General features: G+C 65.0%; 52 protein-coding genes and 1 tRNA gene (1 of these 53 running past the window's edge). 24 read left to right on the forward strand and 29 right to left on the reverse strand.

The window, feature by feature from the left end; genetic code table 11:
• Window positions 1-1,533, reverse strand: the 5' portion of a protein-coding gene (locus WGH93_RS00850; RefSeq protein ID WP_374762948.1) for an OPT family oligopeptide transporter. 201 nt of this gene lie to the left of the window's left edge; the window shows 1,533 of its 1,734 coding nt (coding positions 1-1,533); the start codon lies at window positions 1,531-1,533; its stop codon lies off the left edge, out of view.
• Between the two features lie 296 nt (window positions 1,534-1,829).
• On the opposite strand from WGH93_RS00850, the gene WGH93_RS00855 reads away from it, so the two are divergent.
• Together WGH93_RS00855 and WGH93_RS00860 are read left to right on the forward strand one after the other, a co-directional pair.
• Window positions 1,830-3,161: an MATE family efflux transporter gene (locus WGH93_RS00855; protein WP_374762949.1), complete on the forward strand. Its 1,332-nt coding sequence runs from the start codon at window positions 1,830-1,832 to the stop codon at window positions 3,159-3,161.
• 70 nt (window positions 3,162-3,231) lie between these two features.
• Window positions 3,232-4,158, forward strand: a complete 927-nt coding sequence (locus WGH93_RS00860) for a MipA/OmpV family protein (RefSeq protein WP_374762950.1) — start codon at window positions 3,232-3,234, stop codon at window positions 4,156-4,158.
• Here WGH93_RS00860 and WGH93_RS00865 read toward each other — a convergent pair.
• The gene (locus WGH93_RS00865; protein ID WP_374762951.1) at window positions 4,155-4,829 is read right to left on the reverse strand and encodes a nitroreductase family protein; all 675 of its coding nucleotides are present in this window, start codon (window positions 4,827-4,829) and stop codon (window positions 4,155-4,157) included. The two genes, WGH93_RS00860 and WGH93_RS00865, sit on opposite strands and share 4 nt — an antisense overlap.
• 74 nt (window positions 4,830-4,903) lie before the next feature.
• On the opposite strand from WGH93_RS00865, the gene WGH93_RS00870 reads away from it, so the two are divergent.
• Complete coding sequence (locus tag WGH93_RS00870) at window positions 4,904-6,775, forward strand: serine hydrolase domain-containing protein (protein ID WP_374762952.1); 1,872 nt, start codon at window positions 4,904-4,906, stop codon at window positions 6,773-6,775.
• Between the two features lie 73 nt (window positions 6,776-6,848).
• A complete protein-coding gene (locus tag WGH93_RS00875) occupies window positions 6,849-7,484 on the forward strand; it encodes a DNA-3-methyladenine glycosylase family protein (RefSeq protein ID WP_374762953.1) in 636 nt (211 codons plus the stop codon).
• A gap of 129 nt (window positions 7,485-7,613) precedes the next feature.
• On the opposite strand, the gene WGH93_RS00880 is transcribed toward WGH93_RS00875, so the two are convergent.
• Window positions 7,614-8,249 (reverse strand): OmpW/AlkL family protein, encoded by a 636-nt coding sequence (locus WGH93_RS00880; protein ID WP_374762954.1) that lies wholly within the window; start codon window positions 8,247-8,249, stop codon window positions 7,614-7,616.
• 278 nt (window positions 8,250-8,527) lie between these two features.
• Here WGH93_RS00880 and WGH93_RS00885 point away from each other — a divergent pair, with 278 nt between their 5' ends.
• Window positions 8,528-8,980, forward strand: a complete 453-nt coding sequence (locus WGH93_RS00885; RefSeq protein ID WP_374762955.1) for a protein tyrosine phosphatase family protein — start codon at window positions 8,528-8,530, stop codon at window positions 8,978-8,980.
• Between the two features lie 58 nt (window positions 8,981-9,038).
• Here WGH93_RS00885 and WGH93_RS00890 read toward each other — a convergent pair whose 3' ends face one another.
• Window positions 9,039-9,758 carry a metallophosphoesterase gene (locus WGH93_RS00890; RefSeq protein ID WP_374762956.1) on the reverse strand — a complete coding sequence of 240 codons (720 nt, stop codon included), beginning with the start codon at window positions 9,756-9,758 and terminating at the stop codon, window positions 9,039-9,041.
• A 3-nt stretch (window positions 9,759-9,761) separates the two neighbouring features.
• Window positions 9,762-11,549: an aminopeptidase P family protein gene (locus WGH93_RS00895; RefSeq protein WP_374762957.1), complete on the reverse strand. Its 1,788-nt coding sequence runs from the start codon at window positions 11,547-11,549 to the stop codon at window positions 9,762-9,764.
• Between the two features lie 171 nt (window positions 11,550-11,720).
• Here WGH93_RS00895 and WGH93_RS00900 point away from each other — a divergent pair, with 171 nt between their 5' ends.
• On the forward strand, window positions 11,721-13,868 hold the full coding sequence (locus WGH93_RS00900) for a S9 family peptidase (RefSeq protein ID WP_374762958.1): 2,148 nt from the start codon (window positions 11,721-11,723) through the stop codon (window positions 13,866-13,868).
• Between the two features lie 83 nt (window positions 13,869-13,951).
• Here the strand turns inward: WGH93_RS00900 and WGH93_RS00905 are convergent, their stop codons facing one another.
• On the reverse strand, window positions 13,952-14,398 hold the full coding sequence (locus WGH93_RS00905; RefSeq protein WP_374762959.1) for an outer membrane protein assembly factor BamD: 447 nt from the start codon (window positions 14,396-14,398) through the stop codon (window positions 13,952-13,954).
• A 334-nt stretch (window positions 14,399-14,732) separates the two neighbouring features.
• Here WGH93_RS00905 and WGH93_RS00910 point away from each other — a divergent pair, with 334 nt between their 5' ends.
• The gene (locus WGH93_RS00910; protein ID WP_374762960.1) at window positions 14,733-15,278 is read left to right on the forward strand and encodes a hypothetical protein; all 546 of its coding nucleotides are present in this window, start codon (window positions 14,733-14,735) and stop codon (window positions 15,276-15,278) included.
• A gap of 41 nt (window positions 15,279-15,319) precedes the next feature.
• On the opposite strand, the gene trhO is transcribed toward WGH93_RS00910, so the two are convergent.
• Window positions 15,320-16,267, reverse strand: a complete 948-nt coding sequence (trhO, locus tag WGH93_RS00915) for an oxygen-dependent tRNA uridine(34) hydroxylase TrhO (RefSeq protein ID WP_374762961.1) — start codon at window positions 16,265-16,267, stop codon at window positions 15,320-15,322.
• 188 nt (window positions 16,268-16,455) lie between these two features.
• On the opposite strand from trhO, the gene bfr reads away from it, so the two are divergent.
• Window positions 16,456-16,935 carry a bacterioferritin gene (gene bfr, locus WGH93_RS00920; RefSeq protein ID WP_374762962.1) on the forward strand — a complete coding sequence of 160 codons (480 nt, stop codon included), beginning with the start codon at window positions 16,456-16,458 and terminating at the stop codon, window positions 16,933-16,935.
• A gap of 170 nt (window positions 16,936-17,105) precedes the next feature.
• Here the strand turns inward: bfr and WGH93_RS00925 are convergent, their stop codons facing one another.
• Complete coding sequence (locus tag WGH93_RS00925) at window positions 17,106-17,297, reverse strand: (2Fe-2S)-binding protein (protein ID WP_374762963.1); 192 nt, start codon at window positions 17,295-17,297, stop codon at window positions 17,106-17,108.
• 297 nt (window positions 17,298-17,594) lie between these two features.
• Here WGH93_RS00925 and WGH93_RS00930 point away from each other — a divergent pair, with 297 nt between their 5' ends.
• The 6 genes from WGH93_RS00930 (at window position 17,595) to purU (ending at window position 25,094) form a co-directional block, all read left to right on the forward strand.
• On the forward strand, window positions 17,595-18,839 hold the full coding sequence (locus tag WGH93_RS00930) for a glycosyltransferase family 4 protein (RefSeq protein ID WP_374762964.1): 1,245 nt from the start codon (window positions 17,595-17,597) through the stop codon (window positions 18,837-18,839).
• Window positions 18,840-18,867: 28 nt separating this feature from the next.
• Complete coding sequence (locus WGH93_RS00935) at window positions 18,868-19,854, forward strand: hypothetical protein (RefSeq protein ID WP_374762965.1); 987 nt, start codon at window positions 18,868-18,870, stop codon at window positions 19,852-19,854.
• Window positions 19,855-19,866: 12 nt separating this feature from the next.
• Window positions 19,867-21,162, forward strand: a complete 1,296-nt coding sequence (locus WGH93_RS00940; protein ID WP_374762966.1) for an LptF/LptG family permease — start codon at window positions 19,867-19,869, stop codon at window positions 21,160-21,162.
• Window positions 21,159-22,307 (forward strand): LptF/LptG family permease, encoded by a 1,149-nt coding sequence (locus tag WGH93_RS00945; protein WP_374762967.1) that lies wholly within the window; start codon window positions 21,159-21,161, stop codon window positions 22,305-22,307. The genes WGH93_RS00940 and WGH93_RS00945 overlap by 4 nt, the downstream gene beginning before the upstream one ends.
• Before the next feature lie 94 nt (window positions 22,308-22,401).
• Complete coding sequence (locus WGH93_RS00950) at window positions 22,402-24,099, forward strand: M28 family metallopeptidase (RefSeq protein ID WP_374763212.1); 1,698 nt, start codon at window positions 22,402-22,404, stop codon at window positions 24,097-24,099.
• 125 nt (window positions 24,100-24,224) lie between these two features.
• Window positions 24,225-25,094 (forward strand): formyltetrahydrofolate deformylase, encoded by an 870-nt coding sequence (gene purU, locus WGH93_RS00955; RefSeq protein WP_374762968.1) that lies wholly within the window; start codon window positions 24,225-24,227, stop codon window positions 25,092-25,094.
• 337 nt (window positions 25,095-25,431) lie between these two features.
• Here the strand turns inward: purU and WGH93_RS00960 are convergent, their stop codons facing one another.
• The gene (locus tag WGH93_RS00960) at window positions 25,432-26,100 is read right to left on the reverse strand and encodes a hypothetical protein (RefSeq protein ID WP_374762969.1); all 669 of its coding nucleotides are present in this window, start codon (window positions 26,098-26,100) and stop codon (window positions 25,432-25,434) included.
• Between the two features lie 98 nt (window positions 26,101-26,198).
• Complete coding sequence (locus tag WGH93_RS00965; RefSeq protein ID WP_374762970.1) at window positions 26,199-26,717, reverse strand: SixA phosphatase family protein; 519 nt, start codon at window positions 26,715-26,717, stop codon at window positions 26,199-26,201.
• A 108-nt stretch (window positions 26,718-26,825) separates the two neighbouring features.
• Between WGH93_RS00965 and WGH93_RS00970 the strand changes: the two genes are divergently transcribed.
• Entirely contained in the window at window positions 26,826-27,491 is a 666-nt protein-coding gene (locus WGH93_RS00970) for an alpha/beta family hydrolase (protein WP_374762971.1), read from the forward strand.
• 88 nt (window positions 27,492-27,579) lie between these two features.
• Here WGH93_RS00970 and WGH93_RS00975 read toward each other — a convergent pair whose 3' ends face one another.
• Window positions 27,580-28,452 (reverse strand): class I SAM-dependent methyltransferase, encoded by an 873-nt coding sequence (locus WGH93_RS00975; protein WP_374762972.1) that lies wholly within the window; start codon window positions 28,450-28,452, stop codon window positions 27,580-27,582.
• Between the two features lie 32 nt (window positions 28,453-28,484).
• Window positions 28,485-30,431 (reverse strand): acetate--CoA ligase, encoded by a 1,947-nt coding sequence (gene acs, locus WGH93_RS00980; protein ID WP_374762973.1) that lies wholly within the window; start codon window positions 30,429-30,431, stop codon window positions 28,485-28,487.
• Window positions 30,432-30,582: 151 nt separating this feature from the next.
• Between acs and WGH93_RS00985 the strand changes: the two genes are divergently transcribed.
• Entirely contained in the window at window positions 30,583-31,485 is a 903-nt protein-coding gene (locus WGH93_RS00985; RefSeq protein ID WP_374762974.1) for a DMT family transporter, read from the forward strand.
• Between the two features lie 78 nt (window positions 31,486-31,563).
• Here WGH93_RS00985 and WGH93_RS00990 read toward each other — a convergent pair whose 3' ends face one another.
• From WGH93_RS00990 to rpmI, 5 genes are all read right to left on the reverse strand, one after another.
• Window positions 31,564-32,592 carry a methyltransferase domain-containing protein gene (locus WGH93_RS00990; RefSeq protein WP_374762975.1) on the reverse strand — a complete coding sequence of 343 codons (1,029 nt, stop codon included), beginning with the start codon at window positions 32,590-32,592 and terminating at the stop codon, window positions 31,564-31,566.
• A gap of 125 nt (window positions 32,593-32,717) precedes the next feature.
• Window positions 32,718-35,129, reverse strand: coding sequence for a phenylalanine--tRNA ligase subunit beta (pheT, locus tag WGH93_RS00995; protein WP_374762976.1), 2,412 nt, complete (start codon window positions 35,127-35,129; stop codon window positions 32,718-32,720).
• Entirely contained in the window at window positions 35,129-36,205 is a 1,077-nt protein-coding gene (gene pheS / locus WGH93_RS01000; protein ID WP_374762977.1) for a phenylalanine--tRNA ligase subunit alpha, read from the reverse strand. Before pheS ends, pheT begins: the two co-directional genes overlap by 1 nt.
• Window positions 36,206-36,331: 126 nt before the next feature.
• Window positions 36,332-36,691 (reverse strand): 50S ribosomal protein L20, encoded by a 360-nt coding sequence (rplT, locus tag WGH93_RS01005; RefSeq protein WP_374762978.1) that lies wholly within the window; start codon window positions 36,689-36,691, stop codon window positions 36,332-36,334.
• Window positions 36,692-36,725: 34 nt separating this feature from the next.
• Window positions 36,726-36,926, reverse strand: a complete 201-nt coding sequence (gene rpmI, locus WGH93_RS01010; protein WP_374762979.1) for a 50S ribosomal protein L35 — start codon at window positions 36,924-36,926, stop codon at window positions 36,726-36,728.
• Between the two features lie 317 nt (window positions 36,927-37,243).
• Between rpmI and WGH93_RS01015 the strand changes: the two genes are divergently transcribed.
• Window positions 37,244-38,173, forward strand: a complete 930-nt coding sequence (locus WGH93_RS01015; protein ID WP_374762980.1) for a TraB/GumN family protein — start codon at window positions 37,244-37,246, stop codon at window positions 38,171-38,173.
• Window positions 38,174-38,186: 13 nt separating this feature from the next.
• Here WGH93_RS01015 and WGH93_RS01020 read toward each other — a convergent pair whose 3' ends face one another.
• From WGH93_RS01020 to aroA, 7 genes are all read right to left on the reverse strand, one after another.
• A complete protein-coding gene (locus tag WGH93_RS01020) occupies window positions 38,187-39,335 on the reverse strand; it encodes a Gfo/Idh/MocA family protein (protein ID WP_374762981.1) in 1,149 nt (382 codons plus the stop codon).
• Window positions 39,332-40,093: an orotidine-5'-phosphate decarboxylase gene (gene pyrF / locus WGH93_RS01025; RefSeq protein ID WP_374762982.1), complete on the reverse strand. Its 762-nt coding sequence runs from the start codon at window positions 40,091-40,093 to the stop codon at window positions 39,332-39,334. Before pyrF ends, WGH93_RS01020 begins: the two co-directional genes overlap by 4 nt.
• Window positions 40,090-40,488, reverse strand: coding sequence for a hypothetical protein (locus tag WGH93_RS01030; protein ID WP_374762983.1), 399 nt, complete (start codon window positions 40,486-40,488; stop codon window positions 40,090-40,092). The genes pyrF and WGH93_RS01030 overlap by 4 nt, the downstream gene beginning before the upstream one ends.
• Window positions 40,489-40,530: 42 nt before the next feature.
• The gene (locus WGH93_RS01035) at window positions 40,531-40,809 is read right to left on the reverse strand and encodes an integration host factor subunit beta (protein ID WP_374762984.1); all 279 of its coding nucleotides are present in this window, start codon (window positions 40,807-40,809) and stop codon (window positions 40,531-40,533) included.
• Window positions 40,810-41,067: 258 nt separating this feature from the next.
• Complete coding sequence (gene rpsA / locus WGH93_RS01040) at window positions 41,068-42,774, reverse strand: 30S ribosomal protein S1 (RefSeq protein ID WP_445530147.1); 1,707 nt, start codon at window positions 42,772-42,774, stop codon at window positions 41,068-41,070.
• A 230-nt stretch (window positions 42,775-43,004) separates the two neighbouring features.
• Window positions 43,005-43,649 (reverse strand): (d)CMP kinase, encoded by a 645-nt coding sequence (gene cmk, locus WGH93_RS01045; protein WP_374762985.1) that lies wholly within the window; start codon window positions 43,647-43,649, stop codon window positions 43,005-43,007.
• 231 nt (window positions 43,650-43,880) lie between these two features.
• A complete protein-coding gene (gene aroA, locus WGH93_RS01050) occupies window positions 43,881-45,215 on the reverse strand; it encodes a 3-phosphoshikimate 1-carboxyvinyltransferase (protein ID WP_374763214.1) in 1,335 nt (444 codons plus the stop codon).
• A 186-nt stretch (window positions 45,216-45,401) separates the two neighbouring features.
• Between aroA and WGH93_RS01055 the strand changes: the two genes are divergently transcribed.
• The 4 genes from WGH93_RS01055 to WGH93_RS01070 all read left to right on the forward strand — a co-directional run bounded on the left by WGH93_RS01055 (window position 45,402) and on the right by WGH93_RS01070 (window position 49,730).
• Window positions 45,402-45,716 (forward strand): TIGR02300 family protein, encoded by a 315-nt coding sequence (locus WGH93_RS01055; RefSeq protein WP_374762986.1) that lies wholly within the window; start codon window positions 45,402-45,404, stop codon window positions 45,714-45,716.
• Window positions 45,717-45,873: 157 nt separating this feature from the next.
• Window positions 45,874-45,949: transfer RNA gene (locus WGH93_RS01060), tRNA-Ala, on the forward strand.
• Window positions 45,950-46,439: 490 nt separating this feature from the next.
• Window positions 46,440-47,666 (forward strand): ATP-grasp domain-containing protein, encoded by a 1,227-nt coding sequence (locus tag WGH93_RS01065; protein ID WP_374762987.1) that lies wholly within the window; start codon window positions 46,440-46,442, stop codon window positions 47,664-47,666.
• 42 nt (window positions 47,667-47,708) lie between these two features.
• Window positions 47,709-49,730 (forward strand): hypothetical protein, encoded by a 2,022-nt coding sequence (locus WGH93_RS01070; RefSeq protein ID WP_374762988.1) that lies wholly within the window; start codon window positions 47,709-47,711, stop codon window positions 49,728-49,730.
• Window positions 49,731-49,766: 36 nt separating this feature from the next.
• On the opposite strand, the gene WGH93_RS01075 is transcribed toward WGH93_RS01070, so the two are convergent.
• Complete coding sequence (locus WGH93_RS01075; RefSeq protein ID WP_374762989.1) at window positions 49,767-50,783, reverse strand: tetratricopeptide repeat protein; 1,017 nt, start codon at window positions 50,781-50,783, stop codon at window positions 49,767-49,769.
• Window positions 50,784-50,889: 106 nt separating this feature from the next.
• On the opposite strand from WGH93_RS01075, the gene WGH93_RS01080 reads away from it, so the two are divergent.
• Window positions 50,890-51,285 (forward strand): Hsp20 family protein, encoded by a 396-nt coding sequence (locus tag WGH93_RS01080; RefSeq protein ID WP_374762990.1) that lies wholly within the window; start codon window positions 50,890-50,892, stop codon window positions 51,283-51,285.
• A 13-nt stretch (window positions 51,286-51,298) separates the two neighbouring features.
• Complete coding sequence (locus WGH93_RS01085; protein WP_374762991.1) at window positions 51,299-51,742, forward strand: secondary thiamine-phosphate synthase enzyme YjbQ; 444 nt, start codon at window positions 51,299-51,301, stop codon at window positions 51,740-51,742.
• A 380-nt stretch (window positions 51,743-52,122) separates the two neighbouring features.
• On the opposite strand, the gene WGH93_RS01090 is transcribed toward WGH93_RS01085, so the two are convergent.
• The gene (locus WGH93_RS01090; protein ID WP_374762992.1) at window positions 52,123-53,106 is read right to left on the reverse strand and encodes a DUF481 domain-containing protein; all 984 of its coding nucleotides are present in this window, start codon (window positions 53,104-53,106) and stop codon (window positions 52,123-52,125) included.
• A gap of 179 nt (window positions 53,107-53,285) precedes the next feature.
• Between WGH93_RS01090 and WGH93_RS01095 the strand changes: the two genes are divergently transcribed.
• Window positions 53,286-54,275, forward strand: a complete 990-nt coding sequence (locus WGH93_RS01095; RefSeq protein WP_374762993.1) for an NAD-dependent epimerase/dehydratase family protein — start codon at window positions 53,286-53,288, stop codon at window positions 54,273-54,275.
• 6 nt (window positions 54,276-54,281) lie between these two features.
• On the opposite strand, the gene WGH93_RS01100 is transcribed toward WGH93_RS01095, so the two are convergent.
• The 3 genes from WGH93_RS01100 to WGH93_RS01110 all read right to left on the reverse strand — a co-directional run bounded on the left by WGH93_RS01100 (window position 54,282) and on the right by WGH93_RS01110 (window position 56,869).
• Window positions 54,282-55,520 carry an MFS transporter gene (locus tag WGH93_RS01100; RefSeq protein ID WP_374762994.1) on the reverse strand — a complete coding sequence of 413 codons (1,239 nt, stop codon included), beginning with the start codon at window positions 55,518-55,520 and terminating at the stop codon, window positions 54,282-54,284.
• A gap of 114 nt (window positions 55,521-55,634) precedes the next feature.
• Window positions 55,635-55,826, reverse strand: coding sequence for a DUF1674 domain-containing protein (locus tag WGH93_RS01105; protein WP_374762995.1), 192 nt, complete (start codon window positions 55,824-55,826; stop codon window positions 55,635-55,637).
• 143 nt (window positions 55,827-55,969) lie between these two features.
• A complete protein-coding gene (locus tag WGH93_RS01110; RefSeq protein ID WP_374762996.1) occupies window positions 55,970-56,869 on the reverse strand; it encodes a CPBP family intramembrane glutamic endopeptidase in 900 nt (299 codons plus the stop codon).
• Window positions 56,870-56,983 lie beyond the last annotated feature (114 nt).

Below are 56,983 nucleotides of genomic sequence, written 5' to 3' on the forward strand. Positions count from 1 at the left end.
GCCCAGCCCGCCCGAAAGCGCCGACAGCAGGCCCCCCATCAGGGCGCCCGCCAGATATTTCTCGGTGGGCACATCGCCGCCGAGAATGCCATCCACCATGGAGGCCAGCGCCTGACCCTGCGGGGCGGGCAGCTTGTCACTGCCCAGGCCATAGCTTTCATGCAGCACGAAAATCAGCACGATGATCAGGATCGGCCCCAGCCACGCCCCGAAGAACTGGCCAAGCTGCTGCTGGCGCGGCGTGGCGCCCACCAGATAGCCGGTCTTCAGGTCCAGCATCAGGTCGGTGGCCTGGGACATGGCCACGCAGGTGGCCGCGCCCACCGTGATGGCGGCGATGATGGCGGGGCCGTCGTCCATCGCCTCGCCCGCCTGGGTCACAAGGATCAGTATGGTCACGGCGATCAGCGTCATGCCCGACAGCGGCGACCAGTTGGTGCGCCCGATCGCCTCCGACAGGATGATGCCCGCCATCCATATCCACAGCGTGCCCAGCACCGCCATGCCCAGGCCGCGCCACAACCCCACCTGCTCGGTGGATGTGACCGCCATGACCATCAGCAGCACGGTGGCACCGGCAATGGCGACGTACAGCAGCTTGATGGGCAGTTCGTCCCTGCTGGCCACGCTCTGCACCTTGCCCGCCTGCTGCATGGAACGCACGGCGGAACGGATCAGCGGAAAGGCAAAGGCCACGCCCACCACAGCGCCGCCGATCAACATGCCGATGCCGGTGGGCCGGAACAGGGCGAGCCTGAGGCTGTTGGGGTCCGTGACCGGCACCCCCGCCGCGCCCATGGGCAGCAGGTCGGTCAGGTCCAGCAGCGGGGCCACCGCCCAATAGCAGACAAAGCCGCCCACCACGAAGGCAAGCCCGCCGCGCCCGGCGATAAAGCCCACGCCCACCGTCATCAGCGACAGATACCAAGTGCCGTTGAGATATTCCGGCAGGCCCAGATGGGCGAAAAGCGGCAGGTTTTCCACTCCCGCCATCAGGCTGAGCGCGTGCACCGCGCCGGATACCAGCATGGCCAGAATCAGCAGCCGGGCCTTTTCCACGCCCGCGCCCGGAGATTTGAGGATGGAGGCCACGGCCACCCCGCCGGGATAGGTCAGCCGCTCGAAATCGATCATCTGCTTGCGCAGGGGAATGATGAAGGCGATGCCCAGGAAAGCCCCGGCTATGGCGCCGAAGGTCAGCACCACCGGGTCGAAATCCGCCCCGTAGCCCAGAATGAAAATGGCGGGCACGGAAAACATCATGCCGCTGGAAGCGCCGTTGATGGCGCTCGCCACCGTCTGGGCCACATTGTTTTCCACGATGGACCGGCGGCGCAAGATGCCGCGCAATATGCCAAAGCCCAGGATCGCCGCCAGTTCCGACCCTTCGATGGAAAAGCCGAGCCTGAGCGCGGCATAGCCGATGGACAGCGCGATGATGGCACCGAGAAAATAACCCACCAGCACCGCGTGCGGTGTCAGTTCCGGGTAGGCACCGTGAATGACCGGGGGCACACTGCCCCCCGTTGACATGGATGATGACACCTTGATCCCCCTCCTGAACAGGGCCGCCCGCCCGTTCGCCCCCCGGCGCAACCGGCCCGACAGCCAGCCCCGACGCTTTGCCCCTTGCGCCGGGGCCTGAACGGCCCCTAAACCTGTCCCCACTGCTTTACCATGACCCGCCCCACCGGGAAAGGCCCGACCAACGAGCGTGAAAGACAGCCCCCAAAGGACACCCCATGACCAGCGCCCCAAGGCCGGATCAGCCAGACCGACCACCCGGCCCGCCGCCGGGTGACGGGCCGGGTGCGCCCCAAGGGGCCCGGATGCGGCGGCATCTGAGCGAACTGATCCGGCTGGCCGTGCCGTCCATCGGTATGCGACTCGGCCTGATGGGGCTGGCCGTGGTGGATACGGCCATGGTGGGCCATTATGCCACCACCCATCTGGCCTGGCTGAACCTGGCCAACCAGTCCGTATTCATCTTCGCGCTGGTGGTGGGGCTGGGGCTTCTGCTGGGCACGCTCATTCAGGTGGCGGGGGCTTACGGCGCCGATCGGACACTGGAATGCGGGGCCATATGGCGCCGCACATTGCGCTTTACCGCGCTGATCTCGGTGATTCTGGTCGCGGTGCTCTGGCCCGCCGGGCTGTGGCTGGACCTGCTGGGCCAGACCGGCGAAACGGCGGAGCGCGCGGCCATGCTGATCCGTATTCTGGCGCTGGGCTTGCCGGGGCATCTGTTTTTCGTCAACTGCACCTTTTTCCTTGAAGGGATCAAGCGCAATGAAGTGCCCTTTTTCCTGATCCTGGGCGCCAATCTGATCAATGCGGCCAGCAATTATGTGCTGGTCTATGGCGCCCTGGGCGCCCCCGAACTGGGGGCGGAAGGCTCGGCCTGGACATCCACCATCACCCGCTGGACCATGGCGGCCATGGCCTTCGCCTTTGTCTGGTTCGCCCCGTCCATCCGGCGTTTCGGCGTTCACCGGCCCTATCGTGGGCGCTGGCGGGACTGGGCGTTGCAACGCACCATCGGCTATACCAGCGCCCTGTCGCTGGCGGCGGAGGTGGCGGCCTTCGCCGGACTGGCCATCTTTGCGGGCTGGCTTGGCACCCTGCCGCTGGCAGCCCACGGCGTGGTGTTTCAGGTGATCAATCTGCCGCTGATGATCGCGGTGGGTATCGGGGTGGCCACCAGTGTCCGCGTGGGCATCACGCTGGCCCGCCGCGACAGGGCGGACACGGCCCGCGCGGTCATGGCCGGGCTGGGGCTGAACGGCGTTACGGTCAGCCTGCTGGCACTTCTGGTCTATCTGGCGGGCGATCTGTTCCTGTCGCTGTTCACCAATGACCCGCGCGTGATCGCAAAGGTCATGCTGGTGCTGGGGCTGCTGGTGTTCGCCACCATTTTCGATGCCAGCCAGATGGTCATGTCCAACATATTGCGGGGCTTTTCCGAAACCTGGTGGCCCACCGTCCTTCAGGGCACCAGCTTCGGCCTGGTGATGCTGCCCGCCTGCTATCTGCTGGCCTTCCCCGCCGGGCGCGGATTGCAGGGGCTGATAGAGGGCATGTTGATCGGTGTCCTGACCTCTCTGGCGCTTCAGGGGCTCAGGCTGGCATGGCTGCTGCGCCATCCGCCACAGCGACGGTGACCGGCCACGCCCAATTCCTGTCACACCAGCGCCCTTGAAGCGCCCCGGTGGCGGGCCTACGCTATACCCTATGACAACCGCCAGCACCCATTGCCGCACTGTTCGCGCCGCCTGGCCCGGCGCCGTTCTGGGCGTTTTTCCGGGCGTTTTTCTGGGCGTTTTTCTGGGCATCTGGGGCCTTCTGGCGGTGCCTCAGGCAGCTTCCGCGCAGGAATTTGAACCGCTGGACCGCATGGCCGACACCTTCGAGTCGATCACATCAGGGGTGGATTCCCTGTGGCCCGATGCGCTGGAAGTGGACGGCCTTCAGGCCCGTGTGGGGTTTGCCACCGGGCTGGTGCCGGATTATACCGGCTCCAACAATATGCGGCTGCGCGCCCTGCCGCTCATACAGCTTCGCTACAAGGACGTGTGGAAACTGAACGACACCAAGTTCAGCTATTTCGCCTGGCACAACGGCCCGTGGAGCGCGGGTCCGCTGGCCAATCTGGTCTTTGGCCGGGACGAACGGCGCAACAAGGTGCTGGAAGGGCTGGGCGATATCAAAACCACGCTGGAACTGGGCGGCTTCGTGCAGTATCGCACCGAAAAGGCGCTGGTGGATCTGGAAATGCGCCAGGCGCTGGGGGCCGGTCAGGGCGCCACGATCCGGCTGACCGCCGGTCAGGGCATTTATAAAAGCGGCAAGTTGTTCATCGGGCTGGCGGGCCGGTTGAAATGGCAGTCGGACAAGTCCATGCGCACCAATTTCGGGGTCAGCCCGGAGCAGGCGGCCCGATCCACCTTCGGGCTGGAAACCTTCACGCCAAAATCCACCATTTCCGAAGGCAGCATCAATCTGGTGGGCGCCTATAATGTGACCGAACGCGCCCGCTTTCTGGCGCTGATCAGCTATGCCCGGCTGCTGGGCGATGCGTCCGACAGCCCGCTGGTGGCCGGAAAGGCAGGCTCCGCCAATCAGATGGTACTGGGCACCGCGCTGACCTTCACATTTTAGTCAGTATGAAAATCCGCCACGACACCAAGGGGCTTGCGGGTGATGTCGGGCACCCGCGCATCCGCCGCCGGATGGCCGGTGACCACCAGCATGACCGGCTTTTCCTGCGCTGGCCGGTCGAACATCCGGCGCAAAAACCCCATGGGCGCGGGCGTATGGGTCAGCGTGGCCAGCCCCGCCTGATGCAGCGCGGCCAACAGAAAGCCACAAGCGATTCCGACACTTTCGGAAACGTAATAATGCTGGTCGCGGGTGCCGTCCGGCCTGATGTCATAAGCCTTGCGAAACACCGCGATCAGCCAGGGCGCCCTGGTGACGAAGGGCTTGCTGGCATCGGTGCCAAGCGGCGCCAGATCCGCCAGCCACTGTGCGCTGGCCTTTTCGGTATAGAAGGTCTGCTCCGCCTGTTCCACGGCGGGCCGCAGCCGGGCCTTCAGCGCGGCGCTTTCCACCGCCGCGAAATGCCAGGGCTGTTTGTTGGCCCCGCTGGGCGCGCTGGCGGCGGTCTCGATAGCCGCTTCGATCACCGCGCGGGGCACGGGTCGGTCGGAAAAATCGCGCACCGTCCGGCGCGTGGCCATGCTGTCGCGGAATGCCTGCACACGGGCGAGCGCGTCATCGTCCGACAGATGGGGATATCCTGAAAGCGGTTTGAATTGTCCCTCGGTCATGCTTTCCCTTACACAGAAACGAGCCCTGCCCGCCAAACATCCGGCAGCGCACAGAATGACGGGGACAAACGGCCATGTCCAACAGCGACGGCATGATACAGACATATGGGCGCCACCGGCCCCGGCGGCAGCCGCTGCCCGTGCTGTTTCTGGCCCCGCTGCTGTTCGCCCTGCTGGCGCTCTGGCCGTCTCCGCCCGCCCGCGCGCAGGCGCTGTGGCTGCCGGCGGATGCCACCCGCGCTGTAATAGCCGACACCACCGGCGCTTTGCCCGGAAAACGGCTGGTGCTGAACGGCCCGCGCCTGATCGGTAATACCGCCCCGGCCATGGACCGGCACCACCGACTCGGCCCCGCCGCCCGGCTGGTGATGACGCTCGCCGCGCTGCGCCTGGTGGACGCGGGCATCTGGTCCCTGGATAGCCCGCTGACCGAATTGGTGGAAATCCCGGTGGCGGACAGCCCCTTTCGCCGGGCCGTGCGCCTGCATCATCTGCTGGCCGGTACGGCGGGCTTTGCAACCCCGCCCTTCGGCAGCGGCTGGCAGCCGAGCGGCCCGCTGGCCCCGGACATTTCCGCCACGCGCGGACTGGCCCGGCTGCGCCCGCCCGGCCGCATGGCCCATGCCGACCCGGCTGGCTGGGCGTTGCTGGCCCGCGCACTGGCGCGGCGGGGCCTGAACGAGCAGGACGGGAGCGAACGGGATGGGGGCCTGCTGGCCGTCCTTCATGAACAGGTAACGGCACCGCTCGGCCTGTCGGATACGGCCCTGAAGGCTGGCACCTCGCCGCTGCCGGGGGAATTCGCCGCCATGGACGGCCTGACCGGCAGCACCCGGCTGCTGGTGCGATTGATCCGGCTGCTGGATGACAACCGCCCCACAGGCGATTCGGACTATCTGAGCCCCCACCTGTTCGAGCGACTTGGCCGGGACGGCCTCTGGCGGATGCAGGCCGCCGCGCCCGCCACCATTGGCGGCATGGACATACTGACCGTGAAGGGGCACCGCGCGCTGGCACTGGGCCTGACCGGGACCGGCTACCAGACTCCGGCACCGCACAGGGGGGTGGCATTCATCGCCTTTCCGGGCATGGATTTGGCGATCCTGCATCTGCCCGGCGCGGCGCCCGCCCGCACCCCGACCCGTGCGCTGATGACCGCCGCCGGGGCCATCAGCGCGGCGCATTTCCCGCCAGGGCCGCTCAAGCTGACACCCCAGGACACCCAGCGCGCCGACCGGTTGAGCGGCCTTTATGTGGATGACAGCACCCCCACCAACTGGCTGCGCCAGCGGCTGACCGGCCTCAGCCGGGACGGCGTGCGGCTGGTGCCCCATCGCACGGCGGGCGCGGACGGTGGAACCCCTGCGGGGCTGGACCTGATCCGCGGCGACAGGGTGCGCCGGTTTACCCGCGTGGCACCGCTGATCTACCGGGACGACGCGGGCCGGCACCTGTTGGCGCACCCCTATCTGGCCGGGGGATTTTTCCTGCTGGACGGGCGCACCTATCGCCATGTGGGCTGGCTGGGGCGCCCGGCGCTGGTGCTGAGCCCGCTGCCCGTGGCGCTGGCCATATTGCTGACCGGCATGGTTCATATCCGCAGCCGGGCCGGAAAAGCCTGGCGGCGCATGGCCCTGTTCAGCGGGCTGGGGGCCGTGCTGGTGGCGCTGGGGGTGGCGATGGAATGGTCATTGTGGCCCGCCGCGCTGTGGCAATGGGACAGCCCGGTGCTGGTCTGGCTGTGGCGGCTTTTGCTGAATCTGGGGTTGATGCTGGTTCTGTCCGTTCCCCTGTTTGCCCTGTCCTTCACCCGGCGCGGGCATTATCCGGGGGGCGCGGCCATGCTGTTCGCGCCGATGCATCTGCTGCTGCTGACCCTGGCCGCGCTGACCTGCTTTTTCATTCTGGTGGCATGGGGGCTGGCGGGCACGCTGGCCCCGGCCTGATGCCCTGCCCCCGAAAACCCGTTATAACCCCCGCTGACACAACCCCTGACCACACCCCGACAGGAGGCCCCGCATGACCAACCCTGACTACCGCCTGACCGATACCCATATCCGCCGCGATCTGGATACGCTGGCCCACAGCGACCCCGCCATCGCCCGCGCGCTGGAGCAGGTGGGGTATCCGGCGGCGCGTCGCCGCAGCCACGGCTTTCCCATTCTGCTGCGGGTGATCGTGGGGCAGCAATTATCGGTCAAGGCCGCCGCCACCATCGCCGCGCGCCTGGAAGCGCTGATGGACGGCGCGCCCAGCCCCGACCGGCTGATGACCCTGCCGGAAGATGCCTTGCGGGGGGCCGGTCTGTCGCGCCAGAAAGTGACCTATGCCCGCAGCCTGGCCGAGGCGGTGGCGAGCGGCGCGCTGGACGTGGACACCCTGCCGCGGCTGGACGACGAGGCCGCCATCGGCGCCATCAGCGGGGTCAAGGGCCTGGGCCGGTGGAGCGCGGAAATGTATCTGATGTTCTCATTGGGCCGATCGGACATCTGGCCGGTGGACGATCTGGGCGTGCGCGCCGGGGCCGCCACCATACTGGACATGGAAACCCGCCCGACCCCGCGACATCTGAAGGAAATCGGCGACCGCTGGCGCCCCCGGCGCAGCAGCGTGGCCCTGCTGGCCTGGCATGTGCTGTCCAATGCCCCCACCTGACCGGCCCCGCCCCGAAGGCACCCACAAGAAAGGCGCCGCTCCCCGCTTGAAAGGGGATGCGGCGCCAGGTCACGCCCCGGCCGGGTGGGGACCGTTATGCCGGGGCTGGTGGTCCGGGCCTGATCGGCGTCAGAATTTCATGCCCACACCAAGACCGAAGATCCACGGGTCGATATCCACGTCCGCCGTGATGGCGCCGCCGTTCAGATCGGCCCGCGTGTCCAGAAACAGCTTTTTCACATCGGCATTGATGAACCAGCTATCGGTGACCATGAAGTCGGCCCCCGCCTGAAGGGCAAAGCCGAAGCTGTCCGAATAGTCGATGCTGGTCACGGCGCCGCCCGGCGCGCTTTCATCATAAAAGAAGGTATAGTTGATGCCCGCCCCCACATAGGGACGAATTTCCGCTTCGGGCGCCAGATGATATTGCAATGTCAGGGTGGGCGGCAGGATATTGGTGGATGCCAGATCCACATCGCCCAGCGCCGTGTTCACCGCGCCCACATTGTGATCCGCCGTGGCCAGAATCAGTTCCGCCGCGATGCGATCCGTCAGGAAATAGGTGATGTCCAACTCCGGCACGGTGGCAGTGCCAACGGTGGCCTTGCCGCCAATGGGATCGATGGTGCTGCTCTCGTCAGGGGCGATATGGATGGCCCGAAGGCGCACCAGAAAATCACCCTGTTCAGCCTGGGCCGCCGGGGCGAGACCGGCCACGCCGGCAAGTGCCGTGGCGGTGATCAACAGGGTTTTGAGTGCGGGCATGATGGATCATCTCCTTGATGTTCGGGCCGCAGGCCGAAAACCGTGCGGCGCGTGTCTGTTGGCCCCCTGATGCCGCCAATACGGCGCCGACGGCTTGAGATGGGTCAAAGCCCGCTGTGCCATTCGGTCGCAGGGGGCCATCGCCGCATACCCCCTGACCGATAGAAAAATGCGCTCAACCCACGGGTTGACGGCACACTTGCCGATGGGCTCTGATCACCCCACATTCGCCCCATTCACTGCTACTCACCCTGTTCACTCATAAGGAGAAACCCCTCATGACCGCCTTCCTGACCCTGACCGAAACTTTCCGGGTGGCCCCCCAGATCGAAGAAACGGACCTGGACCGGGCTGCCAGCGAAGGGGTGCGCCTTGTGATTTCCAACAGACCGGACGGCGAGGCCGCCGATCAACCCGCCAATGCCGCGCTGAAGGATGCGGCCCGCGCCCACGGGCTGGACTGGCTGGATATCCCCATTCAACCGGGCCAGGTGACGATGGAAGCGGTATCCCGCACGGCGGAGGCGCTGCAACAGGCCGGGGGCCCGGTTCTGGCCTTCTGTCGAACCGGCACGCGGTCGGCCACCCTGTGGGCGCTGGCGGAAGCGGCCCATGGCAGCCGCCCGCTGGAGGACATCATCAGCCGCGCGGCTGAGGCGGGCTATGATCTGGCCCCCATGGAAGCCACCCTGAGCGATCTGCGCGCGGACCAGCAAAACGACCCCGCCTGACGCCCCCGCCATACAGGGGCGCGGCACCTCGGCGCATCAGCGGCATATCAACGGCGGATTAGCGGCGCATCAGCGGATGCGCCCGCTGATCCGGCAGGGCGGCGCACTGATCGGCGGTCAGCAGGGTCAGCGTGCCGCCATGCACCGCGCCCGTATCCAGAAAGGCGGCGCTGCCCCGGCGCACCGGCTGATCAATCGGCGTATGGCCGTGCACGGTCAAGCGGGCCGTGATATCGGCGGGAGGCGACCGGTCGGCAAAGACCACCCGGCGCCCCCACAGCATGGCGATGCGGTCCCGCTCATGGTTCAGCGCCCGGTCCACGCCCGCCCAGTCGCGGCGCGGCCACTCCGCATGGCAGACGCCGATCACGCCGCCGTCCGGCTGTTGCACGCTCAGCGCCAGCGGCAGGCGGCGGGCGCGCTCCAGGGCGGTGGCGAAGCCGTCTGGTGTCAGGCCGTCCGCCCAGGTGCCGCCATTTTCGCGCCATAGCAGGGCCGCTTCGGCGGACCCGGCGGCATCCAGCATCATCTGTTCGTGATTGCCGCGCACGGCAAAGCACCAGTCCGCATCCACCAGTGCCAGCATGGCATCGGACTCCGGCCCGCGGTCGATCAGATCCCCCACCGAGATCAACCGATCCACATGTTCGTCAAAGCCCGCATCATCCAGCGCGGCCCGCAGCATGGCCCCCATGCCGTGCACATCGCCCACATAGAAATCGCGGCCCCGATTGTTGGGCGGCAGGGTGATGTGCAGGTCGGCGGCGGCATCGACCATGGGTCAGCCCACCAGCGGCGCGGTCACGGTCTCGAACCAGGGCAGCACATCGCCCGGCAGGTGATCCTGAAGCCCCGCCCGCACACGGCGGTGATAGGCGTCCACCCAGGCGATCTCGTGGCTGTCCAGCAGGTCCACATCAATCAGGCTGCGGTCCAGCGGCGCCAGGGTCAGGGTTTCAAAGCCCAGCATGTCCCGCTCCCCGCCGGTTTCCACCGGCACCACAAGCACCAGATTCTCGATGCGGATGCCATAGGCGCCCTGCTGATAATAGCCCGGTTCGTTGGACAGGATCATGCCCGGCGCCAGCGGCACATTGCTGCCGAATTTGGCGATGCGCTGCGGCCCTTCATGCACATTGAGATAGGCGCCCACCCCATGGCCGGTGCCATGGTCATAGTCCAGCCCCGCCTGCCACAGCGGGCGCCGGGCGATGGCATCCAGGGCATGGCCGCTGGTGCCTTTTGCGAACCGTGTGGTGGCAAGCGCGATATGCCCCTTCAGCACCAGCGTATAATGCTGGCGCATGGAATCGCTCGGCGCGCCCACGGCGATGGTGCGGGTGACATCAGTGGTGCCGTCCAGATACTGGGCGCCACTGTCCACCAGATACAGCTCGCCGTCGCGGATCGGGCGGTTGGTTTCTGCCGTGACGCGGTAATGCACGATGGCGCCGTGTTCCGCGGCGCCGGAAATGGTGGGGAAGCTCTGGTCCCGGAGCAGCTCGCCGTCCTGCCGCAGCGCCCATAGCGCCTCCGCCGCGCCCAGCTCGTCCAGCGCCGGGTCCGGCGCCTGTGTGGCCATCTTGTGCAGGAAGCGGGTCACGGCCACGCCGTCCCGCACATGGGCGGCGCGGGCGCCCGCCTGCTCGGTGGCGTTCTTGCACGCCTTGGGCAGGGCGCAGGGGTCCATGGCGAAGATCAGGTCCGCCCCGGCCTGTTCCAGCGTGTCCACAACCCGCGCCGTGCTGGTGGCCGGGTCCACCTGAACCGGCGTGCCATTGGCGCCCAGCGCGCTCAGGCGGTCGAAGAACCGCTCGCGGGGGTGGCGGGTCACGCCGGCGCCAAGGTGCCGATCCAGTGCGGCATCCGCCTTGTCCGGGTGGATGAACAGGTCCGCCGTGGCATCGGCGTGAATCAGGGCATAAGCGTGCACCACCGGGGAATGGGCCACATCCCGGCCCCGAATGTTGAAAAGCCAGGCCACGCTGTCCAGCATGGTGATCACGGCGCACTGCGCCCCGGCCTTTTTCAGGGCCTCGGCAAGGCGCGCGCGCTTGCTTTCGCTGGCCTCCCCGGCATGGGTGACATCATGCGCGACGGTGGGCGCCATGGGGGGCGCGGGCTGGTCGGACCAGGCCCGATCCACCGGGTTGTCCGCCACCGGCACCAGCGTAAGCCCCGCCCGCGCCAGTCGCTTCACCGCCGCGTCACGCCAGGCGGTGGTGGTCAGGTCCGGGTCATAGCCAATGCGCCCGCCCTTCGGGGCATGGTCCGCGATCCAGTCCAGCAGAGGGGTTTCCTCGAACTGGAACCAGGCAACCTGCGCCGGGTCCAGCTCCCGCTCCGCCTGAAGGGTGTAGCGCCCGTCCACGAACACGGCGGCACTGTCCTTCAGCACCACGCCATTGCCCGCTGAGCCGGTGAAACCGGTGGCCCAGGCCAGCCGCTGGGCATAATCGCCCACATATTCGCTCATATGTTCGTCGGTCAGCGGAATGATGAAGCCGTCAAGCCTGTCCGTCGCCATCTCGTCGCGGATCGTGTTCAGCCGGGCCTGTATATCGCTCACGCCTGTCTCCCCCTCGGTGTGAAGCCTGTGGATGTATAGGTGTGCCTGTGTCCTTGTCTGGCAGCCCTGCCCCTGTTTGACAAGCGAGCCCTTTGACAATCCCCCGCCCGCCCACTAGCACCAGAAGGGCACGCCGTAGCCGGAGACAGGTCAGACCAGAAGGAACCCGCCATGACCATTCTGCCCGCCCCCGCCAGCATCAGCCCCCCCAGGGCGGCCACCCGTCCGCACCGGGAAAGCTGGCATGGCCGCACCATCGATGACCCCTATCACTGGCTGAGGGACCCGGATTACCCCAATGTGCAGAACCCGGATATATTGGCCTATCTGGAGGCCGAGAACAAATATTTCGAAAGCGTAATGGGCCAGGTAAAGCCGTTGACCGAAACGCTTTACAACGAGATTCGTGGCCGCATCAAGGAAGACGACGAAAGCGTGCCCTGGCGGGACGGGGCGTATGAATATCGCTGGACCTTCGCGGCAGGCGCCCAGTACCGCACATGGCAGCGCCGCCCCTTGGGAGAAAGCCACTGGACCACCATTCTGGATGAAGTGGCCGAGGCCAGCGCCGGGGACTATTTCCGCCTGGGCCAGATCGCGGTCAGCCCCGATGGCCGCCTGCTGGCCTTCAGCGCGGATCGGGACGGATCGGAACGCTTCACCATCGAAGTGCGCGACCTGATAAGCGGTGAGCGGCTGGCCGACCGGGTGGGCGAAACATCCGGCGAAATCGTCTGGGAAGCGGACAATAGCGGCTTTTTCTTCGTCACCGTCTCCGCCCAGTGGCGCCCGTACCGGCTGGAACGGCACCGGCTGGGGGCGGCGGAAAACACCCTTCTGTTCGAAGAGGAAGACCCCGGCTTTTTCGTTCATATCCATGAAAGCAGCGACCGCCGCTTCCTGCTGGTCAAGACCGGCGATCACCGCACCACGGAAGTGCGGCCCCTGCCACTGCGCCCAACGGGGCAAACCATGGCCGGAGACGGGGAAAAAACCGGCACCCTTCAGCCCCCGCTGGCCCCGCGGCGGGACGGGCACGATTATGATGTGGACCATGGTGACTGCGGCTTCGTGATCCGCTCCAACCGGGCGCACATCAATTTCTCGCTCTATAATCTGGGCGATGGGGCGACCGGGGGCGAAGCGGACTGGTGCCCGATCCGGCACGGCGATGACCGGCTGTATATCCGGGACATGCAGGTGTTCCGGGATTTCATCGCAGTGGAGGAGCGCCGCGACGGTATGGACCAGCTCCGTATTCTGCCGCTCGGCCCGGACGGGCTGAAGGGGGACGGCCATGACGTGACCCTGGCGGAAGATGTGCGCACGGTGAGCATCGGCACCAATGCGGTATTTGATGCGGGCTTTGTGCGGCTGGGCTACAGCTCGCTGGTCACGCCGCCCTCGGTACTGGATTATGACGTGGCGACCCGTGACCTGAGTGTGCGCAAGGAACAGGAAATCCCCAGCGGCTATGACAAGCATCGCTATCGCAGTGAACGGCTGATGGTCACCGCGCGGGATGGCACCCAGGTGCCGGTAAGCCTGGTGATGCGCCGCGACTGGCAAAAGGGCGCCGGGCAGCCGCTGCACCTCTATGGTTATGGCGCATACGGAATGGGAATGCCGCCGGGCTTTTCAGCGGCGCGGCTGTCCCTGCTGGACCGGGGCTTTGCCTTTGCCATCGCCCATATACGCGGCGGCGATGAGCTGGGCCATGGCTGGTATGAGGCGGGCAAGCTGGACCGGCGCGAAAACACCTTCAACGACTTTGTGGACGTGGCCCGGCACCTGGCCTCAAGCGGCTATGCCGAGACCGGCGGCATTTCCATCTCCGGCGGCAGCGCGGGCGGCGAGCTGATGGGGGCGGCGGTCAATCAGGCGCCTGAGCTGTTCCGTGCCGCGGTGCTGCATGTGCCCTTTGTGGATGTGCTGAACACCATGCTGGATGACAGCCTGCCGCTGACCCCCATCGAATGGCCGGAATGGGGCAACCCCCGGAAGAGCCCGGCGGACTTCGACACCATCCGGGCCTATTGCCCCTATAGCAACATTCGCCCGCAGGACTATCCGCCCATGATGATCACGGGCGGGCTGAACGATCCGCGCGTCACCTATTGGGAACCGGCCAAATGGACGGCCAGACTGCGCGCCACCAAGACGGACGACAATCTGCTGGTTATGAAGATCAATATGGGAGCCGGGCACGGCGGCAAGTCAGGCCGTTTCGAGGCGGTGCAGGAAGTGGCGGAGGAATTCACCTTCCTGCTGATGGCCTTTGGCCTCGCGGGTCGAGAAGGCGGCGGCGAAAGCGGTTGACCCCCCGGCGCCATTGGCACCAAATGACAGCGGCCCGGTCGATCCACGAGATCACCGGGCCGCACCCATATCAGGCGGATGGATTATCGGGTCAGATCAAGCGCCGCAAGACCGCGCCGGGCCACATCCTTCACCGGCGCAGGCTCCCCGCCCGGCATTTCCGCAAGGGGGTTGGCCTCCCCGTCCAGAATTTGCCGGTAAAGGGTCGCCGCCTGTTCCGGGCGACCGGTGCGACGATAGATATAGGCCAGATTGAGCAGGCGGAACGGCTCCGCCCCGTCATTGCCGGAAGCGGTGAGGGCCGTTTCGGCGCGCTGCCAGTCCCCGGACAGGATGGATTCCATGCCGAAATCCTGACCTGCCGATGTACGCGCCACCTGATTGGCCTGTTCCGCCGGCGTGATGCGGCTGTCCGCGTTCAACGGCCTGTCAGGGTCGCCGGCGCAAGCAGCAAGAGCCAGCGCGCTGACACCCAAAAGCGCCGCGCGCAGCGGCCCGCCATCCCTTTTGAAGCCTTTTATGCTTTTCATGTCGGGTCTCCCCATTGCTGCAAGCGCCGGGATCAGCGCCATATTACAAATCGGTTACACATTCTTTATATCCATTCTGTAACAGAAATGCAATTTTTCCTTAAATATCTGTTTTTGCATTACTTTTTGATGAAAATCAGTATTTTGTTAGAAAATATACGATTCTTATGGCCGCATCTTCAAATCAAAAAATACAATAAATTATTGTTAAGGCCATTTAATATTTTAAAATATAAATAACTTATAGAAATTATAAAGTAAAAAATTTCCAAAAATCCCCCCTTGCGGCCACATGAAATATTTTTATGATGCACCACCGGAAGGAGAAACTGACATGTTTACATTAACAAACACCCTGTTTTCTATCACCCTGCTTCTACTGCTTTCAGGAAGCGCAGCGGCAGCCGATCCGCATTCGGGATCAACGCATGAAGCCACGCCGCTCTGGCAGGACAAGCCGCATCACCTGTCGGTCATTCTTGGCGGCACCACCATTACCCATTCCGATGAAACCGGCTTCACCACCGGGCTGGATTATGAATACCGCACCAGCGACCTTCTGGGGCTTGGCGGCGTTGTGGAATATGCCGCGGGCCCCGTGAGTGCCTGGACCCTGCTGGCCACCGCCGACATTCACCTGACCCATCACTGGACCCTGCAAGTGGGGCCGGGGCTGGAATTCATCGATGAAGAAGAAGTGATCACACTGGACGACGGCGAAACGGAAGAAGACATCATCCACGAAACCAATGCCGTTTTCCGCATCGGCACCTTTTATGAGTTCGAAATGGGGGACTTCACCCTGGCGCCGCAATTCCATTACGACATCACGCGCAAGGACGCGGTGGTCTTCGGCCTGGCCCTCGGCAAGGCTTTTTAAGGCAGGGGCTTTTCGGGTGATCTTTTCAGGCGGGGAGCTTTTTAAGCGCTGCCGCCATCCTCGCCGGTCGACTGACCCATTGGCTGGCCGATATGCTGCTCGCCGCGCGCCTCCGCCAGTTTCACCTGGCGCCAGCGCTCCCGGCGCCGGGCCTTTGCGGCATCGCTCAGGCCATCATGACAGGCGGGGCAACTGACCCCCGGCTCGAAGCGGGGGTCCTGCCGGGCATCCGCGTCCACCGGGCGGCGGCAGCCCCGGCACAGCACATGCCCGGTTGGGGCCAGATCGTGCCCCACCGCCACGCGCTCATCGAACACGAAACAGGCGCCGCGCCACAGGCTTTCTTCCTCCGGCACGCGCTCCAGATAGTTCAGAATGCCCCCTTCCAGGTGATACACATCCTCAAAGCCCTTCTGGCGCAGATAGGCGGTGGATTTCTCGCACCGAATGCCGCCGGTGCAGAACATGGCCACCTTGGGCGTGCGGGCCGGGTCCGCGTGTTCCGCCAGCCATTCGGGCAGGTCGCGAAAGCAGTGGGTGCCGGGATCGATCGCCCCTTCAAAGCTGCCGATCGCCACTTCATAGTCATTGCGGGTATCCACCAGCATCACATCGTCGCGCTGGATCAGGTCGTTCCAGTCCCGTGGCGCCACATAGTGGCCGCGATAACGCTCCGGGTCGATTTCCGGCACGCCCATGGTCACGATTTCCCGCTTGAGCCGAACCTTGAGCCGGTGAAAAGGCGGCACCGCGTGCAGGCTTTCCTTCCAGGTCAGCCGGTCGAAGCCTTGCAGGTCTCTCAGCCCCCGCACAAAGCCGCGCAGCGCATCGGGCGCGCCCGCCAGCGTGCCGTTCAGCCCTTCCCGCGCCACCAGCAGGGTGCCCTTCAGACCCGCCCGGCGGGCATCCGCTTCCAGCGTTTCCCGCAGGCTGGCGGGGTCGGGCACCGGGGCGAAATGATACAGGGTGGCAATCAGGGTCTCAGTCATGGCGGGCTATCCATCGGGGCCAACGGGCGTTCGATCCACACCCTTCAGGGCGTGCGGGTGATCCGCTGGCGTGCTTATCGCCTATAAATCGCGGGCGCAAGGAAACCCCGCACCCACGGCATCGGCTTGCCGCCCCGGCCTGCTGATGGTATCCACGTTTCTGTATATCCCGGCCAATGGAGGCACTCATGAAGGGCGACAAGAAAATCATTCAGCACCTCAACACGATCCTGAGGAACGAGCTGACGGCGATCAACCAGTATTTCCTGCACAGCCGTATGCTGAAAGACTGGGGAATCAGCCGTTTGGCGGACTATGAATATCACGAATCCATCGACGAGATGAAGCACGCCGACACCCTGATCGAGCGGGTGCTGTTTCTGGATGGTCTGCCCAATCTTCAGGACCTGGACAAGCTGCTGATCGGCGAGGACACGAAAGAGATCCTGGAATGCGATCTGAAGCTTGAATACAAGGCGCACAAGGATCTGAAGGATGCCATCGCCTATGCGGAAGACATCCGCGACTATGCCAGCCGGGATCTTCTGAACACCATTCTGGTGGACGAGGAAGAGCATATCGACTTTCTCGAACGGCAACTGGTGCAGATCGAGAAAATGGGCCTGCAAAACTATATCCAGAACCAGAGCGAACCGAACGCCAAATAAGCGAGTCACACAGGAATCGGCGCGGGTGGTCGGCGGCCGCCTTGCGCATGATCGGGGTCGGGCGCGGAAATCGGAAGCGGGCAAAAGCATGATGGCCGGCAGGGGGTTCCTGTCGGCCAATTCGGTTTCAGCCAGTTCGGTTCTGGGGCGGATATATGCCGGGGTTGGGGCTATTCCGCGGCCAGCATCAGCGGCGCCGTGCGCTCGCTTTCCACCAGATCTTCGGCGCAGTCCCGGCAACTGCCACAGCAGAAACCGCCGCCCAGCGCCATATAGGCGGTGTCCGCGTCCTGCGCGCCGGTCTGGCGAGCGCTTTCGCGGATATCCCTGTCCGTATAACCATTGCAGAGGCACACATACATGGGGCGTCGGCTCCTTCCCAAATGCGATTGCAATTAGTTCTTAGTACAAAGGACGAGCGCGGTCAAGCGCCTTTCAAGCAATGCTCACGCAATGGTGTTCATGGCCTCGTCTTTACCTGAAATCCGCCATTTACCGGCCACAATCGCCGCCCACAAAGCCAGTGACCGCCCGTTGTCCCCCTGCTGGAATCTTGACTTTGGCCATGTTGTGGTAATCTTGCACGGCGTGGTGGGCGGACAAATCCTGTGGCGGCAAGCGGCATTCCCGCTGGCCACACCAAGACAAAGGACTGGCTTATGACAGCCCAGCTTCACCGTTTTTCCGATGCCGTCCCGGCCCATGCGGGGGAACCCCGACGCCTGTCCCGGCTGGCGCTGTTCACCGGCAATTACAACACGGTGGTTGATGGCCCGGCCAAGGCCCTGAACCGGCTGGTGGCGTTCCTGAAGGCCCGCGATGTGGATGTGCGCATCTTCGCGCCGCAGGTGGCCGAACCCGCCTTTGCCGCCACCGGCACGGTGGAAAACATTCCCAGCATCCCTATTCCGGGCCGCAGTGAATATCGCGTGCCCCTGGGGTTGCCCCGCGCCCAGCGCCGGGCTTTGCGGGATTTCGCGCCCGACCTGCTGCATCTGGCCAGCCCCGACCCGCTGGGCCGCGCCGCGCTGAAATGGGCCCAGGGCATGGGCCTGCCGCGTGTCGCATCGTTCCACACCCGGTTCGACACCTATCCCCGCTATTACGGGATGCCCTGGCTGGAACCGATGGTCAGTGCCTATATGCGCCGCTTCTATGGCCGCTGCGACGAGGTTTACGTGCCGTCCGACAGCATGGCGGAAGAATTGCGCGCACAGGGCCTGTCGCGGCTGGCGCTCTGGTCCCGCGGGGTGGATCGCAGCATTTTCACACCCGAAGCCCGCAGCTTTCAGTGGCGCCGGTCGCTTGGCGTACGGGACGACTCCCATGTGATCGCCTTTGTGGGGCGGCTGGTGCTGGAAAAGGGGCTGGGTGTATTCCGCGACGTGATCCGCACCCTTCAGGCGCGCGGCCTGCCCGTGCAGCCCCTGATCGTCGGCGAGGGGCCGGAACGGGCACGCCTTCAGGAACAATTGCCCGATGCGATCTTTACCGGCTTCCTGGACGGCGCGGCACTGGGCCGGGCCTATGCCTCCAGCGACATATTCTTCAATGCCAGCGTCACGGAAACCTTCGGCAATGTGACACTGGAAGCCATGGCCAGCGGCTGTGTGCCGGTCTGCGCCAATGCCACCGGCAGCCGCACGCTGGTGACCCATGATGAAAACGGCCTGCTGGTGGACGGTCAGAACGTGGCCGGTTTCGCCGATGCCATTGCCTGCCTGATCCGCAACCCCGATGAGCGCGCCGCCATGGCCGCGGCATCGCTGGAAAAGGCGGCGCCCTACGCCTGGGATCAGGTTCTCGCGAGCCTGCTTGACCGCTATGAAGCCGTGTTGAAGGCATCGCACCGCCATACGGCAGCACCGGGCGCAACCACCGATCCGGCCCGGCGCGCCGGGTGATGGCACCACATATCACGGGCATATGACCATGACGATCTTTCCGCCGCGAAACCCCAACCGGGCGCCAGCACCCCCGCTGACACAGCGCCTGCGCGGCCTGATGGACCGGCCCGGCGCGCGGCTGGCGCTGCGCGTGGTGCAAGTGGCCTTCGTGCTCGGCGTAAGCCTCTATCTGATGCACCGGCTGACGGAAATCGGCTGGGGCCGGGTCTGGCAGTCATTGCCCACACAGCCACTTTATTACCTGTTTTTCATCGGCTTTTTCTTTTCCATCCCGCTGGCGGAAATGCTGATCTTCCGGCTGATCTGGCAACGCCCCATGGCCCGGCGCTTCCCGCTGTTCGTGCGGAAAAGGGTCTATAATCTGGCGGTGCTGAGCTATTCGGGTGATGCCTTCCTCGCTCTGTGGGCACACCGCCACCTGAACCTGAAGGGCCGCAGCGCCATCGCCACGGTGAAGGACAGCGCCATATTGTCGGCGCTCGCCTCCAACGGGTTCACCCTGCTGCTGCTCGGCCTGTTCTTTCTGACCGGGCAGTTGAACACGCTGCTGGCCGCGGATGGCGACCTGTCCTTTTATATCGGCATCGCGGTGGCCCTGACCCTGGTGCTGGTGCCGCTGGTGGTGACATTCCGGGGGCGCATCTTCTCGCTCGGCGGGCGGCTGGTGCGCACGGTCTTCCTGATCCACCTGGCCCGGCTGGTGGCGCAGCTTGGCCTTCAGGTGGCCATGTGGTGGGTGGTCCTGCCGGACGTGCCGGTGCTGACCTGGCTCATCTTCCTGACGGCCCAACTGGTGGTGACCCGGATTCCCTTCCTGCCCAATACGGACCTGATCTTTCTGGGGCTGGGGCTGTCGCTGGGCAGCTATGTGGACGCGCCGGAAGCCACCGTGGCGGGCATGTTCCTGGCCGCCGGGGCGCTGTCACAGGTCTTCAATGTGGCCGCCTATGTGCTAACATCCGTGCCCGATCCAACAGGGTATGAGCCCACCCCCGCAAAGGCCACCCGATAAGGCCGGAACCACATGGCTGACAGACACGCGCCTTCCCCGGATGCCGCACAGGACCGGAACACCGCACAGGGCACCCCACACGGTCAGCGGCTCGCCGGATGGCTGATTCCGGGTGCCGTGGACCGCTATCTGATGCGTTCCGCGCTGACCCCGCTGGCGCTGACCCTGCTGGTGGCGGCCCTGTTGCTGATTCTGGAACAGATGCTGCGGCTGCTGGATTTCGTGCTGGTGGAAAACGGCCCGGTGGATGTGGTGTGGAAGATGCTGGCCTTTCTGGTGCCGCACTATCTGGCCCTGGCGCTGCCGCTGGCGCTGTTTCTGGGCATCGTGCTGGCAGTGCGGCGGCTGGCCCTGTCCAGCGAACTGGATGCCATGGCGGCCACCGGGCTGTCCCCCTGGCGGCTGATGCGCCCCTTCATGATCCTGGCGCTGGGCATGATGGCGGTGAATCTGCTGCTGCTGGCCTATGTGAAGCCCTATGCCCAATATGGCTATCACCAACTGCGCTTCGAATTGCAGGCGGGTATGCTGGGCGCGCGGGTGCCGGTGGGGCGCTTCATGCAGGTGGCGGACGGGGTAACGCTGAAGATCGGCGCCCTGGAAGACGGCGGCAAGCAGATGCGGGACCTGTTCGTCTCCTATGAAGGGGCAAGCGATCTGCGCTCCACCTTCACTGCCAGGCGGGGCCGCTTTATGGTGGACACGGACAGGGACACCCTGTTGCTGCGGCTGGAGGAGGGGCGGCAAATGGTGGTGACCCCCGGCGCCCGGCTGCCCGGCGTGCTCAATTTCCAACAACAGGACCTGACCATTCCCCTGCCGCCGGAAACCGCCTTTCGCGCCCGCGGCGGGCAGGAGCGGGAAGCCACCCTGCCGGAACTGGCGCGTATGCTGTTCCTGCCGGGCGAAGCGCCGAGCGACGATCTGGGCGCTTTCCGGGCCAGTTTTCATTTCCGCCTGATCCACACCCTGACCTTCCTGCCGCTGCCGTTTCTGGCCTTTGCGGCGGGGGTTACACGGCCCCGCGCCCCCGGCATGGCGGGGCCGGTGCTGGGGTTGGCGGCGGTTATTCTGTATCATGAGCTTCTGGAAGAATGGGCGGAGGCACAGGTGGCCCATGACGGGGCCTCGCCCTTTCTGGTGATGTGGCCCCTGCTGGCCGCTTTCAGCCTGCTGGCGCTGTGGCGCTTTTACCGGCTGGCGGAAATTCCCGGCAGTCTTGGCCCCAGCGCGCTGGATCGCCTGCTTGGCCGCCTGCGTCGCCGTATACGGGCACTGGCGCGTCTCTATCGCCGGGGGCGGCCATGACGGATACACCCACATGTGCCACCGACCGCCCGATCGGCCCGCTAAGGCAATGCCTGCGTTTTCTGATTCCGTCGCGCACGCTGGCCGGAACGCTGATGCGCCACTTCGCCGGACGGGTGGCCCTGCTGCTGCTGACACTGGTGGTGGTGCTGCAATCGCTGGATCTGCTGAACCGATCCGACGACATTCTGGCATCCGGCGCGGGCAGCGAAGCACTGCTGCGCTATGTGCGCCTGCGCCTGCCAGAACTGATCAGCCAGTTCACGCCCTTTGCGGTCTTGCTGGCCAGTCTGTTCAGCCTGGCCGGTCTGGCACAGTCGAGCGAAATCACGGTCATGCGGGCCACCGGGCTGACCCCCACGCGCATCCTGATGCCGTTCCTGCTGGTGGCGCTGGGGGTGGCGGCGCTGCACATGCTGTTTCACGATCAGGTCACGGTGCCCGCATCGCGCACCCTGGCCCATTGGCAGGATCAGGAATATGCCATGGATGGCCCCGATCCGTCGGACACCGCCACCGATGTCTGGCTGGACGACGGGCACCGCATCGTACAGGCAGAAGGTGTCACACCCCTGATGGGCCGGGTCCTGATGCAGACCGTCACCGTGTTCCGGCGCGGCGCGGACGGCCTGCTGGATGAAAGCCTGAAGGCCGATCTGGCGATCCGGGAAAATGGCCGCTGGACCCTGTATAATGTGCGCCGCTTCGACCTGGCCGACCACCGCATGGTCACGCAGGAAACCGCCCCGCTGACCTTCAACCTGCCGGAAGACCAGCTTTTCGCCCGGCTGGATCGCCCGGCCCATCTGGGCCTGGGGCGCCTGTGGCAAAGCATCAACGCGCTGGAAAGCGCCGGCGTGGCCGCCTTTTCGCTGAAAACCGCCCTGATTCACCGGATCGCCCAGCCCCTGGCCGCGCTGGTCATGCCCCTGCTCGCCGCCTTTGTGGGCTTTTCCATGCCCCGGCGCGGGGGCCGCATTCTGCGCGTGGTGGCGGGGCTCGGCCTGGGTTTTGGCTATTTCGTGCTGGACAGTACCCTGCTGGCGCTGGGCACCATGGGGGTGGCGCCATCCATGCTGGCGGGGGCGGGGGCAACCCTCGTCTTCTTCCTGATCGGCGCCAGCATCACCGTGCGCGCCCACTGATTTCGCGCCTTCATGCGCCCCGCCCCTTTCCTTGGGCGCCGCTTTTGCCTAGGCTCTTCCGCAATCGATTTCAGGCACAAGGATGCGCGCCATGATGAAACACGCCCTGACCCTCGCCGCCCTGACGGGCCTTTTGACCGCCTGCGACGGCAATCAGACCGGCGACAGTGACAGCAGCCACAAAACCGAAAAGGCCGGGCAGCAGGCCGAGACGGACTTCAAGCCCGCCATCAGCGCGGACGATCTGGACCGCCACACCAGAACCCTGGCCAGCGACGCCTTTGGCGGCCGCCCGCCCAGCGGCCCGGCGGCGGAAAAAACCGTGCAATATCTGACCGACCAGTTCCAGCGGCTCGGCCTCAGCCCCACCTTTGGCGACAGCTACACCCAGACCGTGCCCCTTGTCTCCATCACCGCCGCGGGGGATGCCACGCTTGACGTGACCGGCGCGGACACGCCCCTTTCCTATCAATACGGAAACGAAATGATGGTGTGGACCACCCGTGTGGTGGAACAGGCCGCGATCGAGGACAGCGAGCTGGTTTTCGTGGGCTATGGCATCGACGCCCCGGAATATGGCTGGAACGACTATGCAGGCCTGGACATGACGGGCAAGACCGCCGTGATCCTGGTCAATGATCCCGGTTTCGCCACACAGGACCCGAACGTGTTCAACGGCAATGCCATGACCTATTATGGCCGCTGGACCTACAAATATGAGGAAGCCGCCCGGCAGGGCGCCGACGGCGCCATCATCATCCACGAAACCGCCCCGGCCTCCTATGGCTGGTCAGTGGTGGAAAATAGCTGGTCCGGCCCACAGTTCGATCTGGTGCGGGAAGACAAGAACATGTCCCGCGTGGCGATCGAGGGCTGGGTACAGAAATTCGTCGCCGAGGAAATGTTCGAAAAGGCGGGGCTGGATTATGAGGGCCTGAAGAAAGCCGCCTCCAAACCCGGCTTCATTCCGGTGAATATGGGCCTCAAGGCATCCGTCGGCGTGAACAACACGCTGGAACGCTCGCAGACGGTCAATGTGGCGGCCACCCTTGAAGGCGCCGAACGGCCTCAAGAACAGGTGATCTACACCGCCCACTGGGACCATCTGGGCACCGGCCCCGCGGTGGACGGGGACACCATCTATAACGGCGCGCGGGACAATGCCTCCGGCGTGGCGGGCGTGCTGGAAATCGCCGAGCGCATGGCCACGCGGGACAGCCGGTCGGCTCGATCCGTCACCTTCCTGCTGGTGGGCGCGGAAGAACAGGGCCTGCTGGGCGCCTATCATTATGCCGCCAACCCCGCCTTCCCCCTGGCGAAAACCGCAGCCCTGCTGAACACGGACGTGCTGTTGCCGCTGGGGGAGACAAAAGACGTGACCGTGATCGGGCGCGGCTCCAGCAACCTTGAAGACACCCTGCAGGAAGCGGTGAACGCACAGGGCCGCACCATCAGCCCCTATCCCAACCCGGAACAGGGCTTCTATTTCCGATCCGATCACTTCGCCTTCGCCAAGAAAGGCGTGCCCGCGCTTTATCTGGATACCGGCACCGAACACGCGGAAAAAGGCGCCGAATACATGACGGAACAGAAGGCGCATTATGTCTCGGACCTGTATCACACACCCTTCGACGAATGGCAGCCCGGCTGGGACTGGACCGGCGCGGTCATGGACCTGGAAGCCATGGAACAGGTGGGCTGGCGCGTGGCCAACAGCGCGGACTGGCCGGAATGGCGAGCCGGCAACCCGTTCAAGGCGGCCCGTCAGCAAAGCGCGGCCCAGCGGCAATGATCCCGCACCGGTCGGGCGGGGCTTGCAGGCACCGCCCGACCGGGCTAGACCCCAACACCTGAACAATCCCGAACAATGACCGCGCCCGGCCCCGCCCATGGGCGCGCGCCATAAGGTACACCCGCATGACCCAAAAAGCTGATACACAGCATGTTCTGGTGGCCCACTGCCCCGACAGCGCAGGCATTTCCGCCGATGTAACCGGCTTTCTCGCGCGGCACGGGGCCTTCATCACCGATACCCAGTCCTTTGGCTGCCCGGTCAGCAAGCGCTTTTTCATGCGCATCGTCTTTCGCGCCAATGACGGGCGCACGCTGGACAGCGACAGCCTGAAGGAGGATTTCGGCGCCCTCGCCCGGCGCCGGGACATGGCTTGGCAGATGGTCCGGGCCGACCGTCCGGCGCGCACGGTGATCGCGGTCTCCCGATCCAGCCACTGCCTGAACAATCTGCTGCACCGCTGGCATCTGGGCACCCTGCCCATCGATATTGCCGCCGTGGTCTCCAACCATGAGGACTGCCGGGCGCTGGTGGAATGGTACGGCCTGCGCTTCGAGCACCTGCCCGTGACCCCCGATACCCGATCCGAACAGGAAGCCCGCTTCAAGGCCGTGATCGACGAGGCGGACGCCGAACTGGTGGTGCTGGCGCGCTATATGCAAATCCTGTCGGATCGCTTCGCCGCCACGCTGGAAGGCCGCTGCATCAACATTCACCACAGCTTCCTGCCCGGTTTCAAGGGCGCCAAGCCCTATCATCAGGCATATCGGCGCGGCGTGAAGATCATCGGCGCCACCGCCCATTATGTAACCGCCGATCTGGATGAAGGCCCCATCATCGAGCAGGAGGTGGAACGGGTGGATCACACCATGACCCCCGAACAACTGGTGGACATTGGCCGCGATATCGAAAGCCGTGTGCTTGTGCGCGCCGTGCGCTGGCACGCCCAACACCGCATCCTGCCCAATAACGACCGCACCGTGGTGTTTAAATAGGGGGGCTCTGTTTATCGCTCACGCAAGCGCGCTGTCGCGCGCGCTCCGCGGGGGCGCGGCACTGGCCGCGGGCCACGCTTGTGGCCTCCGCTCATCCAGCAAAGGCGGGATGGCGGTAGAGGGGACTGTTCCGCTCACGCAAGCGTGCTAAGCACGCGCTCCGCGGGGGCGCCGCAGGGGCGGCGGGGCGCGGTCGCGCGCTTTTGTTACTTTACCGCTCACGCTTGTTCGCTGGCGCTCACCGCTCCGCGAGGGCGCCGCAGGGGCGGCGGGGCGCGGTCGCGCCCGTCGGATAGGTCCGGGGCGTGGCGGCGGAGGCGCGGATGGCTTTTTCGGGCTAGATCATGACGGTGCCGGAGCGCTGCTTTTGCAGGGGGGTGGGGGTGCGCTGGCTGTCGCCGGGTTTTTCCACGCTCAGCACCCGCCAGATGCTTTCCCGCTGCCCACGGCGCACATGGGATTTGAGCACCATGGCCAGGGCCGGGGCATAATAAAGCTGCTGCCTGACGATCCGGGTGCCGGACGCATCGCTATAGCTGTTGGAAACGCGCACCCGGAACACCTCGTGCGGGCCGGACTTGAGCATGATCTGCTCCTTGCCCGCCACCTCCACCAGCAGGCGGGCATCGAACCGGCGCCCCTGATCCACCAGCAGCAGGGCGCCGGTCAGTTCCGCCCGCTTGCCCACGCTCAGCGGAAACAGGGCTTCCAGCCGCTCCTGCGGCACATCCAGTTCGAACTGATGGCCCCGTTCGGTGCCCCCCACGGTGATCAGGCCGCGATAGCGCAAACGGCTTTGAATCGGCTCACCCCGCCAGTGCACTTCCGTGCGCACCAGCTTGCCCACCACATCGGTCACATGGGAGACCAGTTGCAGCCCGTCCCGCAGGACCACCGCACGGGTGCCCGGTTCCACAGGCGGTCGGGCGGGCACCTGCGGGCCCGGATCGCAGGCCCATAACATGGGGCACAGCAGCACAAGGCACGCAAGAACGTGTTTGCTCACTCCCACCTCCGAATCCCGAAAAACGGGTGATACCCCGAACAGCGCCCTTTCGTTCAGGCGCCAGAGCGCAGCCTACGCCACGCGACGCGGCCAGACAACTAAGCCTTCGTCAAAGACTTCGGCGTAACGAACCGCACCAGATGGCCGCTGCCCAGGCGGGGCGGGGCGTCCGCCGGGTCGAACATCAGCTCCACCAGGCCGCCGGTGGGCAGCTTGGCCGCCAGTGAGCGCCGCAAAGCCGCGTCCCCGGACCCGGCCAATGATACGGCAAGATCATGCAGGCCCGGATTATGCCCCACCAGCATCAGCCGGTCCACATCGGGCGTGCGTTCGCCGATCAGGTCCAGCAAGGTGCGGGTGTCCGCCAGATAGAGGCGTGATTCCATATGCTGGGGCCAGGAAAAGCCGCCCGCTTCCACCAGCCGGTTCACGGTCTGCACCGCGCGCACGGCGGGGCTGACCAGCACCAGATCCGGCGCCAGCCCCACGCTGTGAAAATAGCGCCCCAGAAGCGCCGCCGCCGACCGCCCGCGGGCATTCAGGGGGCGTTCCTGATCGCTGAGGGTATAATCGCCCCAGTCGGATTTGGCATGGCGCAGAATATAAAGATGACGCACGCGCTGTCTCCCTCGCTTTCCTCATGCTAAGCTCGCCATGCACGCATGAAAAGCCGGAAACGCAGGTCAGCCATAACAAATCCCGCAAAAAACACACCCACCGCAAACATGCCGACATCGCCGCCGCTGTTCTGGTCCGGCAGGCCGGGCCACGCCGTGATCGTGCTGGCTCATGGTGCCGGGGCGGGCCCCGCGAGCCCCGCCATGCTGGACCTGGCAAACGCCCTGACCATGGCGGGTTTCCGGGTGGCGCGCTTTGCCTTCCACTATATGGAACGCGCGGAACAGGAAGGGCGCCGTCGCCCGCCGGATCGCCAACCCGCCCTGCTGGCCCGCTTTGGCGCCGCCCTGGCCGCCGCGCGCGGCGAAAGCCCCACGGGCACCCCCATGCTGCTGGCGGGTAAATCCATGGGCGGGCGCATGGCCAGCCTGCTGCTGGCCGGTGCGGCGGGGCCGGTATCGGACATGGTGGGGCCGGATGTGATGGGCGGGGTCTGCTTCGGCTATCCGTTCCATCCGCCGGGCAAGCCGGATCGGCTGCGCACCGGCCATTTCGCCGATCTCGCCCGCCCCCTACTGATCCATCACGGCACACGGGACCCGTTCGGCAAGCCGGACCTGATAACCCGCCTGCCCCTGCCGGATGCGGTATCGCTCAACTGGCTGGACGGCGGCGACCATGACCTGACCCCGCCAAAGCGCAGCGGCCATGACCGCGCCCATATGGCCGGGCTGGCGGCGGCGGCCACACGGCGCTGGCTGGACAGTCTGTAACCTGAACAGCCGCTGGCGTGACCGCGAAAAGGGCCCCGGCACGGCGCCGGAGCCCTTGATTGTGTCATTACCGAAACGGTGGCGCGCCTCAGTCCTGCGCCACCTTGCGGAATTTCAGGGTCATCCGGTCACTTTCCCCCACAGCCAGATAGCTGTCCCGGTTTTCGTCCCCCAGCGCCAGGGTGGGCGGCAGAGTCCAGACACCGCTGGGATAGTTCTTTTCATCCTTGGGATTGGCGTTGATCTCGCTGGACTCCACCAGTTCGAACCCCGCGGCCTCGATCCGCGCCACCAGCATGTCCTGGTTCCAGCGCCCCTTGCGGGCCCAGACGATCGGGTCCCCTTCAAAGTCTTTCGGCGCGCGGTGCTGCACCACGCCCAGCGTGCCGCCATCCTTGAGAATGCCGTGCACCTGCTCAAGCCCCTGATCCATGAAATCCCGGCGCAGCCAGTTATGCATGGCACGCACCACCGTTACCACGTCCACGCTGCCTGCTGCCACCGGCAGGCCTTCATCCGCCGGGATGAAGGTGGCGACGGCGTTTTCACCATACATGGCGCCCTTTTCGGCGGCCACCTTGTCGGGATAGGCCTTCAGCGATTTGTAATAGCGGTCCCAGTCCTTATAGAGTTCGGGATTGTGTTCCAGCCCGATATACTGGCCGTCTTCTTTCAACAGCGGCGCCAGAATGCGGCTGTACCAGCCACCGCCGGGGTTCACCTCGGCCACGGTGTCGTCGCTGTCAATGCCGAAAAAGGCAAGGGTTTCCAGCGGGTGGCGGTATTGGTCCCGGTCGCTGTCCCCGTCCTTGCGATGAGGGTTGTCCGCGATCGCGGCCTTCAATGCCGGGGACGGGCTTTCGCCGTGCTGGTCCAGAGCCGTGGCGGCGCTGGTGAAGGCACCCCCCACCAGCACCCCCACGAGCGCCGCCCGAACGGTTGTGGATACGCGCTTATGCATGTCTGTCTTCTCCCTTGTCGCCCTAAGGCTGGTCAATCACTGGCTTTATTCAAGCGGTTTTCGATCAGGTCATCAACCACCCCCGGATCGGCCAGAGTGGATGTATCCCCCAACTGATCGGGTGCATCCTCGGCGATCTTGCGCAGGATTCGGCGCATGATCTTACCGGAGCGGGTCTTGGGCAACCCCGGCGCGTATTGTATCAGGTCCGGGCTGGCGATGGGGCCGATTTCCTTGCGCACCCATTGGCGCAGATCATGGGCGAGATCATCGTTCCAGTCCACCCCTTCGGGCAGGCTCACATAGGCATAGATGCCCTGCCCCTTCACATCATGGGGATAGCCCACCACGGCGGACTCGTTCACCTTGTCGTGGGCATCCAGCGCGGCTTCCACTTCCGCCGTGCCCATGCGGTGGCCGGACACATTGATCACATCGTCCACCCGCCCGGTGATCCAGTAATAGCCGTCCTGATCGCGGCGGCACCCGTCGCCGGTGAAATAAAGCCCCTCATAGGCCGAGAAATAGGTCTGCCGGAAACGTTCGTGATCGCCGTAAACCGTGCGCATCTGGCCGGGCCAGCTATCGGTGATCACCAGATTGCCGTCACCGGCGCCGGTGATCTCCTTGCCTTCCGCATCCATCAGGGCGGGCTTGATGCCAAAAAAGGGCCGCGTGGCCGAGCCGGGCTTCAGGTCCGTGGCGCCGGGCAGTGGCGCGATCATGATGCCGCCGGTCTCGGTCTGCCACCAGGTATCCACGACCGGGCAGCGCCCTTCGCCCACCGTGTCGAAATACCACCACCAGGCATCGGGGTTGATCGGTTCGCCAACCGTGCCAAGAAGGCGCAGGCTGGACCGGTCGTGCGCCTTGACCGGCTCATCGCCATATTTCTCCAGAGCCCGGATCGCCGTGGGCGCGGTATAAAAAATGTTCACCTTGTGCCGGGCCACCACCTGCCAGAAACGGCCCGCATCGGGATAGGTGGGCACGCCTTCAAAAACCAGGCTGGTGGCGCCATTGGCCAGCGGGCCATAGACGATATAGCTGTGGCCGGTGATCCAGCCCACATCCGCCGTGCACCAATAGACCTCCCCCGGCTTGTAATCGAACACATATTCATGGGTCAGCGCGGTCCAGACCATATAGCCGCCGGTGGTGTGCAGCACGCCCTTGGGCTTGCCGGTGGAGCCGCTGGTATAGAGGATAAAAAGCGGGTCTTCCGCCTTCATTTCCACCGGTTCGCAAGTGGCGGACACAGCCGCCACGGCCTTTTCATAGACCACGTCGCGGCCATCCACCCAGGTCACATCGGCGCCTGTGCGCGTGACCATGATCACGCTGTCAACGCCCCCCGCCTTGTCGCAGGCGGCATCCACATTGGCCTTCAGCGGCACCGTCTTGCCGCCGCGCACGCCCTCGTCCGCGGTGATCACCACCCGGCTGCCGCAATCCTCGATCCGGCCAGCGAGCGAGTCCGGGGAAAATCCGCCAAAGACCACCGAATGAACCGCGCCGATACGGGCGCAGGCCAGCATGGCGGTGACCGCTTCGGGCACCATGGGCATATAGATCGTTACCCGATCACCCTTTTTCACGCCCCGGTCTTTCAGGACATTGGCCAGCCGGCAGACCGCCTCATGCAGTTCGCCGTAACTGATGTGGCTGTCCTGCCCCGGTTCGTCGCCCTCAAAGATCAGGGCGGTGTCCGCCGCCCGCTCCGGCAGGTGCCGGTCCAGACAATTGACGCTGGCGTTCAGCGTGCCGTCCTCGAACCACCGGATCGACACATCGCCGGTAAAGTCGGTATTTTTCGCGGTCGTGGGCGCCTTGATCCAGTCGATCCGCCGGGCCTGCTCCAGCCAGAACCCTTCCGGGTCCGAAATGCTTTGTTCATACAGCGCCTTGTACTGCGCCTCGGTACAGTGTGTGTCGGCTTTCCAGCTTTCCTGAACCGGTACCGTCTTTTCCGTATGCATGGTCTCTCCCTCATCTGGGTGACAATCCCTCGGTCCAGAGTGTGAGGGCGCCACCCCCCGGTTTCAAGCCTTGCCGCCCTCACGGGGGCGTGATAAGCGCCGATCAGGGGTATTGAGGACATCCGGGGGACAGACGGGGGATTTCAGCCATATGACCGACCTGCAAAAAGGGTTCCTGGCGGTGCTTGCCGGGGGCGCCGCCATCGGGTCGGCGGCCATTTTCATGCGGCTGGCCCCGGTTACCCCCACCAGCGCCGCCTTCTGGCGCATGACACTGGCCAGCCCGGCCCTGCTGCTCTGGGCATGGTGGACACTGAGCCGCACCCCGAACGAGACCCGCCCGCCGCGCCCGCCCCATGGCCGAACCATGCGCGATCTGGCGCTGGTGGGCTTCTGGTTCGCGGCTGACATGGCGCTGTGGCACTGGGCGGTGGCGGGCACCACGGTGGCCAATGCCACCTTGCTTGCCAATATGTCGGCGGTCCTGACCGCGCTGGCCGGACTGGTCTTTTTCGGCGACCGGTTCCAGGGGCGCTTCTATATCGGCCTGCTGCTGGCCCTGGCCGGGGCCGCCACGCTGATCGGGCAAAGCGCGGAAGTATCGCCGGACAATCTGGGCGGCGACCTTCTGGGGCTGGCCACGGCCTTTGCTTATGCGGGCTATCTGATCAGCGGCGGGCGGGTGCGCCAGCGCCATCCCACCGCCGTGGTGATGGCGGGCTCCGGCGTGGTAACGGCGCTGTTCCTGCTGCCGCTCGCGCTCAGCGAAACGGGGGCGTTCGTGCCCGCCACGGCGGCTGGCTGGCTGCCGCTGATCGGGCTTGGGCTGGTGACCCATGTGCTGGGGCAAAGCCTGATCATGTTCGGGCTGGCCCACCTGCCCGCCGCCATGGGCTCCCTGTCCCTGCTGATCCAGCCGGTGGTAGCCGCCCTGCTGGCCTGGCTCATATTCGGAGAGGCCCTTGGCTGGGCGCATCTGGTGGGGGCCGTGTTGATCTTTTCAGGCATTCAACTGGCGCGCCGATCCTTGAAAAAGCCGGGCCGGGCCGGATAAAGGCACCGCCACGGCAACGGGATACGGCCCCCAAAAAGCCCCAGAAAAAACCCCGGAAGCAATGATCGGTGCGTCGCGCTACCAGTCCGACATCATGGACGGGCCGCCCGCTTTCTTGTTGGCCACGATCCGCCAGAGCTTGAGATCACCACTTTCCAGCATCTTCTTGCGACGGGTCCAGAATTCCGCTTCCCGCATCAGCATCTGGATCATGCGGTCGCCGCCTTCTTCCTTGGCCAGCCTGGCGGCCACTTCATCGGCCCCCGCCCATGCCTTGTTGATCATGTCCACATAGGTATCGGAAATGTCCTCCGACACGCGCACTTGCAGGCGCACATGCTTCAGCATTTCCACCAGATCGTCGGCCAGAACGGGATAGGGATTGCGGCGTTCGCCCACTTTCCATTCCTTGAACTCGGTCTTGCCATAGGTGGCTTCCGAGCCGATCACATAATCGGTGATCAGGATCAGTCCGCCGGGTTTGAGCTTTTCCTCAATCTGCTCCAGCACCATGCGCTTGTTTTCGATGGTGAAGAAGGCTTCCTTGGCGAGCGCCCGATCGAATTTACGCTCGAAGCCGTCAAAATTGTCGGGCTCCCAGTGCTCCAGATGGGCTTTCTTCTCAACGCCCTTCATCACGGACATCTGATTGCCCTTGTCCACCATGGACGGGCTTTCCTCATAGCCGGTGATCCAGACCCCGAAACGATCCGCCAGAACCCGCGCCGGGCCGCCGATCTCGGCACCGATCTGAAGCATGGACATCTCCGGCGACAGGGCCATCAACTTGGACATGGCCACCACATGCTCCGGCCCGCCAGGCCCGCAATAGCCTTCGCCCCAGATATATTGAGCGATATTGATCTTTTCCGCGTCCCACGGGTCCATGGGGACGGAGTCATCCGGCACCGGTGCGGGCCTGGCCTGCTCCGTGTCCTGGGACTTGGCGGCTTTCTTGTCGGGCTCCGGCTCTGGCGCGTCCGGCTGGAATTCCTGCCAGCGCTTGGCCAGATCCTCCTGATCATAGCCTTCCCACCACGCCTTCAACCGAAGGCGCAGCGGCAACTGCCCAGTCTTTTCCTTGCCCGCTTTGGACTTGTCCGGCAACGCTCCTGTCTCCACAAAATACCGGCAGCCATACCCCTGCGCAGACCCCAGGACGGGACGGCCACCGACGGCGCCGACACATTACTGTCCACAAGCCTTTGGCTGACGTCAAGTGGGTTCACGGCTCAGCCCCGGAGCGTAGCCCCGGTTGTCTTGTGGGCAGCCGCCTGAATGCGCCCGGCGATCGCCTCGATCCCGGCCTCGGAGAAGGTCTGCCCGGTGGGTGTCAGGGTCACGCTCAGCGCCACGGATTTCTGCCCCTCCGGCACGCCCTTTCCCTGATACACGTCGAACACGTCCACCGCGCTGATGGCCGCCTTGTCGGCCCCCCGCGCGGCGCGAACCAGATCGGCCACCGGCACGCCCTCATCCACCACAAAGGCGAAATCCCGCCGCACCGATTGCAGATTGGACACGTTCAACGCGCCGCGCCCGATCCCCTTTCGGGGGCGGGGAAGCCGGTCCAGCAGCACTTCAAAGGCCGCCAGCGGGCCTTCCACATCCAGCGCCTTCAGGGCGGCGGGGTGAATCTCCCCGAATCGGGCCAGGACCGTTTTCGGCCCCAGCCGAAGAGTGCCGCTGCGCCCCGGATGATAGGCCCCCATGGCGGGATCGGCACTGTCGTGCGGGAACACCTGAAGGCTGTCCACCGGCGCCCCCACGGCGGCCAGCACGGACAGCGCGTCGGCCTTGGCATCGAACACGTCCACCGCCCGGCTTTCCGTGCGCCAGTGGCGGCCAGCGGTCACACCGGCGCGCAGGCCGCTGGCGTGCAGTTCCTGACCGTCTTCAAGCGCCGATACATAGGCCGGCCCCACTTCCGCCAGCCGCACCGCATCCGCGCCCCGGTCCCGGTTGCGTTGGGCCGCCAGTGCCAGACCCGGCAGAATGGACGGGCGCATACAGTCCAGATCACTGGAAATGGGATTGTCCAGGCACAGGCTGTCATCACCGCCACCGAACAGGCGGGCATGATCCCGCGCCAGAAAGGACCAGGTGACCGCTTCGTTGAAACCGATCCCGGCCAGCGCGCGACGGGCCGTGCGCGCCCGCTTCTGCGCCGGGCTGAGCGTGCTGCCCATGCTGTGGGTGCGCGGCGGCAGGGCTGCCACGGGCACGCTGTCCAGCCCCACGATGCGCAGCACTTCCTCCACCAGGTCCGGTTCGCCCACAATGTCCCGGCGCCAGCTTGGAACCTGCACGGTCAGCGGGCCGTCGCCGGACACCTGAAAGCCCAGGCTTTCCAGAATGGCGAGCGTTTTCCCGGCGGGCACATCCAGCCCGCCCAGCGTTGCGATCCGCTCGGGGCGGAAAGACACGCTGTGCTCGAAACGCGGCGGATGCCCGGCGGATGCCGGAACCGACGCCTGCCCGCCGCAAAGCCGCAAAATCATCTCGGAAGCGATATGCACGCCGCGATCCACGAACTGCGGGTCCACGCCCCGCTCGAAGCGATAGCGGGCGTCGGTGATGATGCCGTGCCTGCGGCCCGTCATGGCCGTGCGTACGGGATCGAACAGCGCCACTTCCAGCACCGCATCGGTGGTGGCCTCATCGCAGCCGGTGGCCTCCGCCCCGATGACGCCGCCAAAAGCCTGAATGCCCGCCTCGTCCGCGATCACGGTCTCGCCGCCCTCGGCGGTATAGGTCTTGCCGTCCAGCGCCAGGAATGATTCGCCCGCCTCGGCCAGCCGCACAGTCAGATCGCCGGTCAGCTTCGCCCGGTCGAATATGTGCAGCGGGCGGCCCAGATCGATGCTGATATAATTGGTGATGTCCACCAGGGCGGAAATGGGCCTTAGCCCGATGGCCGTCAGCCGATCCTGCATCCAGGCCGGGCTTTCGCCGTTCGCCAGCCCCCGGAAATCCCGTGCCACGAAATAGGGGCAGGCATCCGCCGCCTCTTCGGGCAGGGTGCGGGCCACGGTGGTCAGGGCGTCAAAAGCCCCGTCCACATGGGGTTCGGCCAGCGGCCTGAGCGTTCCAAGCCCGGCAGCGGCCAGGTCACGGGCGATCCCGTACACGCCCAGGCAATCCTGCCGGTTGGGCGTGATGTCGATATCGATCACCGGGTCGTCCAGCCCGGCCCAGCTTGCATAGACTTCGCCCACCGGCGCATCCGCGGGCAGGTCCAGAATGCCGTCATGGTCCTCGCCCAGTTCCAGTTCGCGGGCGGAACACATCATACCGACCGAGTCCACACCCCGGATTTTCGCCTTTTTCAGCGTCATATCGATGCCGGGAACATAGGTGCCGGGGCGCCCCAGAACGGCCTTCATGCCGGCGCGGGCATTGGGCGCGCCGCACACCACCTGCACCGTTTCGCTGCCCGTATTGACGGTGCACACCTTCAGCTTGTCCGCATCCGGGTGGGGCTTTGCCGCCACCACTTCGGCAATGGTGAAGGCGGCCAGCCGATCAGCCGGGTTTTCCACCCCGTCCACTTCCAGCCCGATGCGGGTCAGGGTGTCAGTCAGCGTTTCCAGCGGGGCATCGAAATCCAGATGATCCCTGAGCCAGCTCAGTGTGAATTTCATCAGCTCAGCCCTCCGGCAGTGGTGGGAATGTCCAGGCTCTTGAAGCCGTAATGGCGCAGCCAGCGCAGATCGCTGTCGAAAAAGGCGCGCAGGTCGTTCATGCCGTATTTCAGCATGGCCAGCCGATCGATGCCGCAGCCAAAGGCAAAGCCCTGATAGCGGGACGGGTCCAGGTCGCAGGCGATGAGCACATTGGGATGCACCATGCCGGAGCCCAGCACTTCCAGCCAGTCATTGCCGTCGCCGATCTTCACCGTTCCGTCACCGAAATGACACTGCACATCCACTTCCATGCTGGGCTCGGTGAAAGGGAAATAGCTGGGCCGGAAGCGCAGGGTCACGCTGTCCAGTTCGAAAAACGCCTTGAGAAACGCCTCCAGCGTGCCCTTGAGGTGGCCCAGGTGAGTGTCCGTGTCGATCACCAGCCCTTCCACCTGATGGAACATGGGCGTGTGGGTGGCATCCGAATCGGAACGATAGGTGCGCCCCGGCGCGATCACCCGGATGGGCGGCGCCTGGTTCAGCATGGTGCGTATCTGCACCGGGCTGGTATGGGTGCGCAGCACCTTGCGCTCTTCCCCCAAAGGTGCCTTCAGATAAAAGGTGTCGTGCATCTGCCGGGCGGGGTGCTCCGGGGGAATGTTCAGCGCGGTGAAATTGTGAAAATCGGTTTCCAGGTCCGGGCCCTCGGCCACATCGAAGCCGAGACCCGCGAAGATTTCCGCCAGTTCATCCATCACCTGGCTGACCGGATGGATGGTGCCGCCCCCCACCGGTGCCACCGGCAGGGTCACATCCACCGCTTCCGCCGCCAACCGGGCGGCCAGCTCGATCTCTTCCAGCGCGGCCTTGCGACGGGCGATGGCGTCCGCGATATCGGCCTTCAGGGCATTGAGCGCGGGCCCGGCCACCTTGCGCTCCTCCGGGGACATGCCGCCAAGGCCGCGCATCTTTTCGGAAACCTTGCCTTTCTTGCCCAGGGCAGCCACCCGAACCGCATCCAGCGCATCCAGGCTGTCCGCCGCCTCGATATCCTGAATCAGGCTGGTTTTCAGCGCGTCAATTTCGTCCTGCATGACATATGTCTCTCATCCGCGAGGAAGAAGGGGGCCGAATCGGCGCGAAAAAAGGGGCCGTGCTGGCGGCACGCCCCCTCTTTGCCGATATCGGCTTTCACCAAAGGCCGCGGCGGGCCCCGGTCATCAGCCCTTGAGGGCGGCCTTGGCCTGATCCACCAGTGCTTCGAAGCCCGCGGGCTCCCGCACGGCCAGATCGGCCAGAACCTTGCGGTCCAGCTCGATACCGGCCAGTTTCAGGCCGTGCATGAACTGACCATAGGGCAGACCATACTGACGCGCACCGGCATTGATCCGGGCGATCCACAGCTTGCGGAAGGTGCGCTTGCGGGCCTTGCGGTCCCGATAGGCGTACTGGCCGGCCTTTTCAACGGCCTGCCGGGCCACCTTGATGGTATTCTTGCGCCGGCCACGATAGCCTTTGGCGTCTTCCAGAACCTTTTTGTGACGAGCGTGGGAGGTCACCCCGCGTTTTACGCGTGCCATTGTTTGTGTCTCCTGAAGAAATGGGTCCGGTTATTCAGTCGCCGTAGGGCATGAACTTCTTGACGATCTGCGCGTCGCACGCCTTGAGCACGGTGGTGCCGCGCTGGTTGCGGATCTGCTTGTTGGTCCGCTTGATCATGCCGTGCTGCTTGCCGCTCTGGGTGGCGCGAACCTTGCCCGTCGCGGTCAGCCGGAAGCGTTTCTTCACGCTCGATTTGGTCTTCATCTTGGGCATTTCGGCGATCCTCTTATTTGAGTGATGCGGATACGGCGGATCGCGGCAGCCCTTATCGGCCGGCCCGCCGGTCGTGAAGGCGGCTATATACTAGCCCGCCCGCGCCCTGACAAGGGGAAAAACCCGTGCTCAAGGGGCCCGGTCTGCCGGGCGGGCAAAGCCGCCACCCAACCGGCCACCTGACAGGCGTGCCCCGGTCTGCTATCAGGGTTGCTCAGCCTGTATTCATCCGGGGGCCCGCACCATGGCACCCATGAACGGGCGGGCGCTTTCCCGCCGCCCCTGATTATCCCGGCCCTGAACGCCAAGGAGACACCATGACCCGCCTGAGCACCCTTACCCGCCTGAGCACCTTGGCCCTGACCGCCCTGTCCTTGATCGGTCTGGGTCTGCTGGCCCTGCCCGCGCGCGCGGACCTGCACTGGACCGTGAGCGACGCCGACACCACCATCAATCTCTATGGCACGGTGCATGTGCTCAAGCCCGGCACGGACTGGACCGACGGCGATGCCGCCGATCTGGTGCGCGCCAGCGACGCCCTGTACATGGAGCTGGCACCGCAGGCGAACACCCGCCAGGTGATGGAGCCGCTATTCATCGAATACGGCTTCTACCCGGAAGATGACAGCCTGAAAGCCCATATCCCGGATGCGCTTTATCAGTCACTGATGAACAGCCTGGACAGCTTCGAGGCGCCGGAGCGGGTAAAGCAGCAGTTCAACCGCATGAAACCGTGGCTGGCGGCCTTTTCCATCACCAATATGCGCTTCACCCAGATGGGATATCGCCCCGCCAACGGGGTGGAAGCCACCCTGACCCGGCTGGCGCAGCAGAACGGCACCCCGGTCCACGGCCTTGAAAAAGCCGAGGATCAGGTGAAAATGCTCGCCGCGCTGGGCGGGGATGATGGCGCCGCCTTTCTGCGCGAGGCATTGAAGGACGCGGAACGCGCCGGCACGCTGATGGAAAAGCTGACAAATGCCTGGCTGACCGGCAATGCCACGGAAATGAACCGGCTGCTCAATGAAGAACTGAAGGACCACCCGAATCTGGCCAAGGCCCTGCTCTATGACCGCAACCACGCCTGGGTGGACAAGGTTGAAGACTTGCTGGCCAAGCCCGGCTATTTCACCGTGGCGGTGGGCAGCGCCCACTTGGTGGGGGACGAGTCGCTGGTTCAGCTTCTGAGGGATGCGGGGTTCAAGGTCACCCGCGTGAACCCGCAGCAGGGTCCAGCCACGCCCTGATCCGCCGCGCCGGTCAGCCGCCCGCGCTGCCGGGGGGCGGGCGCAGGCCGTATGCATCCAGCCGCTGCCAATGAGGCCGCAGGTCCACCACCGAACCGGATCGGCGCGCCTCATCCAGCGACAGGGCCACAATGCCCGCCTCCAGCGCATCCAGAATGGACACGGGCAGCGACTCGCCCGTCCCGGACAGGTGCGCCGCCAGATCCCGCGCCATCATCTCGTCGGCCCCATAATGGCCCGAAGGTTCCCCGGCAAAGGATTCGCTGAGCCGGGCCTCCCCGGTGGCGGCATCGGTCACGGTGAGCACGCCGCGATGCAGGTCGCCCTCCGCCATGCCGCGCGCGCCCACAATGCAGAAGCGGCGCTGTTCATCCGGCGCATTCATATTGGTGTGAAAGGTCATGGTCGCGCCCGACCCGAAGCGCAAAAGCGCGCTCTGATGGTCCACAATGTCCGCCGCGCCGTCCGCGTTCCAGCGGGTCTTGAGGTGGGGTTTGTCCGGCCCGTGTGAAAGCGGGCCCGAGGCCGGGGCCGCACCCGAAAGCGCCTGCCGACCACCGAAACTGGCCACCTGAACCGGGCGCTCGCCGGTGACCCATTGGTAAAGGTCCAGATCGTGGCAGCATTTTTCCAGCATGAACCCGCCGGACAGGGCGCTGATGCGCCGCCAGTCCCGCCGGAAAAAGGCGCCGTGGTCCGGCTCGATCAGTTCGCTGGCCTCGATGGAGGCAATCGGCCCGATCCAGCCCCGGTGGATGGCGTCCATCAACTGCCGCACAATGGGGGCATAGCGCAGAACCAGCCCCACCATGACCCGGTCCGCGCCGTGGCGGGCCAGCAGGTCGCACAGGCGCCAGGTCTGGGCCAGACTGATCACCGCCGGTTTTTCCGTGAACACGCGCAGCCCGGCTTCCAGGCCCGCCGCGATGTGATCCAGATGCAGATGATTGGGCGATCCCACGAAGAGCAGGTCCGCCGTCTCCCCGTCAAGCATGTGAGGCAGGTCGTCATGAACCGTCAGGCCGTCCGCCCGGCGCAGGGCGGGAATCATGCCGCCATCCGGGTCCACGCAGGCAATGACCCGCGCGTCGGGGAGTGCATCGGTCAACAGATTGAGGACCGTGACCGCCCGCTTGCCCACGCCAACGGCTGCGATCCTCACAGGACAGACACCCCGGCAGGGGGCAGCATGTCCATGATCCGGCGGGCGGCGGCCACCGGATCATCAGCCTGCGTGATGGGACGGCCCACCACCAGGCTGTCCGCCCCGGCGGCAACGGCGTCCTCAGGAGTCATCACACGCTTCTGGTCACCGCTTGTGGCCCCCGCCGGGCGGATGCCGGGAACGATAAGCTGAAAGTCCGGCCCGACCACGCCGCGCAGCATGGCCACTTCGCGGGGCGAGCACACCATGCCATCCAGCCCGCTGGCTTCGGCCAGGGCGCCCAGACGGGCCACCTGATCAGGCACATCATGGCCCACACCCACCGCCGCCAGATCGCCGCGATCCAGCGACGTCAGCACGCTGACCCCGATCACATGCGGGCGCGGCAGGCCAGCGGTGGCGGCAACGGAACGCGCGGTCTGGGCGGCGGCTTCCATCATGGCCGGGCCGCCGGCGGCGTGAACGGTCAGCAGGCGGGCGCCCAGTGGCACCACGGCCCGCACGCCACCCGCCACGGTGTTGGGAATGTCGTGCAGTTTCAGGTCCAGGAACAGGGGCGCGCCGGTGGCCGCCACATGGCGCACGCCGTCCGGCCCTTCGGCGCAGAAAAATTCCAGCCCCAGCTTGATACCGCAGCCCAGCGGCGCCAGCGCATCCGCCAGCGCGCGCGCGCGGACGCGATCGGTGGTGTCCAGCGCCACATACAGGCGGCTGTGCCCGATTGACCGGCCGGGCTCAGGGGTCTCAGGGGTCATCGGCCGGTCAGCGACGGGGTCTCCCCCATGCTGTCGCCCGTGCCGTTTTCCCTGCCGTCGCCGTCGCTCGCCCTGGCATGGGCCTGCGCGGCACGGAAGCGGTGCGCGTCCTCGCTGAGATCACCCACCTGCTTTTCCAGATGCCGGGCGCGGCGCTCCGCCTGTCGGCGCCGGGTGAAGCCCTTCAACCGCAGCCAGCCGGTGATCAGGCCCGCCACCAGCAGGCCGAAAAAGATACCCGCATAAAAAATCAGAAAAAGCGGCACGGCAAGCGAGCCCACAAAAGGTATGGCAAGAGGGACCGCTTCCCGGTTCACCACGGAAAAGGCCACCAGCGCCACGCCCAGAACAAGCCAGCCCAGGCGCCGCATCATGACAGTGAAGGTACCGGCCATCACCGCCCCCCGACGGGACAATGCCTGGCGTCACCTGCAAGTCTATTCATTCAGGCGTTCCCTCAGGTCCTTGCCGGTCTTGAAATACGGAACCCGCTTGGCGGCCACATCCACCTTTTCGCCGGTGCGCGGATTGCGCCCGGTGCGGGCGGGCCGTTCCTTGATGGAAAACGCGCCAAAGCCCCGCAGCTCCACACGGCGGCCATCCACCAGAGCCTCGGTGATTTCTTCGAAAATGGTGGAGACCAGCCGCTCCACATCCCGATGATAGAGATGGGGATTGGCGTCGGCGATACGCTGGATAAGTTCGGATTTGATCATGCGTGCTCCCCCCGCGACGCTGCCCGGTGCCCATATTGCCCTGCGCCGCCTTAAAGCCTGAAAAGGGTGCCACCGGCACCACGGGGCGTCAAGTAAGCCGCTCACCATGCTGGATTTTGTGCCCCCGCAAACACAGCATCAAAGCCACAGCCGGACGGCGGCAGACACGAAAAAGGGGCCGCCCCGGCCCGAAAAAGGCTGGGGCGGCCCCTGATTCCGCGCGGCCCGGAAGAGATCATCCGGGCCAGGAGACGGGGACTATTCGTCCTTGTCGTCCTTGGCTTTTTCCAGGGCGGCGCCCAGAATATCGCCCAGACTTGCACCCGAATCGGCGGAGCCATACTGCTGCACGGCCTCTTTTTCTTCCGCCACTTCCAGCGCCTTCATGGACAGGTTCAGACGGCGGGAGCCCTTGTCGATGCCGGTAACCATGGCATCCAGCTTGTCGCCGACGGAGAAACGCTCAGGGCGCTGATCGTCCCGGTCGCGGGCCAGATCGGAGCGACGGATGAAGCTGGTCACGCCGGTTTCGCCCACGTCCACTTCAACGCCGTTCTCGTTCACCTCGGTTACCTTGACGGTCACACGATCACCGCGCTTCTTGCCGGCAATGGCCTGGAAGGGGTCGCCGCTGAGCTGCTTGATGCCCAGGCTGATGCGTTCCTTGTCCGTGTCCACGTCCAGCACGACGGCTTTGACCACGTCGCCCTTCTTGTATTCCTTGATGACCTCTTCGCCGGGGCGCTCCCAGTCCAGGTCGGACAGGTGCACCATGCCGTCCACGTCGTTTTCCAGGCCGATGAACAGACCGAATTCGGTGATGTTCTTGATCTCGCCCTCGATTTCGGTGCCGGCGGGGTGGCTGGATGCAAAGGCTTCCCACGGATTTTCGCCGCACTGCTTGAGACCAAGCGAGATGCGCCGCTTCACCGGGTCCACATCCAGCACCATCACTTCCACTTCCTGGCTGGTGGAGACGATCTTGCCCGGATGAACATTCTTCTTCACCCAGCTCATCTCGGAAACGTGCACCAGGCCCTCGACACCCGGCTCCAGCTCCACGAAAGCGCCATAGTCGGTGATATTGGTGACGGTACCGGTGAACTTGACGCCCTGCGGGTACTTCGCTTCGATGCCCTGCCAGGGATCGTCCTCAAGCTGCTTCATACCCAGGCTGATACGCTGGGTTTCCGGGTTGATGCGCACCACCTGCACCTTCACGGTCTCGCCGATGGACAGAACCTCGGTGGGGTGGCTGACCCGGCGCCAGGACATGTCGGTCACGTGCAGCAGGCCGTCTATGCCGCCCAGGTCCACAAAGGCGCCATAATCGGTGATGTTCTTGACCACACCTTCCACGGCATCGCCTTCCTTCAGCTTGGACATCAGCTCGGCGCGCTGCTCGGCCCGATCCTCTTCCAGCACGGCGCGGCGGGACACGACGATATTGCCGCGGCGACGGTCCATCTTCAGGATCTGGAAGGGCTGGGTAATGTTCATCAGCGGGGTCACGTCGCGCACGGGGCGAATGTCCACCTGGCTGCCCGGCAGGAAGGCTACGGCGCCGTTCAGGTCCACCGTGAAGCCACCCTTAACGCGGCCAAAGATCACGCCGTCAACGCGGCTGTCATTCTCGAAGGCTTTTTCAAGCTGTTCCCACGCCTCTTCGCGGCGGGCCTTGTCGCGGGACAGGATGGCTTCGCCCATGGCGTTCTCGACGCGCTCGACGAACACTTCCACGGTGTCGCCTTCGCCCACTTCGCTTTCGCCGCCGGGTCGGCCAAATTCCTTCAGCGGCACACGGCCTTCGGCCTTCAGGCCGATATCCACAATGGCAAAATCGTTTTCGATGCGGCTGACGGTGCCCCGTACCACGCGGCCTTCAAAGCCGCCATCTTCCGGCAGGGTTTCATTGAGCAGCGCCTCAAATTCTTCCTGAGACGGCATGGTCATCTGGTCGGTCATGTCTGGTTCAGTCCTTGTTTCGGTGCGGATTTGCGTGCCTGCCGGTTGGCTCCGGCGGTCTTCTTCCGGGGGTTCCGCAAGGCCGGCCCATCCGACCTTTTCTGTACCCGGAAGCCCGTGCGACAAACGAAAATCGGGCACCAGCGGCCCACACCCTTGTGCCAGGGGCGGCCACCGGCCCGGTCTGTTCAGCGTCCAGGCTGTTGGAACTGCATCCGGCGCGGCCCCGTTCAGGGGGCCTTGGCCAGAACATGGCGGACCTCCGCCGCAGCTCTGTCAAACACCGCGTCTATATCCAAATCCGTGGTATCAAGCAAGAGCGCATCTTCCGCCGGGCGCAACGGGTTGGTGGCGCGATCGCTGTCACGGGCATCGCGGCGGCGGATATCAGCCAGCACCCGGTCATAGGCCGCCGGGTCCGAGCGATCCGACAGTTCCTGCGTGCGCCGACGGGCCCGTTCCTCCGCGCTGGCGGTGACAAACAGCTTCACATCCGCATCCGGGCACACATTGGTGCCGATATCCCGGCCATCCAGCACGGCCCCGGCGCACCCGCCCGGCGGACGGGCGGCAAAATCACGCTGGAAATCCAGCAGCGCCTGGCGCACGGCAGGCACGGCAGCCACCTGGCTGGCCGCTTTCCCCGCGCCTTCCGCGCGCAGGGCCGGATCATCCAGCAGGGTGCGGTCCAGCGCGCGCGCCGCCGCTTCGGCGGCCACCGGATCGGCCGGATCACCGCCCGCGCGCAGCACCTGAAGGCCCACCGCCCGGTAAAGCGAGCCGGTATCCAGATAAGCCAGATTGAAAAAGCGGGCCAGTCGCCGCGCCAGCGTGCCCTTGCCGCTGGCGGCGGGCCCGTCGATAGCAATGATCATAGAACGCCCCCCGAAAACCGGCGGGCGCAACAGCCCCCGCCGAACAACTCACCATGCCGCGCGACCATAGCCGCGAGAAAGGCGCCCTGTCATCCCTGGGATCCTGTCATCCTTGAGATACGGCCCGCCTCCAGCCTGGTCACCATTGGCGGGCATGGACGGGTCCGACTGAACCGATTCGGCGTCCGCGGCGTCGGTCGGACGCCCACAAAACCGGGTACGGCACCCCGCTCAGGACAGGTCCGCGCCCAGCCCGGTCATCAGCCCTTCAAAATCGGGGAAGCTGGTGCGAATCGGCGTGGCGTCGTCAATGGTGATGCCCTTTTGGCTGCGCTGGCCCAGCACCGCGAACGCCATGGCGATGCGGTGGTCCATCTGTGCCTGAATGGTCCAGTCCCCCGGCACGGGGCCGTCGCACCCTTCGATGGTCAGGCTATCGCGGCCTTCTTCCACCTTCACACCCACCGCCTTCAGGCCATCGGCCATGGCGGCCAGCCGGTCGGATTCCTTGACCCGCAATTCGCCAAGGCCGGTGAAATGGCTGGTGCCGCGAGCCACGGCGGCGGCGGCGAACAGCACGGGAAATTCATCGATCAGGGTGCTTGGGTCCACCGGCAGGTCGCCGATCCCTTCAAGGGCGGCATGGCGCACCCGGATGTCGGCCACCGTTTCGCCGCCCAGCGTGCGCTGGCCATCAAGGGTGATGTCCGCCCCCATGGCCTTCAGCGCATGAACAATGCCATCCCGCAGCGGATTAAGGCCCACATTGGCGATCACGATGTCCGAGCCCGGCAGAATACTGGCGGCCACCATGGGAAAGGCCGCGCTGGATATGTCGCCCGGTACCGCCATGTGCAGCGGCGCCAGCGGCGTGGCACCCGGCCCGGCCATGCCGGCAAGCCGGATGACGCGGCCCCCGGTGCCGTCCGATTCGCTGACAAGCCGCGCGCCCATGGCGCTCAGCATCCGTTCCGTGTGATCGCGGGTGGCCACATTTTCCCGCACCACCGTTTCCCCCATGGCGTTGAGCCCGGCCAGCAGCACGGCGGACTTCACCTGGGCGCTGGCCATGGGCGGGGTCACATCAAGCGGCGCGGGGGTGGCCGTGCCTTCCACCATCAGGGGCAGCAGATTGCCGTCCCGCGCGGTAATGCGGGCACCGGTGCCGGACAGAGGCACGATCACCCGGTCCATCGGTCGCTTTCTGAGCGACGCATCCCCGGTGATCACCGCCTGCACCGGGTGGCTGGCCAGCAGCCCCATGATCAGACGGGTGGAGGTGCCGGAATTGCCCATGTCCAGCACATCTTCGGGGGTGACGAGCCCCCCGACCCCCACCCCGGCAATGCGCCATGTGCCATCATCGCCCCGCCGCACATCGGCACCCAGCGCCCGCATGGCATTGGCGGTGGCCATCACGTCCTCACCCTCCAGCAGGCCGGTGATGCGGCTTTCGCCCACCGCCAGCGAAGACAGCATGACCGCGCGGTGGGAAATGGACTTGTCACCGGGAATCCGGGCGGTGCCCTTCAAACCGGCACTATTTGATGACAGCGGGCGGGACATTAAGCTGGACACGGCACATCCTGTTCATGGTCATGATTGCTGATGAAATTCCGGGCCGATCGGGCGTCAGCACCCGCTGACCCGGCAAATGCTTTGACAGGATGCGCGCATCATGGCAAGTGAGCGGCCAAACTTTTCCGCATTGGCCGCCAAGGCGGCACAACCGAACCAGTCAGGAGAGGCATCGTGGCGAAACCGGAATGGGGAACCAAGCGTACCTGCCCCAAATGCAGCCTACGCTTTTACGATCTGCAAAAGGATGACCCGGTCACCTGCATTGAATGCGGTAATGAATGGAAGCCGGAACCCGTGCTGAAATCCAAGCAGCCGGTCATGGTCAAGGAAGCGGCGCCGGAAAAACCCAAGGCGGAACCGGTCGCGGCGGAAAACAATGACGACCTGGAAACGGACAACGAAGACGTGCTCAGCCTGGATGACGCGGACGACAAGGATGTCACCGGCATTGTGGACAATTCACTGTCCGAGAAAACCAGCGGGTAAGGCGGCCACCGCCCGCGTCACATTCAGGGTGGGTGCGGGCTAAGCCCCTGATCAGGCTTGATAAATTTTCTGAAAAATCTGCTTGCCCCATGCCGGGGGCTGGCTTATAGTCCGCCCCGCTCGCCTAGGCGGGCCCATACCTCCACTCATCTTTCGGGGGGCCGTAGCTCAGTTGGGAGAGCGCTACAATGGCATTGTAGAGGTCAGGGGTTCGATTCCCCTCGGCTCCACCATTTCCTTGAAAAGATGGTCGCCTCGGATTCAATAAGGTGTTTTGGGGCTCCACCATTTCCTTGAAAAGATGGTCGCCTCGGATTCAATAAGGTGTTTTGGGGCTCCACCATTTCCCTAATAAGACAATCACCTTGATTCTGGATACGATCTTGCGGTTTTTTCGCGGCGGTGTCTTCTTCAGGGTGGCTTAGCGGCATTGGCGCAAACCAACGCCCTGACGGGTCCATTGTCGCCCGTCGGCATGGGCGAACCGGTGGCAGCCCTTGACTCGCGCGCTCCGCGACCCAACACTCAAAGGGTGAACGGCGCGCAATCACATTGCAGACATTCAGGCGCGCCATCCGATTATGGCCGGGCGAAAATCGACGCCAACACACGACCGCACCGGTGCGCCCGACGACGTTATGTACCCGGACAATCTGCCACGCCCGCGCCACCCCGGTCTGATGACCGGCGCTTGAGCGCGCGGCCCATTATGGAGGACGTATTATGAGCGAGAAGGATCCGAACAAAGGCTATGTGGCCCTGCTGGGCTGGGCACTGGGTGCGATCGACGCAGCGGAACAGTTCGACCGGCGCTATGTGGTGGTCGCGCCGGGCTGGGCCCGCCCCTATGCGGAGGAGCACGACATTCCCTTTGTGGAATGGAACTTCGAACGGCTCAATGATCGTTCCATGGAAATCGCCGAAACGCTGAAGGATATGGGCGTGGACGTGGCCATTCCGCTTTTCGAGGAAATGGTGGAATGGGGCGGTGCCATCAACGCCGTGCTGCAATCCAACCCGCGGCTGCACGGGCAGGCCATTCTGTTCCGCGACAAGGCGCTGATGAAACGCCGGGCGCAACTGGGCGGCATTCGGGTCGGCATTTTCGAGGAAGCCCACGACCGCGCCGATGTGATCCGCTTTCTGAAACGGGTGAACCAGACTTTGCTGAAGCTGGACGGGGACCCCAACGACCCGATCCACCTGAAAGCGTTCGACAAGGCCGGGTGCCTGGGCCACCGCGTGATCCGCACACCCGACGAGGTGGACACCATCCCTGATGACGAATTCCCCATCCTGATGGAAAGCCATCTGGACGGCTGGGAATTCGCCGTGGAAGCCTGGGTTCATAATGGCAAGGTACGCTTCCTGAACATCAGCGAATATGTCACCCTGGGATATTCGGTCTTCGTGCCCGCCTCGCCCGAACTGGAAGCCTGGCGCCCCCGCGTGGAGGAAGAAGTACAAAAGCTGATCAACACCTTCGAGATCGAGAACGGCTTCATTCACCCGGAATATTTCGTCACCAGCGACGGCACCATGTATTTCGGCGAAGTGGCTTTCCGGCCGCCCGGCTTCAAGGTGTTCGAACTGCTGGAGCGGGCCTATGGCTTCAACGCCTATCAGGGCGTGATCCTGTGCTTCGACCCCAAAACCACGGAGGAAGAAATCAAGGCCTTCTTCCCCAGGGAGGTGGTGGACGCGCACGGCTTTGCCGGCTGTTTCGGGGTGTATCCGCGTCAAAGGGTCGTCAGCCAACTGGACATGCCGAAGGAAACCGAGGACCATCCCTATTTCGAAAACCACGAACTGAGCGAGCCGCTGGAAGCCAAGGTCACCAAGCGCAGCGCCTTCGGCACGCATTGGGGTCTGCTTTATTTCTTCGGCGACGATGCGGGAACCATGCGGGACCTGCTGAAAGCCCAGGAAGAGCTGGACTTCTACAAATAATCAGCCGTCGGCCATGCCATGGCTGGACAAACCGGAGACCATATGTCGGATCAATCGACCAAAGACCAGGTGAGCGCGCCAAATCCGGGGGACACCCCATCGGAAAACGGCACCGACCCCGATCTGGACCGTCTTGCCCGGCTGCTGGATAACGGCCTGGACAAACTGGCCAGAACAAGCCGGTTCGCCAAGGCACAGGCCCGCCAGGCGGTTCTTGACGTGGCCTGCCGCCTGATGGCCCGCCCTGGCGGCGTGGCACGGGCCTATGAGCGCGCGCACCGGTTCGACGAGATCGGCCTGTTCACGGGCACCGACTGGGAAACACCGGAAATCCTTCAGCCCACCCTGGCTTCGGGCACGCTGGAAAACAGCGACCGCGCCACGGCAACGCTGGAACTGTTGAGCGAACTGCGCCTGCTGGCCATGACCGAAGACAAGGTGCCCAATCCCCGCCTGTCGGACGAACAGGTGCAGCATTTCCTGGCTCAGGTGCTGGCCCTGAACCTGAACCGCCTGTTCGACGGCGCCTCTGAGGCGGATCGCGTCGCGGGAGCCCAGGCGCAGGCCAGCCGCAACCTGTTGCAGTTTCTGGCCGATCGTATCGGGTACGGCGAAATCTTCGACAAGCTGATCGCGGAAGTGGAGCGCATTCTGGCCCAGCGCCCCATCGTGGTCACCAATGTGGCCCTGATGGTCACGCGCATTTCCGCCTGCCTGATGGACGAATCGCTCAATCTGGGTGGCGGCGGGCGCGGCGCCGACCGGCTGGCCAGCGCCCTGTTCGGCCCCACCGCCCTGTCACGGGAAGACCCCGGCCTGGTGGCCTATCATGAACGGCTGGACCAACTGGATGCCTCCGCCCTGATGCAGGAAGCCCGCGCCTTTGGCCGAGCCATTCACGATACCGGGCTGGTTTCCGCCTATCATGCGGTATTTCTGCGCCACAGCACGCTGAACAACCCGGAACTGCTGTCGGCGGCCCTTGGTCTTAGCAGCACAGGGCAGGAAGCGCTCAACTGCTATCCCGATCTGGTCACCGCCCTGATCAATCAGGCCATCACGCCGGAAACGGCCCAGGCCATTTACGGCCTCGCACTGACACTGGAACGCGGCGTGCTGTTCAACCCGGCTGTGGCTCCGGCCCTGTGGCGGCAGATGCGCCTGACCATGGCGCCCGTGGTGAAAGACCGCCTGTTCGCGGCCTTTGGCGCCACTCAGCGGGCGGAAACCGTTCTGCTGGCCGGTGTGCTGAGCGTGCTGGGCCAGCCGCTGGGCGTAGGTCAGGGGAACAATCCCACCTGCCAATCCGCCCGCGCGATCTCCATGTGGGCGGAAACCGCGCCGGACTATCTGCTGCATCTGGTATCCCGCGCCGGGCGGGATAATGAAGTGGTCATGGTGTTCGAGGGGCAGCAACTGGCATCAAGCGCGCTGGTCGTGGGCATGGCCGTCACACCGCCAATGGATGTGGACCCGGTCTCGACGCTGCTGGTCCCCCATCTGGACCGCATCTATATGGAAATGGGCCGATTGTGCGCCGATCGCGGCGGCGATCCCCACGCCTGGATCAACCGGGAAATGCATGGCTGGTGGGTGGGCCAGCAAACCGCGCTGGCGGTGGACCCGGCCAGCGGGGCGCTGGTGGATCACGGCCTTTTCCTGCGCCGCTTTTATGCATTTTATCATCCGCTTTACAATGGCAACCAGCCGGTAATCCACCCCCAGCCCGCGGGCATTGCCGTCACCGACAGCCGGGGCCGTTTCATCGGCTGGCACGCCATCAGCATTTTGCGCATCGGCCCGGACCCGGACGGGGAAACCCGCGTTTATTTCTTCAACCCCAATAATGATAGCGGCCAAGACTGGAGCCAGGACGTGGTGGTCTCCACCGCCGGGCGGGGGGAGCGCTTCGGCGAAGCCTCCCTGCCCATCGACCAGTTCGCCAGTCGGCTTTATCTGTTCCATTATGACAGTTTCGAGGGCGGCGACCCCGGCGCGGTGCCGGAAAGCGAGATCACACCCATTATGGAGCTGGCCAATACCAGTTGGGCGGCGGGGCGCTGACATCCAGGACGGCCCCGGAAAACGCCCGCTATCGGGTTATTTCGGCGGGCGGGCGAAACAGTCCTGACCCGCCTTTTTCAGGGCCACACAGCGGGTCACGGCTTCCTGCATGTCCGCCATGGGCCCGAACACCAGGCGCCATTTGCCTTCCCGGCTGCCGGCGGGGCGCACCGTGCTTGCCAGATCGCCCACCAGTTTCCGGTGCTTGCCGAGAATCAGCCCGCGCAGCTTTTCCGCCCGCTCTTTCTCAAGGGCGAACCCCACCTCAAGGTGCCACACATCATCCCATGACTCCGGCGCGCGGCGCTGCACATTGCCTGCCGCCGCCGGGCGCATGGAGCCAAGGAGCAGGTCTATACCCAGCGGCTCACTGGGGAACCCCACATCCTCCAGCCGTGCCGCATAGGCTTCCCCCGCCGCGCGGGCCTGATCCGACAGATCCTTGCGCATCAGCACATGGGCCTGATGGGCGGGGCCGAAATCCGCCTGGGCCGCGCGCCAGACCAGGCCGTAGCCGCGGATCGGGTCCTGCGGTAAAAGGCTTTCCCCGTTCCAGTACAGCATCCCCAGCATGTAATGGGCTTCCGCATTACCCATCAGGGCGCGTTCCTGCCAGAGCGCCAGCGCCTCCTGCCGGGCCGACTTCGTTGCGATATCGAAATAAAGCATATTGGCGAGCGACAGCGCGGCCCGGCCATGCCCCAGCCGGGAGGCCAGGCGATAATACATCACCGCCACGGCGGGCGCGGGCTCACGCTCCACACCCAGGCGGTAAATCTCGCCCAGGTGAAAATAGGCGGCCCCTTCGCCCGACTCCCCCAAACGCTTGAGCGAGACCAGGCCCGCCTTCACCTTGCCGGCACGTATCTGGGCGATCGCCTCCGCCACCGGCCCTTCGGGCGCGGCGGAGTCCGTGGATGGGCGACCATCCCCCTGTTCCTCCACCGCGACAGGCGCGCCGACGCGGTTTGGTGCCTCGCCGCTCTGGGCGTGCCCATCAGGCGCGACAAAACCGGGCAAGGCGGCGAACAGAACAATGATGAAACCCCGCATGGAGCAGGTCCTTCCCGCGCAAAAGCTTGAGACGTTCGCACCAATCTAGCATAAAGGGCCGGGCCGCCAACAGGGCGGCACCGCGACAGGCAAAGGCGGGGCGCCCATGTTCGATCACAAGCTGCTTCTGGGGTTCGATGCGCTGGACGATCTGTTCGAGCAGATCAGCCGATCCGGCGGCGACGGCTATCCCCCCTATAATATCGAACAGCATGGACCCGATGACCTGCGTATTTCCATCGCCGTGGCCGGGTTCAGCCGGGATGAACTGGACATCATCGAAGAGCCCAATCAGCTCTGGGTGCGCGGGCGACAGGAGGAGGCCGACGGGGATGACCGCACCTATCTTCACCGGGGAATAGCCGCACGGCAGTTTCAGCGGCGTTTCCTGTTGTCCGATGGCATCGAAGTTACCGGCGCGCGGCTGGAAAACGGCCTACTGCACATCGACCTGAACCGGCCACAACCCGCCGCCGCGGCGCGCCGTATTCCGATCGGTTAAGGGCCACCCCCGCATGACCCCGATAACGCACCAGAGCCAGTATTGCCTGACCATCGAGACACCGGGGCGCACCACCGGGCCGGGCATGGTGGACATCACCGGCCATGTGGTGCGGCAGGTGACGGAAAGCGGCATCCGCACCGGCATCGCGCATCTGTTTATCGGCCATACCAGCGCATCGCTCACCATTCAGGAAAATGCCGATCCCGATGTGCAAGCGGACCTGGCCGACAGTCTGGCGAGACTGGCCCCGGAAGACGGAAACTACCGCCATACCGCCGAGGGGCCGGACGACATGCCCGCCCATATCAAGGCCGCCCTGACCGATGTGAGCCTGTCCATTCCGGTGACGGATGGCCGACTGGGCCTGGGCACATGGCAGGGCATCTATGTGCTGGAACACCGCGCCCGCCCCCACAGGCGCCACATCACCCTGCACCTCACCGGCGCCCCCTGACACCAGACAGCACACCCACACCGACGCCGCCTCTACCGCCATCCCGCACACGCGGACCCATCCGACGGCCACGACCGTGGCCCGCCGCAAGTGCGGCGCCCCCGCGGAGCGCGTGCGCAGCACGCTTGCGTGAGCGAAAAGGAGCCCCGCCGCCAATGCGGCGCCCGCGCGGAGCGCACGCGCCAGCGTGCCTGCGTGAGCGAAAACAAACAGCTCCCACCCGCACCGACTCCGCCTCTACCGCCATCCCGCACACGCGGGATGAGCGGAGGGCGCGACCGCGCCCCGCCGCGAGTGCGGCGCCCATTTGGAGCGGGGTGCGCAGCACCCAAGCGTGAAATCAAACAAAACCGGGCCGCCCAGGCGGCCCGGCGATCACATCAAAAATCATAAACGATATTGGCGCGGGTGATGGTATCCCAGTTGGCCGTGTCGGGCGGGGGGTTGCTGTCGAAGCTGGCCTCGAAGCCGAACCGGGCGGACAGCGCGCTGTTAATCCGGGTGGACACCCCGGCCACGGTTTCCAGGGTCGTGGACTGGCCGCCCACGATCAGCGAAATCCGGTCGTCCAGCTTGATATCGTCATTGATCTGCAATTCATAAGACCCGGCCAGGCGGCCCAGAAATTCCGTGCGGGTGAAAGCGGGTTCGGTCTCGCTCGCCTCGATCCGGTTGAACCGCACACCCGGCCCCACTTCAACTCTCAGCGTCTGACGATCCGAATCAAGCAGCTTGTACCCAAGGCCCAGATTTTCAATCACCCGGTAATCGAAACCGGTCTGCCGGTCCACGTCGATTTCGGTGTAATTGACGATGAAGCCCCGCTCGATGGCGTTATAGAGCAACTCATAGTCCAGATTATAGCGTTCCTGCGTGGTCACGCCCTGACGCCGGGCAAAATCCACATCCAGATTGAGTGCGTGTTCCCACACATCGTTGAAGGTGCGGTCAAAGGACAGGCCCACATTGAACGCCGTTTCGGACGTGTTGCCGGACGAGGAACTGATCCCGCCCTGAATGGTGCCGTCCCACAGGGCCGGGTCCACATAATACATGAAGCCCCGTGCACGCTGCGCCCGCTCTGCGGCGGCGGCGGTGGCGCGGGCTTCGGCCAGGTCGCTTTTCTGGGTATCCTGCAACCAGTCGCGCCTGATGCCTTCCGCCAGTGTCAGCAGCGCCTGGCGCTGATCCGGCCAGGATTCCAGCGCCGTGGTCAGAATGGTCTGAAAGCGGGTTTCGTCGCCCTTGTCCGCCGTGGTCTGAAGCAGGGCGGCAATGCCATCAGGCACGCCCGCCGCACGGCCATGCGGGGCAACCAGCAGAAGAAACACCAGAAAGATGGTGGCAAGAGGCAAGCGAATCATGGGGTCTTTTCCTTCAGGTTTGCGCGTGGACATAGCGAAGTTAACGGCAAAACACAATGGCAGCAGGCGGCGGTGGAACATCCCGCCGCACGCAGACAAGGGGCCGCTTGACCGCCCGGCGCCCACGGGGCACCGTGCGATCAGGCTGACATCATGCTGCAACAGGGGGAGACGCGCTCATGCGCCGCGCCGCACTGACCGGGGCCACGGGCTTCATAGGTCGCCACTTGAGCGAACTGCTGCTGGCTGACGGTTGGCATGTGACCGCGCTGGTGCGCGACCCGGCGAAGGCGGAAACCCTGCTGGACCCGCGCATTCACTGCCACAAGGCGGACCTGACCGCCCCGGAACAGCTTCAGGCCGGGCTCAGGGGCGGGGTGGACGCCGTGTTCCACACCGCCGCCGACACCAGCACATGGTCACGGGAAGCCGACCGCCAGCGTGCCGTCAATGTCACGGGCACCGGCCATCTGATCCAGGCCCATCAGGACGCGGACGCCGGGCGCATGGTGCATGTGTCCTCAATCGCGGCCTTCGGGCTGCATCGCGGTATCATCAACGAGGACACGCCCCAGAAAGGCGCCCGCAGCGCGGTTTCCTATGTGGCCACCAAAGCGGAATCCGAAAAGCTGGTGCGAAAAGCCTGCGCGCGAGGCCTGGATGGGGTGATCGTCAATCCCACCCATATTGTGGGCCGCTATGACACCAATAACTGGGCCCGCCTGATCACCATGGTCCATGATGGCAGCCTGCCCGCCATCCCGCCCGGCGGCGGCAATTTCGCCCATGGCCGCTCGGTGGCGAAGGCCATGGTGACGGCGATCGACAAGGCCCCCACCGGCGCCCGCTATATTCTGGGCGGCCCCTATGCCAGCTTCCGGGAATTCATCGATCAGGCGGCGGAGCTTATGGACGTGCCCGTCACCGCCCCGGCGCCGCCCGCCTTTGTCGTCAAGGCGATGGCATATCTGGCCGAGTGGCAAGGGCGGGTAACAGGAAAACGCCCTCGCCTGACCCCGGAGGAGGCTTATTTCGCATGTGAAACCATATCCGCATCCAGTGACAAGGCGGCAAGGGAGCTTGGGTATGAAACACCAAGCCTGAAAGACATGATCGGCGAAAGCGTGGACTGGCTGCGCCGGGAAGGCCATCTGCCCGACCGCCCGTAAAGCGCGTTAGCGGGCGCGGCCAATGCCCCGTCCGCGCACCACGGGCAGCACCAGCGGCACCGCCACCAGCCCATGCAGCACGCCCAGCCACAGCAAATCCACGAACCCCACGCCGGCATCCAGCGCCAGGCCGATCAGAAGCGGTGACATGGCGCTGGCCAGCACGCCGACGGAATTGAACAGGGCCTTGATGGACCCCAGATGCCGGGTGCCATAGAGTTCCGGCCAGATCGCATTGGATATGGGAATGGTCATGCCCCCGGCAATGCCCACCAGCGCCAGAAAAGCGGTTACACCCGCCACGCTGGCGGCCTCGATCCCCACCAGCAGCGCCAGCGCCAGAAGCGGCGGGAACAGCCAGATCAATCGACGGCCACCGAACCGGTCCACCAGCGCACCGCACAGAAAGGGCACCACCGCGGCGCCCAGCGCATGGGTCCAGTACAGGGCGGTGAAAACCTGCATGGTCAGCCCCTTGGCGCTGGCATAGGATTCGGCAAAGAAGAATACCGCCGTCACCCAGAACGGCATGGCCACCAAAGCGGGCATTATCAGATAGAAACGGGGATCGCGCAGCACATCGCGCCGGGTCCATTGACGGGGGCGGAGGGTGGTGGTGTCACGATCCGCCGCCGCCTGCCTGTGGGCCCAGTCCGTGTGTCGCCTGTCATGGCCCCTGAGCAGCCAGAACACCAGCAGCGGCCCGATCACCAGAAACCCCAGTGCCAGCACGGTCCAGCTCTGGCGCCAACTCAGGCTCATCATCAGCCAGACCGCCAGGGGCGGCATCACCGCCTGGCCCAGCGGCAGCCCCAGCGACGCCACCGCCACCGCCATGCCGCGCGCCTTGCTGAAATAGCGGCTCATGCTGGTCATGGCGGTGTGCATCATCATGCCCTGCCCCATCAGGCGCACCACCAGCAGCAACAGCAGCAGGCCGGGCAGGCTGTCCGTGGCCGACAGCAACAGCGCCGCGCCGCCCAGCACCGCCACTTCCACCAGCGTATAGGCCCGCAGCGAATAGCGGTCGATCAGATGACCCAGCAGATTGATGCCAAGCGCGCTGCCCAGCGTGACAGCAAGATAAAGCAACCCGAAGCCGCCATCACTGAGACCGAATTCCTCCCGGATCGGCGCGCGATAAACACCCAGGAAATAGGTCTGGCCCAGCGTGGAAAACGCCGCCGTCGCCAGGCCGAAGCCGAGCAGCCGCCTGTTTTGCAGAAGTTCCTGTGATCCGGTCATACATGGCCTTTACAAAGCGTAAGGGGCGGGCGCAAGCATCAGGGCCGGGATCGCGGCGCAACGAACCCGGCGGCGGAGGCGGTCCATCAGGGGCCGATAACGCGGGGGACGGGATCAGAAATCGCTGGCGATGCCGTTCTTTTCCCAATCGCCATAACGGGTTGGCTCCGGCCCCGCCTGACCGCCGATTTCCCGACTTTGACGGGTGCCATCCGTCTTGCCGTCATTCGCTTGTGCGGGACCTGGCCGTTCTTCGGGGGCGGGGCTGCCCTGCCCGGTCGGTGTTTTCGGGGTGTGATCGCTCATCGGGTCTCTCCCTGTATTGTCTGGCCCTGTATTGTCTGGCCCTGTATTGTCTGGCCCTGTGCTGTCTGGCGGGCTGTCGTGGAATCATGGTGCGCAGATTATAAGGCTGGCAGACCCGCATGGATCAATCGGCGGGCGTGGAATCAGCCCGCATTGACCGGCACCCGCCGCGCCGAAAGCGGCTGGTCCAGATGGCGGCGATGCATCCACCGCCACGCCAGCAGCCCCGCCGCCAGCGTCAGGGCGGGCAGGATCAGCCCGAATTCACCCTCATACAGACGGGTGCTGTCATAGGCGACGGTCATGGGTGACAGCAACCAGAATACCGCCACATTGTGCACCCCGCGAAGCGCGGCACCCGGCCATATGCTGTTGCTGGCCAGACGAAACGCCGCCAGAAGCAGGCTCTGCCCCACCATGAGAAGGGTGAAAAAACCCATTTGCAGGCCCAGGTCCCGCGGGCCCGCGCCATAATCGGTGTAATAGATGAGCGGCGCGTGCCACAAGGCCACACCCAGCCCGATCAGCACCGCCGCCACGCCGCCGTTCAACCGTTTCTGAAGCAGGGGCTGAAGAAAACCGCGAAAACCGATTTCCTCCCCGATGGTGGTGGTGGCGTGCCAGAAAAAGCCGATGCTGAGCTGCACCAGCACCACAAAGCCCAGCTTGGCCCAGATCGGCCAGCTTTCCCCCATGCCGAGATAGCGTGTCATCTTGGTCAGATAGGCGTCATCCACCACGCCGCCCAGCCCCAGTGACCAGACCAGCCCATAGGCCAGCACCGGCAGCGCCAGCCCAAGCCCATAGGCTTTCAGCACAAGACCCGCCCCCGGCCAGCGCCAGCCAAGGTCCGAAAAGGACAGGCCGAGCAGCTTCACCGTGGCCAGCGCCGCCAGCCCCGGCGCCCACATCAGCAGCGCCAGATAGTTTCGGATCAGGCCCAATTCTATCAACAGGGTATAGGCAAGGGCACTGAGCACCCCCAGCACCAGCAGAAACACGCCCAGCGGCGCAAGATCGGTGGTCCCTTTCCGCACAGCCATCGCGCACCCGTTTGTTGCCATTCCCGAGGCGGGGAGTTTAAGCCCAATTGGCGGCGCCGCCAATGGCGGAAACACGCGGCTCAACCAAAGTTGGCGCGCCCGCCACGGCCCGCC

This window comes from Yunchengibacter salinarum (assembly GCF_037658235.1).
Lineage (GTDB): Bacteria > Pseudomonadota > Alphaproteobacteria > Sphingomonadales > Kordiimonadaceae > Yunchengibacter > Yunchengibacter salinarum.

Bases quoted from the DNA above. Each gene is read 5' to 3' on its own strand.
- WGH93_RS01075 (WP_374762989.1), bottom strand. From the start codon at position 50,783: ATGCGGGGTTTCATCATTGTTCTGTTCGCCGCCTTGCCCGGTTTTGTC.
- WGH93_RS00865 (WP_374762951.1), bottom strand. From the start codon at position 4,829: ATGACCGAGGGACAATTCAAACCGCTTTCAGGATATCCCCATCTGTCG.
- rpsA (WP_445530147.1), bottom strand. From the start codon at position 42,774: ATGACCGACCAGATGACCATGCCGTCTCAGGAAGAATTTGAGGCGCTG.
- WGH93_RS00860 (WP_374762950.1), top strand. From the start codon at position 3,232: ATGACAACCGCCAGCACCCATTGCCGCACTGTTCGCGCCGCCTGGCCC.
- WGH93_RS00885 (WP_374762955.1), top strand. From the start codon at position 8,528: ATGACCGCCTTCCTGACCCTGACCGAAACTTTCCGGGTGGCCCCCCAG.
- pheS (WP_374762977.1), bottom strand. From the start codon at position 36,205: ATGCAGGACGAAATTGACGCGCTGAAAACCAGCCTGATTCAGGATATC.
- purU (WP_374762968.1), top strand. From the start codon at position 24,225: ATGACCCAAAAAGCTGATACACAGCATGTTCTGGTGGCCCACTGCCCC.
- WGH93_RS01030 (WP_374762983.1), bottom strand. From the start codon at position 40,488: ATGGCCGGTACCTTCACTGTCATGATGCGGCGCCTGGGCTGGCTTGTT.
- WGH93_RS00935 (WP_374762965.1), top strand. From the start codon at position 18,868: ATGACGATCTTTCCGCCGCGAAACCCCAACCGGGCGCCAGCACCCCCG.
- WGH93_RS00940 (WP_374762966.1), top strand. From the start codon at position 19,867: ATGGCTGACAGACACGCGCCTTCCCCGGATGCCGCACAGGACCGGAAC.
- aroA (WP_374763214.1), bottom strand. From the start codon at position 45,215: ATGTCCCGCCCGCTGTCATCAAATAGTGCCGGTTTGAAGGGCACCGCC.
- trhO (WP_374762961.1), bottom strand. From the start codon at position 16,267: ATGACTGAGACCCTGATTGCCACCCTGTATCATTTCGCCCCGGTGCCC.
- WGH93_RS01065 (WP_374762987.1), top strand. From the start codon at position 46,440: ATGAGCGAGAAGGATCCGAACAAAGGCTATGTGGCCCTGCTGGGCTGG.
- WGH93_RS01035 (WP_374762984.1), bottom strand. From the start codon at position 40,809: ATGATCAAATCCGAACTTATCCAGCGTATCGCCGACGCCAATCCCCAT.
- acs (WP_374762973.1), bottom strand. From the start codon at position 30,431: ATGCATACGGAAAAGACGGTACCGGTTCAGGAAAGCTGGAAAGCCGAC.
- WGH93_RS00985 (WP_374762974.1), top strand. From the start codon at position 30,583: ATGACCGACCTGCAAAAAGGGTTCCTGGCGGTGCTTGCCGGGGGCGCC.
- WGH93_RS00910 (WP_374762960.1), top strand. From the start codon at position 14,733: ATGTTTACATTAACAAACACCCTGTTTTCTATCACCCTGCTTCTACTG.
- WGH93_RS00930 (WP_374762964.1), top strand. From the start codon at position 17,595: ATGACAGCCCAGCTTCACCGTTTTTCCGATGCCGTCCCGGCCCATGCG.
- WGH93_RS01100 (WP_374762994.1), bottom strand. From the start codon at position 55,520: ATGACCGGATCACAGGAACTTCTGCAAAACAGGCGGCTGCTCGGCTTC.
- WGH93_RS01015 (WP_374762980.1), top strand. From the start codon at position 37,244: ATGACCCGCCTGAGCACCCTTACCCGCCTGAGCACCTTGGCCCTGACC.
- bfr (WP_374762962.1), top strand. From the start codon at position 16,456: ATGAAGGGCGACAAGAAAATCATTCAGCACCTCAACACGATCCTGAGG.
- WGH93_RS00975 (WP_374762972.1), bottom strand. From the start codon at position 28,452: ATGCATAAGCGCGTATCCACAACCGTTCGGGCGGCGCTCGTGGGGGTG.
- WGH93_RS01070 (WP_374762988.1), top strand. From the start codon at position 47,709: ATGTCGGATCAATCGACCAAAGACCAGGTGAGCGCGCCAAATCCGGGG.
- WGH93_RS00970 (WP_374762971.1), top strand. From the start codon at position 26,826: ATGCCGACATCGCCGCCGCTGTTCTGGTCCGGCAGGCCGGGCCACGCC.
- WGH93_RS00870 (WP_374762952.1), top strand. From the start codon at position 4,904: ATGTCCAACAGCGACGGCATGATACAGACATATGGGCGCCACCGGCCC.
- WGH93_RS01095 (WP_374762993.1), top strand. From the start codon at position 53,286: ATGCGCCGCGCCGCACTGACCGGGGCCACGGGCTTCATAGGTCGCCAC.
- rpmI (WP_374762979.1), bottom strand. From the start codon at position 36,926: ATGCCCAAGATGAAGACCAAATCGAGCGTGAAGAAACGCTTCCGGCTG.
- WGH93_RS00945 (WP_374762967.1), top strand. From the start codon at position 21,159: ATGACGGATACACCCACATGTGCCACCGACCGCCCGATCGGCCCGCTA.
- WGH93_RS00880 (WP_374762954.1), bottom strand. From the start codon at position 8,249: ATGCCCGCACTCAAAACCCTGTTGATCACCGCCACGGCACTTGCCGGC.
- WGH93_RS00950 (WP_374763212.1), top strand. From the start codon at position 22,402: ATGAAACACGCCCTGACCCTCGCCGCCCTGACGGGCCTTTTGACCGCC.
- pheT (WP_374762976.1), bottom strand. From the start codon at position 35,129: ATGAAATTCACACTGAGCTGGCTCAGGGATCATCTGGATTTCGATGCC.
- WGH93_RS00925 (WP_374762963.1), bottom strand. From the start codon at position 17,297: ATGTATGTGTGCCTCTGCAATGGTTATACGGACAGGGATATCCGCGAA.
- WGH93_RS00905 (WP_374762959.1), bottom strand. From the start codon at position 14,398: ATGAAAAGCATAAAAGGCTTCAAAAGGGATGGCGGGCCGCTGCGCGCG.
- WGH93_RS01110 (WP_374762996.1), bottom strand. From the start codon at position 56,869: ATGGCTGTGCGGAAAGGGACCACCGATCTTGCGCCGCTGGGCGTGTTT.
- cmk (WP_374762985.1), bottom strand. From the start codon at position 43,649: ATGATCATTGCTATCGACGGGCCCGCCGCCAGCGGCAAGGGCACGCTG.
- rplT (WP_374762978.1), bottom strand. From the start codon at position 36,691: ATGGCACGCGTAAAACGCGGGGTGACCTCCCACGCTCGTCACAAAAAG.
- WGH93_RS00855 (WP_374762949.1), top strand. From the start codon at position 1,830: ATGCGGCGGCATCTGAGCGAACTGATCCGGCTGGCCGTGCCGTCCATC.
- pyrF (WP_374762982.1), bottom strand. From the start codon at position 40,093: ATGACCCCTGAGACCCCTGAGCCCGGCCGGTCAATCGGGCACAGCCGC.
- WGH93_RS00900 (WP_374762958.1), top strand. From the start codon at position 11,721: ATGACCATTCTGCCCGCCCCCGCCAGCATCAGCCCCCCCAGGGCGGCC.
- WGH93_RS01080 (WP_374762990.1), top strand. From the start codon at position 50,890: ATGTTCGATCACAAGCTGCTTCTGGGGTTCGATGCGCTGGACGATCTG.
- WGH93_RS01105 (WP_374762995.1), bottom strand. From the start codon at position 55,826: ATGAGCGATCACACCCCGAAAACACCGACCGGGCAGGGCAGCCCCGCC.
- WGH93_RS01085 (WP_374762991.1), top strand. From the start codon at position 51,299: ATGACCCCGATAACGCACCAGAGCCAGTATTGCCTGACCATCGAGACA.
- WGH93_RS00875 (WP_374762953.1), top strand. From the start codon at position 6,849: ATGACCAACCCTGACTACCGCCTGACCGATACCCATATCCGCCGCGAT.
- WGH93_RS01090 (WP_374762992.1), bottom strand. From the start codon at position 53,106: ATGATTCGCTTGCCTCTTGCCACCATCTTTCTGGTGTTTCTTCTGCTG.
- WGH93_RS00890 (WP_374762956.1), bottom strand. From the start codon at position 9,758: ATGGTCGATGCCGCCGCCGACCTGCACATCACCCTGCCGCCCAACAAT.